Origin of the sequence: Dactylosporangium sp. NPDC000521 (genome assembly GCF_042898305.1) — a bacterium.
Classification (GTDB): domain Bacteria; phylum Actinomycetota; class Actinomycetes; order Mycobacteriales; family Micromonosporaceae; genus Dactylosporangium.
Genome location: NZ_JBIAYW010000017.1, coordinates 1 through 57671, shown reverse-complemented (window position 1 = coordinate 57671; position 57671 = coordinate 1). Strand labels below are relative to the sequence as shown.

Here is a 57671-nt window from a genome sequence, read left to right as displayed (position 1 = left end):
GGCGGCACACCCGCGACACCCGCGCTCGCGGCCCAGCTCCCGGCGTTTCCTGCGACCCTGCGCAAGCAGCTGAAGGGCGCCCCGTACCCGGCGCCACGCAACATCCTCGCCGCCGCTGTCGAGGGCGCCCAGGTCGACCTGGAGACGGCGTTCGTCATCGAGGGCCGCTACTTCATCGAGCTCGCCACCGGCCAGATCGCCAAGAACATGATCAAGGCGCTGTTCTTCGACGTGCAGGCCGCCAACGCGCGTGGCGCCGGGTCACAGACGTTCGGCAGGGTGGCGGTCCTCGGCGCGGGGATGATGGGCGCGGCGATCGCGTACGTGTGCGCGAAGGCCGGCATGCAGGTGCTGCTGAAGGACGTCACCGTCGAGGCGGCCGCCCGCGGCAAGCAGTACGCGGTGCGCGTGCTGTCGAAGAAGCCGTTCCTGCCGGCTGAGGAGATCCTGGCCCGGATCACCCCGACCGCCGACGCCGCCGACCTGGCCGGGTGTGACCTGGTCATCGAGGCGGTGTTCGAGGACCCGGGCCTGAAGCACAAGGTGTTCGCCGAGATCCAGGACGTCGTAGCGCCGGACGCGCTGCTGTGCTCCAACACCTCGACGCTGCCGATCTCGGCCCTCGCCGAAGGGGTGACCCGCCGGGAGGACTTCGTCGGGCTGCACTTCTTCTCACCCGTGGACAAGATGCCCCTGGTCGAGGTGATCAAGGGCGCTGAGACGTCCGACGCCGCCGTGGACCGGGCACTGGGTGTGGTGCGGCAGCTGAAGAAGACGCCGATCGTCGTCAACGACAGCCGCGGGTTCTTCACCAGCCGCGTCATCGGCACATTCACCAACGAGGGCGTCTCGATGCTCGCCGAGGGCATCCCCGCCGCCACCATCGAGCAGGCCAGCTCGCAGGCCGGGTACCCCGCACCGGTCCTCGCCCTCATGGACGAGCTCACCCTCACCCTGCCCCAGAAGATCCGCCAGGAGACCGCGGCCGCGATCGTCGCCGGCGGCGGCACCTGGACCCCCCACGCCGCCGATGCCGTCATCGACCACCTGATCGCCGCCGGCCGGCCCGGCCGTTCCGGCGGCGCCGGCTTCTACGACTACCAGGCCGGCCGGCGTTCCACCCTCTGGCCCGGCCTGCGCGACGCCTTCGGCGGCACCAACCTCGACGTCCCCTTCACCGACCTCATCGAGCGGATGCTGTTCATCGAGACCCTTGAAACCATTCGCTGCCTCGAGGAGGGCGTCCTGACCTCGGCCGTGGACGCCAACGTCGGCTCCATCCTCGGCATCGGCTACCCGGCCTGGACCGGCGGTGTCCTGCAGTACGCCAACCAGTACCGGGGCGGCCTGCCCGGCTTCACCGCCCGCGCGTCGGAGCTCGCCGCCCGCTACGGCGGCCGCTTCGACCCGCCCCAGCTCCTGCTCGACAAGGCCGCCCGCGGCGAACGCTTCGAATAGCCGTCGTGAGGGTGCGGGGTCCAGCCCCGCACCCTCTGCCGCGCCGTGCCCTTCCGGTGAGCCGTGCCCTTCCTGCGAGTGATACAACGGACGGTGACGCGGAGGAGGGCGGTTGGTGATCGACGTGCACCGTGCTGTCGGAGTGCTGAGCGACGAGGTCCGGCGTGCGCGGCCGAGCACCCGCCCCTGAACTGCCCCCTGGACCCAGGTTCGCCCTGGTCATCGCCACCGCGACGTATGCCGATCCCGCACTGAGCCAGCTGCGCGCGCCCGCCCACGACGCGGCCGGCCTCGCCGAGGTCCTCGCCGACCCCGCCATCGGCGCGTTCGCGGTGTCGTCGCTCATCGACCGGACCGCACACGACATCCGCGTCGAGGTGGAGGACTTCCTCACCGGCCGGGAACCCGACGATCTGGTCGTCGTGTACCTGTCGTGCCACGGCGTGCGGGACCGGCGCGGACGGCTGTACTTCGCCGCGACCGACTCCCGGACCACCCACCTCGGCTCCACCGGCATCGAGTCGAGGTGGCTGCTCGAACAGCTCGACGAGTGCAGAGCCCGCCAGGTCGTCATCCTCGACTGCTGCTTCAGCGGAGCGTTCTCCGACGGGGCGAAGGGCGAGCCGGAGGTCAACCTCGAACGGCACCTCATCGGCAGCAGCGGTCGCGGCCGGGCGGTGCTCACCGCGTCCAGGGCCGGCGAGTACTCGTTCGAAGGCGAGGTGCTGCCGGGCGCGCTCGTCGCCGGGTCGGTGTTCACCACCGGCATGATCGAGGGCCTGCGGTCAGGCGACGCGGACACCGACCGGGACGGCTACATCTGCGTCGACGACGCCTACGCCTACGCGTTCGAGTACGTCCGCAGGCGGCAGGCGGCACAGACGCCACAGCGGTGGATCTTCGGCGGCGAGGGCAAGATCGTGCTCGCCCGCAGCCTCGCCGGCGCCGTGATCAAGCCGGTGCCGCTGCCGGCCTCGCTGCGCACCGCCCTCGACAGCCAGCACCCTGAGGTCAGGCTCGGCGCCGTGACGACCCTCGGGCAGTGGCTCGGTGGCTCGCCGGGCCGTGCGGTGACCGCCAGGCGGGTGCTGGAAGAGCTGGCAGGCCAGGAGATCCCGCCGGTCGTCGCGGCGGCGCGGGCCCTGCTGTCGGCGCACCCCGCCGATGCCGGCCCCGACGAACCGCCGGCGCCGCAGGACGGCACCCTCGACCTGCAGAGCGTGCACGCGGCCCGCGCCGAGGCGGAGCAGATCGTCGGTGCCGCCCAGCAGGAGTACGACGAGATCATCGCCGAGGCGAAGGCCCAGGTCGAGGCGGCCACCCTCGCCAGGGCGAAGGCCGAGCAGGACGCGGTCCTCGCCGTGCACGCCGCCGAGCAGGCGGAGCAGCGGCTACGGGCGGCCGAGCAGGCCGCGGACGAGGCGAAGGCCGAGGCCGCCGCGATCGGGGAGGAAGTGGCTCACCTCCGGGCGCTGCGCACGGCGTCCATGAACGAGGCGGCGGCCCGGAAGGAGACTGCGGCGCGGCGGCACCGGGAGGTGACCCGCGGCCCGATGGGCAGCCGGGCCGCGGCAGGGCGGCTCCTCGGCGACGACGTCGACGGCCCGCCCCCGCCTGTGCCCTTCCCGCATCCCGCCTGGGAGCCCTCCGGGCTGGACCTGCCGCCGCAGCCGGGCCTGCTCACCGAAGGCCGCGGATATGACCCCGCGGCGGTGGACGAGTACTTCGACCGTGCCCGCGCTGCCCTCACCGCCGGATCGGTGCTGATCCCCGACCCGCCGGTCTTCCCATCGGTACGGCGCGGATACCATCCCGGCGCCGTCGACCTCTACGTTCACCTGCTTCGCACGACGGCGGCGCTGCGTGGCGCCGAGGCGCAGGCCATGACATCGAAGGTGTTCGGCACCATGGTTCGCAGGTCGCAGTACCTGGGCCTCCGTCTGCGCACCGTGCTGCACCAGCTGACGGACCGGGAGCAGGACCCGGACCGGCTGACGGAGCTGTTGCGGCTGGACCACTTGTCCGGCCGGATCCGCCGGTCCGGCGAGACGTTGCTCGCCCTCGCGGGCGCCGATCCGCTTCGTTCCCGCCATGAACCGGCATCCGTGGCCGACGTGCTGCTCAGCGCGCAGTCCGAGATCGAGGACTTCACCCGCCTCCGCTTCATGGTGTTCGACCGGCGCGCGAACATCGCCGGCTTCGCGGTCTTCGACGTGGTCCACCTGATCGCGGAGCTGCTCGACAACGCCACGACGTTCTCCCCGCCCGACGCCATGGTCGACGTCACTGCTCGCCGGATCGGTGACGGCCTGCACATCACCGTCGAGGACGCCGGAATCGGGATCTCGCCCGGCCACCTCCTCGAGCTCAACGACCAGCTCACCCGCCCCGGCCCGCCCTCCTCCAACAGGATGGTCGGGCTTTACGCGGTGAGCCACCTGGCGGCGCGCCATGGCATCACGGTCCGGCTGTTCCCCACCCCCGCCGGCGGTACTGTGGCGGACGTGCGGATCCCGGCGCAGCTGCTGGTCTGACACCGCCGCCTGGTGCGATGGGCGGTCGTGCTCGCGTCACGTGGTCAGCACGGCTCGTGTCCCAGCGTGATGCTGACGTAGGTGTACTCGTCGAGGAGCTTGGCGAGCGTGACCGACGGGCGGCCGAGGAACGCGGGAAGCGAAGCGTCGTCGGTGCCGGTCGCGGCGACCAGGGCCGCGGCCCAGGCCCGGCCCAGGGCGAGGTGGCGGGTGAAGGCCGCGCCGTCACGGGCACCGTGCAGCGTGACCGCGATGGCGGCGTCCCAGGGCATCACGGTGTCGGGGCGCAGCGCGTACAGGGCCTTGGCGGCGGCGGTCGGGCCGAGCGTGCGGCGGGGACCGGCCGGCACGGCGGCCAGGGTGGCGTACGCCGTGCCGAGCGCGGCCAGGTCGCCGTCGGAGGCCAGCCGCAGCGGACCGGCCGGCAGCGTCGCGCCGGACGCGGCCCACCAGCCGGCGATCCCGGCGTCGAACAGGTCCGGCTCGCCGTCGCGCGGATACCGGATGCGGCAGCCCCACGAGTTGAGCCAGCGGTGCAGCAGCCGCCGGTGCTCCGGCCGGTCGAGGTCCGGGCCCGGCGCGGTCCGCGCGACGAAGTCGTGCCAGGTCCGGTCGGCGTTGGCGTAGCCGTTGAAGACCGCGACGGAGTGGGCGAGCCGCTCCACGGTCGGGGGCGGCAGCGTCACGCCGACGATCCTACTTCTTCAGCGCCGCGGCGAGGCGGCCCGCGTTCATGTGGGCGATCGCCTCCACGGAGATCATCGGGTTGACGCCGGACGAGGAGGGGAAGCAGGACGCGTCGGCGACGACGAGGTTCGGGACCTCCCACGTCGCGCCGTCCGGGTTCGTCGCCGACGTGGCCCGGGAGCCGCCCATGCGCGCAGCGCCCATGATGTGCAGCGCCGCCATCGACAGCTCGCCGGGCGCGGTGCCGAGGCCGTCGGTGTACGCGATGAAGTCGTCGATCGAGCCCTTGCCGCGTTCCCAGGTCAGGCCGCGCTGGTGGCCGGAGAAGACGGTCAGCGCGCCGGCCGCCTCCACGATGCGGGCCGCGCCGGCGATCCCGGCCCGCATGTGGGCGGCGTCGTACGCGGAGAGCCGGTAGTGCACGACGGGCTCACCGTCGCGGTCGACGGTGACGTGGCCGGCGTCGCGGTCGCGGGTGATGACACCGACGCCGCTGAGGTGCGGCAGGGCACGCATCTGGGCGAGGTGCGACCGCGCGCCCCGCCAGCTCATGAACGACACGGCGATCGCCGGGTTGGTGGCGGCCGTCTCGTAGATGACGCCGTGGCCGCGGCCGTCGAGGTCGGCGTGCTCGGTGGAGTACCGCGTCTGCATCCCGCCCTCCCACGGGCGGACCTCCTCGGCGAAGGTGCCCCAGACGCCGGTGGCCGGGTGCAGGTGCAGGTGCCGGCCGATGTTCGGGTTGGTGAGACCGGAGCGGCGCAGCAGCGCCGGCGTCTGGATGCTGCCCGCGGCGGCGACGACCGCCCGGGCGCGCACGGTGACCGGGAAGCCGTCGGCGGTGCGCCCGGCGACGCCGGTGGCGGAGCCGGCCGCGACGGTGACGGTCCGCACGTCGACGCCGACGAGCAGGCGCGCGCCGGCCCGCTGCGCGTCGACGAGCCACGTCTTCGCCACGGACTGCTTGGCGCCGATGCGGCAGCCGAGGCCGCACCGGCCGCACTCGATGCCGGTGTCGCAGCCGATGACGTTGCGCGGCATCTCCGCGACGTGCCAGCCGAGCTTGGTGAGCCCGGCCTGCATGAGCGCGTCGCGGGAGGAGATCGCGCCGTGGTCGAGGTTGACGCCGAGGCGGGTCCAGACCGCGTCGAGGGAGCGGTCGTACTCGTCGGTGGCGAACTGCGGCACGCCGTGCGAGGCCCACTCGTCGCGGACCCCGGCGGGGGTGCGGAACGACGTGGTGTAGTTGACGACGGTGCCGCCGCCGACGCCCTGGCCCTGCAGCAGGCTCAGCTGCCCCTCGGCGGTCGCGGCGGGGCCGGGCGCGTAGAGCCGGGACAGGCCGGACAGCTCGCCGCCGTCGAAGTCGCGGTCGTCGTGGTAGCCACCCTTCTCCACGACGACGACGTCGAGCCCGGCGGCGGCGAGGACGGCGGCCGCGGTCCCGCCGCCCGCACCGGATCCGACGATGACTACGTCGCAGTCCAGCTCGGTCGGCCCGGCCGGGCGGAGCGGCTTCAGCGGCGGTTCGGCGGCGTCGGCTCGTGTACCGAGGGGGCCCGGATAGCCGATCGCGTCCCACAGCGGCGAGTGCCCGGTCGGGCCGGGCGCCAGGTAGTACGAGAGCGTCGCGGCGCCCTTGAGCGCCTGGAACAGCGCCCGCTTGCGGGCGTTGCCGGACCCGGCGAGCCCGAGCAGGATCGCCTCCCGCCGGGCCTGCGGCTGCCGGGAGAACCGGCGCGGCCCGCCACCGCGCAGCGGCGCGGCCAACGGCGTGTCCCACAGCGACAGCAGCTGCAGGAACTGCTTCGTCTCCGCGGCGCGTGGGTTGCCCAGCACGAGGCCGGCCATGATGTCGACGGCGCCGATCTCGCGAGCCGACGGGATGCCGTCGCCGTCGCCGGGCGCGAACGTGTCGCAGATGCTGGCGAGCGCGGCGCGCTGCCTGGCGGTGAGTTCCATCAGGACTTCCCGGTCGTCGAAGGTGACGCGCCGAAGTACGCCTCGGCGACGGTGTGCCGCTGCGCGCGCAGCCGGCGGGCGGGTCCGGCGAGGACGGCGCGGCCGTGGTGGAGCACGACGGCCCGGTCTGCGACGGTCAGGGCGAGGTCGATGTGCTGCTCGACGAGCACGACGGCGACGCCGAGCCGGTCGGCGAGCGCGCGGACGGTCGGCAGGATCGCCTGCACGGCGATGGGGGACAGGCCCATGCTGAGCTCGTCGACGAGCAGGATCCGCGGCATGCCGACGAGGGCCTTGGCGATGGCGAGCAGCTGCTGCTCGCCGCCGGACAGCAGCCCGCACCGGCGGCCCAGCAGCGGCTCCAGGGTGGGGAACAGCTCCAGCACCCGGCCGAGGTCGGCCCGCCGGGCGAGGGTCAGGTTCTCCCGGACGGTCAGGCCGTGGAACACGCCGCGCGTGTCGGGGACGAGGACGAGCCCGGCGCGGGCGTTGCGTTCGACGCGCCGGTGCAGCGGCCGCCCGTACGCGGTGACGGTGCCCGCGGTCGGGGTGATGACTCCGGCGGCGGTGAGCAGTGTCGTGGTCTTCCCGGCACCGTTGGGGCCGAGCAGCGCCAGGACCTCGCCCTCGGCGACCTCGAGGTCGAGGTCCCGCACGGCGGGGACGCCCGCGTACCCCGCGGTGACACCCGCGAGCTTCAGCACGACGGTCAAGAAGCCACCTCCGATGGAGCGCCGGCTTCGGTCGGAGCGCCGAGGTACGCGGTCCGCACGGCCGGGTCGGCGCGGACCGCGTGGGGCGTGCCGGCGGCGATGACGGCGCCGTAGTCGAGGACGTACACGCGGTCGCAGACGTCGAAGACGAGGTTCATGTCGTGGTCGATGAGCAGCACGCCGAGGCCCGCCGCCGCGATCGCCCGCACGTGCCCGCCGAACTCGGCGCTCTCGTCGGTGTCGAGCCCGGCGGCCGGCTCGTCGAGCAGGACCGCGCGGGTCCCGCCGGCGAGGGCGCGGGCCACCCCGGCGATCTTCTGCCGGCCCAGGCTCAGCTCGCCGGGGCGCCGGTCGGCGACGAACTGCAGGCCGAACATCTCCAGTGCCGCGTCCACGTCGCCGGCCCGGACCGCCCGTCCGGTCAGGTCGCTCCACAGGTTGCGCAGCGGTCCCCGGGCGGCGGAGACGGCGACGTTCTGCCGCACGGTCAGGTCGCCGAAGAGCTCGCCCGCCTGCCAGGTGCGGGCGAGGCCCGCGCGGCGGCGGGCGTGCGGTGGGAGCCCGTCGAGGCGGCGCCCGGCGAGCGTGACGGAGCCGCCGGCCGGGGTGAAGCCGGTGACCGCGTCGACGAACGTGGTCTTGCCGGCGCCGTTCGGCCCGATCAGCCCGACCACCTCGCCGGCGTCGACGTGGAGGGTGACGTCGGTGTTGGCGAGGACGCCGCCGTACCGCACCGTCAGTCCGGTGGCTTCCAGGAGTGTCATGCCGCCACCTTCCGGCGGTGGAGGCTGCCGGCGATGCCGGAGGGGTTGAGCACCGCGGTGACGACGAGCGCGCACGCGGCGATGAGCGTGTAGTAGCGGCCGAGGCCGAACGTCGTGTTGAGCAGCGTGTACAGCACCCCGAGCGGCGCGACGAGCCCGGCGATGACGGCGCCGCTGATCCGGGTGATGCCGCCGACGTACGTCATGCACAGCACACCGAGGCCGACGACGACGTTGAACGACTCCGCGGACAGCTGCGAGCGGCTGTACCCGATGAGGCAGCCGCCGACCCCGGCGAGGAACGCGGCGACGGCGAACCCGGCGAGCTTCGTGCGGGCCACGTCGATGCCGGCCGCGGCCGCGGCGCGCTCGTTGGCGCGTACCGCGAGGAACGCCTGCCCGGTCGAGCCGGCGAGCAGCCGCGCGACGGCGGCGGCGAGCACCCCGACGATGACGACGACCGTGCCGGCGAACGCGGTCGTCGTGAGGTCGGTGCCGCGCCGCACCTCGAGGCTCCAGCCGAGGAGGGTGGGCCCGTCGATGAGGTTGCCCTCGAACGGGGTCAGCGCCGGGTTGGCGAACACGAGCTGCTGGATCGCGATCGCGCCGGCGAGCGTGACCACCGCCAGCTGGGCGCCGCGGATCCGCAGCGCCGGCAGGCCGACGCCGACGAGCGTGGCGACGCCCGCCGACACGAGGACGGTGAGCGGGAAGGGCAGTCCCCAGGCGACGGTGGCCCTGGAGAGCACGAAGCCGCCGGTGCCGGCGAACGCCATCGAGGCGAGGGAGATCTGCCCCAGGTAGCCGGTGAGCACGACCAGCGACAGTGCGATGAGCGCCATGATGACGGAGGTGACGACCCCGAAGCGCCAGCTGCCGGAGGTGAGGGCGATCGCGGTGCCGGCCGCGCCCGCGAGCAGCAGGCCCGCCCGCAGCCGGCGCCGGGGGAGCGCCACCGCCGGCATCCGGTCCGCGCCGGGCGCGCCGCGGGCGGGGATGCCGCGGCCGAGCACGACGAGCGCGACGACGACGAGCACGAACGGCACCGCGTCGCCGAGCCCGGCCTGCGCCCAGGCGGGCCAGCCGTCGACGGTGCTCGCCAGCAGCAGCAGCGACTGGAAGCAGCCGATGCCGACGCCGGCGAGACCCGCGGTCACGACCGAGGTGAGCCGCGCCAGGAGCGCCGCGGCGAGCCCGGGCAGGACGTAGAACATGTAGCCGATCGGGTCGAGCCCGACGGTCGGCGCGGCGAGGACCGCGACCAGTGCCGTCGCGGCGCCGGTGGACAGCCACGCGACGGCGGCGAGCCGGTCCGGCGAGAGGCCGGTGAGCCGGGCGGCCCGCTCGTCCTCGGCGCAGGCCCGGGTCGCCACTCCCCAGCGGGTGAGCCGGAAGTACACCGTGAACGCCACGGTCGCGGTCAGCGCCACCGCGAGGAGGATCAGGTCGCTCACGTTGAGCCGCGTCCCGGCCAGCCCGAGCGTCCGGTCGGTGAGCAGCGGCGCCGCGAGCGCACCGTCGGTCCGGAACCGCAGGGGCACCAGCGAGGCGATCGCGAGCATCAGCCCGACCGACGCCACCACCTGCGACAGCGGCGGCGCGGTGCGCAGGGGCCGGAACACCAGCCAGTGCGCGGCGAACGCCAGCGCCGCCGTGCTCAGCACCCCGAGCGTCACCGCGGTCCACGCGGGCAGCGGCCCGGCGGCGAGCGGCACCGACCCGACCGGCAGCACGAGCGTGCCGCTGCGGCGCAGCTCGGCGACGACCCAGACGCCCCACAGCGCGAGGGAACCCTGCGCGAAGTTGAGGACCCCGGTGGCGACGTGCAGCGCCACGATGGACGTGGCGATGACGGCGTACACGGCGCCGGCGGCGAAGCCGAGCGTGACGAAGAGCAGGACCTGATCCATGGTGCTGCTACACCGCGCCCGGGATCGCGGCGAGGACCTGCGGGACCGGCGTGATCCAGGTGTCCGTGACGGGCTTCGCCGAGCCGTCGGGCTGCACGACGTACAGCAGGATCTGGGTCGTGCAGTTCGGCGAGGTGGCACTGCCGCAGTTGAGCCTCGGGCCGAGGAAGCTCGGGAAGTCCTTGAGGCCCTTCAGTGTCTTGAGCACACCGGGGCCGGTCAGGTCGGTCTCGGCGGCGCCGGACATCGCCTTGGCGAAGTTCACCAGCAGCGCGAACTCGCCGACGGCGTAGTAGCCGCCGGTGCCGCCCTCGACACCGTCGATGTACTTCGTCGCCAGGGTCAGCTCCCGCTGCAGCTCGGCGGGCACGTACTTCGCCGCGACGGGCAGCCAGTTGGAGGAGTACAGCGCCCCGCCGGCGGCCTGCGCGGGGCCGGCCTTGATGTAGTCGGTGCAGGCGGCCGTGAAGATCTCGCCCTTGTACTGCAGCTGCCGCAGCGCCTTCACCAGTGCCGTGCACACGGCTTCGCTGGGGGAGGCGACGAGCCCGCCGACGTCGGGCTTGTCCTGGGCGATGGTGGAGGCGACGGCGGTGAAGTTGGGGTTGGTGGCGGAGAAGTAGATGCCCTTGGCGTTGATGCCGAGGGTCTTCGCCAGCACGGGCAGCAGGTTGTCGATGGTCTGGTGCGACGACGGGGTGTCGACGAGCGCGAGGGTCACCGACGTCTTCCCGGCGGTCTTGAACGCCTGCAGCGCGCCGATGAGGAACGACGCCTGCGGGGCGGCGAAGAACACCCGGTTCTCCGCCTTGGCGCCGGTGACCGAGTCGAACGGGATCATGCCGACGAGCGGGATCTGCGCGGCGGTCAGCGCGGGCAGGGTCGCGCTGGAGGACAGGTTGTAGCCGTCCATGACGGCGACGACCTTCTTCTCCACGAACGTGTTGGCGCACGACTGCGCCTTCTCCGGGGTCGTGTCGGTGTCGCAGTACACGACCTCGAGCGGGTGGCCGTTGATGCCGCCCAGCTCGGTGTTGACGTACTTGAGGGCGGCCTTGACGCCGGTGTCGGTGCCGGGCTGCGGGACCGGTCCGCCGTTCGGGTTGAGGAAGCCGACGGTGATCGGCGGCTTGGCGAAGCTGGGTGCGGCGCGCTGCGGCTCGGCGGTGTCCTCGGCGCAGGCGGCGGTGATCATGACGATGGCGGCGGCGGCGAGGGCTTTGATTCGGAGCATGGGAACTCCACTTCGATCACATGGGTTGCCTCGAGGGGGCGGGCGGGGGCCCGTGGGGCGTCGCGGGGCGGCTTTCCGGGCGACGCCCGTGGGGCGTCGCGGCGTGGCTTTCCCGGCGACGCCCATGGGCGCCGCCGTCATCGCGGCGACGCCCGTGGATCGCGTACGAGGCACTGTAAACGACGGCTAACTTATTGGGAAGTCCGCCTCTAGTTCGTCCGTGAATCTTTCTTAACAACCTCGGCCAGGCCGTAGGTCTTGGCGATGATGTCGCGCTGGATCTCGCTGGTGCCGCCGTACACCGTGGACACGATCGCCGAGCGGACCAGGCGCTCCATGTCGTACTCGGTGGCGTAGCCGTAGCCGCCCATCATCTGCATCGCGTCGAGCGTCACCCGGCGGGCGGTCTCGGTCGCCTTCAGCTTCGCCATCGACGTCTCCCGCGGCAGCACCGTGTTCGGCGCCCGGTCGACCTGGGCGGCCGTCGCGTACACGAGGAGCCGGGCGCACTCGATCTCGGTGGCGAGGTCGGCGAGGCGGTGCCGCAGCACCTGGAACGAGCCGATCGGCCGGCCGAACTGGCGTCGCCCCTTGACGTAGTCCAGGACGTCGTCGAACGCGCGCTGCGCGGTGCCGAGCATGAGGCTGGCGAGGATCAGCCGCTCCAGGTTGAGCCCCGCCATCAGCTGCCGCCAACCGGCGTCGAGCGTGCCGACGACGGCGTCCGCGGGCAGCTCGCAGTCGGTGAAGTACAGGTCGTTGACCTCCCGCCCGCCCATCGTGCCGATGCCGGAGACCGTCAGGCCGGCGGCCGTCGTGGGCACCTGGAACATGGTGAGTCCACTGTGGTCGCCGGCGCGGCCGCTGGTCCGCGCGACGAGCAGGATGCGCTCGGCGAGGTGCGCGTTGGAGCACCACGTCTTCTGCCCGTTGACCACCCACCCGTCGCCGCGGCGCTCGGCGCGGCAGCTCAGGTTCGCCACGTCCGAGCCGGCCTCGGGCTCCGACATGGCGATCGCCTCGATGGCGCCGCGGGCGACCCCGCCGAGGACGACCTTCTTCTGCTCGGGCGAGCCGAAGCGTTCGTACGCGGCGGCGACGATGATCGAGGTGGTGAAGCCGCCGATCGGGGCCATCGCCTTCGCCGTCGTCTCCAGGAACAGGCACAGGTCGACCATGCCGGCGCCACCGCCGCCGAACTCCTCCGGCAGCGCCATGCCGAGCCAGCCGAGGTCGGCCATCTTGCGGTAGAGCTCGGGGCTGTGGTTCTCCCTGCCGCCGTCGGTCAGCGCCAGGCGCTGCTCCCGGCTGCCGGCCTCGCGGCGGCAGAAGTCCTGCACCGCGGCCACCAGGGATCGTTGCTCATCGTTGTATTCCACAGCTGGGTCCTCCATGGTTGCCGGTGTGAACGCGGGGATTGACACCGAGGCTAAACTATCGAATATCAAATGTCAGGGAGGTCTGATGACGTCGACCGTCGCGCACGAGGTGGCTGTTGAGGCAGCGGTACGGCGCGCCCGCGACGCCGCCGGCTGGTGGGCGGGTCTCAGCGCCCGGCAGCGGCGGCGCCATCTGCTGGCGTTCAAGGCGTCGATCGCCCGGCGGGTCACCGAGCTCGCGTCACTGATCCGCGAGGAGACCGGCAAGCCTCTCGCGGGGGCGCTGCTGGAGGTGATGCTCACCGTCGAGCACCTCGACTGGGCCGCCCGGCACGCCGGCCGGGTGCTGCGGCGGCGGTCCGTGTCCTCGGGGCTGCTCGCCTTCAACCAGGCCAGCACCGTCGAGTACGTGCCGTTCGGGGTGGTCGGCGTGATCGGCCCGTGGAACTACCCCTTCTACACGCCGATGGGCTCCATCTCGCACGCCCTCGCCGCCGGCAACGCCGTCGTGTTCAAGCCCAGCGAGTTCACGCCGGGCGTCGGGTCGTGGCTCGCGGCGCAGTGGGCGTCGTTGTTGCCCGAGCATCCGGTCCTGCAGGTGGTCACCGGCGACGGCGCGACCGGCGCCGCGCTGTGCCGGGCGGGCGTGGACAAGGTCGCGTTCACCGGCTCCGCCGCCACGGCCCGTCGCGTCATGGCGGCCTGCGCGGAACGGCTCACCCCGGTCGTCATCGAGGGCGGCGGCAAGGACGCGCTCATCGTCACCGCCGACGCGGACCTGCCGGCGGCGGCGAGCGCCGCGGTGTTCGGCGGCCTCGGCAACGCGGGCCAGACGTGCGCCGGCGTCGAGCGCATCTACGTCGTCGACGCCGTCCACGACGCGTTCCTCGCCGAACTGACCCCGCTGCTGCGCGACGTACGGCCGGGCGCCGAGGAGAGCGCGCACTACGGCCCGATGACCACCCCCGGGCAGCCGGAGATCGTCCGGCGGCACATCGCCGACGCGATCGACCGCGGCGGCCGTGCGGTCGTCGGCGGCGCCGACTCGGTCCGGCCGCCGTTCGTGGACCCGGTGCTGCTGACCGGCGTCCCCGAGGACAGCGCCGCCGTCACCGAGGAGACGTTCGGGCCGGTGCTGATCGTCAACCGGGTCGCCGACGCCGACGAGGCGCTGCGCCGGGCGAACGCCACCACCTACGGGCTGGCCGGCTCCATCTTCACCCGCCGCCGCGCGACCGGCCGGGCGCTCGCCGCGGGCCTGCGGGCGGGCGCGGTCTCGGTCAACTCGGTGCTCGGCTACGCCGCCGTGCCCGCGCTGCCCTTCGGCGGCGTCGGCGACTCAGGCTTCGGCCGGGTCCACGGCGCCGACGGGCTGCGCGAGTTCAGCCGCGCCAAGTCCGTGACGTGGCAGCGCTTCCGGGCGCCGATCGACCTGCTGACCCTGCAGCCCGCCGAGAAGGCGATGCGCACGTCGCTGACCATGTTCAAGCTGCGTCACGGGCGCGGGTGAGGTCGGCCGTTGCGAAGCCCGTCCAGGAGCCCGTCTAGCAGCCTGTCCCGAAGCCCGTCCGGCAGGCCGTCCAGGCGGCCGTTGCGTAGCTCGTCCGGCAGTCCGTTCAGGAGTTCGTCCCGCAGCCCGTCCGGCAGGCCGTTCAGCAGCTCGCCCAGCAGGTCGTTGAGCAGTTCGTCCAGCGGCGAGGCGGCAGGTCGTGATCGGGTGGGTTCCGGTGTGCTGCGTTCCGCTCTCAGAGCACCTTACAGCATCTTTCCAAACCGGCAGGTCACGCGTGCTGTCACCGTATCACTCACCGTGACGAGTGTCGCCGGGCAGCAAAAGGCCAGGTCAGGCGGTCCAGAGGCCGAGTCCGTCGAGGTGCTTGACCAGGCGCTCGGCGCCGTCGGTGAAGTGGCGGGCCATGACGGGGCGGGCCGCGTCGGGGTCGTTGGCCTCCAGTGCCGCCAGCAGCGCCTCGTGGTCGGTGGTCATGGCGGCGCGCCAGGCCGCGTCGGCGGCGTAGAAGCGGGTCGGCGTGTAGCGGGTCGCGGCCCGCAGCAGCCACGACAGCTTGCGGGCGTCGGCGAGCCGGTTGATGCTGCGGTGGAACTCGAACTCCAGTTGCTCCACCTTGCCCGCCTGCCGCGCCTGCGCGGCCTTCGCCAGCCGCTGGTGCACCGTGCGCAGCTCGTCCAGCTGCGCCGGGGTGATGACGGCGGCGACCCGGGCGACCAGCTCCCCGGCGATGTGCCCCTGCAGCCCGAAGACGTCGATGATGTCCTGCCGGGACAGCGGCGCGACCACGTGCCCGCGGCGCGGCTGCAGCTCGACCATGTCCTCGGCGCGCAGCATCAGCAGCGCCTCGCGGACCGGGGTGATGCTCAGCCCGGTCTCCTCGGCGACCTGCTCGAGCCGGATCCGCGAACCGGGCCGCAGCTGCCCGGACATGATCCGGTCCCGCAGCAGGCTCGCCACGGTCTCCGACAACTGCGGGCGGCCGTCTGACAGGTTGGACATGGCGCAAAGAGTATCAAATGTCAAAAGTCAAAGAGGGAGCGCGATGAGCAGTGGCCTCCGGGTCGAGACCCGCGACGGTGTGCACACGATCTGGTTCGACCGGCCCGACCACCGTAACGCCATGACGTGGGAGATGTTCCGCGGCTACTACGCGGCGCTCCAGGCGGCCGACGCGGACCCGGCGGTCCGCGCGATCGTCGTCACCGGTGCCGGCGACTGGTTCTGCGCCGGCGCCGATCCCGCCGCGCTGCAGGCGTTGCTCGACCCCGAGCACCGCGACCGGCTGCTGCACGAGCTCGGCTTCGAGCCGCACCTGCCGCTGACCCTCGGCACGCCGATCGTCGCGGCCGTCAACGGCGGCGCCGCCGGCCTCGGGCTCGTCCACGCCCTCTACGCCGACGTGCGGTTCCTTGCCGCCGAGGCGCGCCTGTCCACCGCGTTCAGCCGGCTCGGCCTGATCGCCGAGTACGGCAGCGCCTGGCTGCTGCCCCGCCTCATCGGCGTCGGCAACGCCATGGACCTGCTCGTCTCCGGCCGAAAGATCGACGCGGCGGAGGCGCAGCGGATGGGCCTCGCGCAGCGGGTCCTGCCCCGCGCCGAGGTGCTGCCCGCCGCCCAGGCCTACGCCGCCGACCTCGCCGTGCACTGCGCGCCGTCGTCGATGGCCGTCATCCGGCGCCAGGTGTGGGCCGGCCTGGACAGCACCGCGCAGGACGCGACCGCCGACGCCGTCCGCCTGATGGGGGAGTCCCTGTCCGGCCCCGACTTCCTCGCGGCGGCTGCGGCGCTGGCACGAGGCACCGCCCCGAGGTGGGACGCATGAGCGGGCCGGAGCCGCAGCGGAGGAGCCGCGAATCGGCGTTGCAGGTGTGGGTCAGGCCGACGCCGGAGCGCAGCGGAGGTGGCGGCATGACCGGGCCGGAGCGCAGTGGAGGAGCCGCGAGTCGGCGTTGCAGGTGTGGGTCAGGCCGACGCCGGAGCGCAGCGGAGGTGGCGGCATGACCGGGCCTCTGAGCGGTGTGAAGGTCCTTGAACTCGCCGGGATCGGGCCAGGACCGTTCGCCGCCATGCTGCTGGCGGACCTCGGCGCGGACGTCGTGCGCGTCGACCGTCCCGAACCCGGCCCGCTGGCCGGCGGCGACCCCGCCACCGACCTGCTCAACCGCGGCAAGCGCTCGATCGTCGTCGACCTCAAGGACCCGGCGGGCGTCAGCCGCGTGCTCGACCTCGCCGCCAAGGCCGACATCGTCGTGGAGGGCTGGCGCCCCGGCGTCGCCGAACGCCTCGGCGTCGGCCCGGACGCGGCCCTCGAGCGCAATCCGGCCCTGGTGTACGGGCGGATGACCGGCTGGGGGCAGGACGGGCCCCTCGCGCAGACCGCCGGGCACGACGTCGACTACATCGCGCTCGCCGGTGCCCTGCACCCGATCGGCGCCGCCGACGGCCCGCCGCGGATCCCGCTCAACCTCGTCGGCGACTTCGGCGGCGGCTCCCTGTACCTCGTCGTCGGCTGCCTCGCCGCGCTGCACGTCGCCCGCATCACCGGCGTGGGGCAGGTCGTGGACGCCGCGATCGTCGACGGCACCGCACACCTCACCACGATGTTCGCCGGGCTCCTCGCCGCCGGTGCCTGGCGCCCGCAGCGGGGGCGGAACCTGCTGGACGGCGGCGCCCCGTTCTACGCCGTCTACGCCACCGCCGACGGCGGGCACATGGCCGTCGGCGCCCTGGAGCCGCAGTTCTACGCCGAGCTGCTGCGCCTGCTCGGGCTCGACGCCGACGCGGACCTGCCCGCCCAGCACGACGTCAAGGGCTGGCCGGTGCTGCAGGAGCGGTTCGCGGCGGTGTTCGCGACCCGTACCAGAGCGGAATGGAGCGCGGTGTTCGACGGCACCGACGCGTGCGTGTCGCCGGTGCTGTCCCTCGCCGAGGCCGCCGGCCACCCGCACCTGGTCGCGCGCGGCACCTTCGAGGTCCACCACGGCATCGTGCAGCCCGCCGTCGCACCCCGCTTCTCGCACACCCCGGGCGCGATCGCCGGCCGGCCACCGGTGCCGGGCCAGCACACCGACGAGGTCCTCAAGGACTGGCTGGGAGGCTCCTGATGCGCATCGCCACCGCACTACCGGTGGACGCCGACCCGAGGGCCGCCGTCGACCGCGTCGCGGCCTGGGAGGACGACGGACTGGACGTCGTGTGGGTGTCGGAGGCGTACGGGTTCGACGCGCCGACCGTCATGGGCTACCTCGCGGCGAAGACGACGAGGCTCAGCATCGGGTCCTCGATCCTGCCGCTGTACTCCCGTACCCCGGCGCTGATCGCGCAGACCGCCGCCGGCCTCGACGCGGTCTCCGGCGGCCGCGCCATCCTCGGCGTCGGCGCGTCCGGTCCGCAGGTCATCGAGGGTTGGCACGGCGTCCCGTACGACAAGCCGCTCGCCCGCACCCGCGAGCTGATCGGCATCTGCCGCCGGGTCTGGCGCCGCGAGACCCTCGTCAACGACGGCGCCTACCAGCTGCCGCTGCCGCCTGGTGCCGGGACAGGCCTCGGCAAGCCGCTGAAGATCCTCAGCCACCCGGTCCGTGACAGCATCCCGATCCACGTCGCCGCCCTCGGTGACCGCAACGTGCGGATGACCGCGGAGCTCGCCGACGGCTGGATGCCGTTCCTGTACGACCCGTCCCGCGCCGCCGACGTGTGGGGCGCCGCCCTGGCCGACGGCGGTGCGAAGCGCGACCCGGCGCTGGGGCCGCTGGAGATCGCCGCCGGCGGGCCCCTCGCGATCGGCGACGACGTCACCGGGCTGCGGGACCTGGCCCGGCCGCTGATCGCGCTCTACGTCGGCGGGATGGGCGCCAAGGACCGCAACTTCTACCACGACCTCGTCAGCCGGTACGGGTTCGCCGCCGAGGCCGACCGCATCCAGGAGCTGTACCTGGCCGGCCGCAAGGAGGAGGCGGCCGCCGCGGTACCGGCGGAACTCCTCGAACGGACCAGCCTCATCGGGCCCGAGGGCTACGTCCGGGACCGGGTGCAGGCATACCGCGACGCCGGCGTCACGATCCTCAACGTGACGCCCCTCGGGCCGCAGCCGCGCCGCCTGATCGCCGCCGTCAAGGCCATGACCCAGTAGGGAGCCGCCATGGAGCGCACCGTCTTCACCGCCGAGCACCGGGCGTTCGCCGAGCTCGTGCGGGCCTTCATCGACAAGGAGATCGCCCCGCACCACGAGCGGTGGGAGGCCGACGGGGTCGTCGACCGGGACGTGTGGCGGGCCGCCGGCGCCGCCGGCCTGCTCGGGTTCTTCGTCGACGAGCGCTACGGCGGCGGTGGCGTCACCGACCGGGTGTTCAGCGCCGTCCTCACCGAGGGCCTCGCCCGCGCGGGCGCGACCGGGCCCGCGTTCGGCCTGCACAACGACATCATCGGCCCGTACCTGACGGACCTCACGAACGACGAGCAGAAGCAGCGGTGGCTGCCGGGCTTCTGCTCCGGCGACATCATCACCGCCATCGCCATGTCGGAGCCGGGTGCGGGCAGCGACCTGCAGGGGATCACCACCACCGCGGTCCGCGACGGCGACGCGTGGGTCCTCAACGGGCAGAAGACGTTCATCAGCAACGGCATCCTGTCCGACCTCGTCATCGTCGTCGCCCGCACCGACCCGGCGGCGGGCCACCGGGGGATCAGCCTGCTCGTCGTCGAGCGCGGCATGGCCGGCTTCGAGCGTGGGCGCAACCTCGACAAGATCGGGCAGAAGGCGCAGGACACCGCCGAGCTGTTCTTCTCCGATGTACGGGTGCCGGCCGCGAACCTGCTCGGCGAGGAGGGGCGGGGCTTCGCGTACCTCATGCGGAACCTGCCCTTCGAGCGGCTGTCGATCGCCGTCGCCGCGCTCGCCGCGGCCGAGTCGGTGTTCGAGCAGACCGTGGCGTACTGCAAGCAGCGGCAGGCGTTCGGGCAGCCGATCGGCGGTTTCCAGCACAACCGGTTCGTGCTGGCGGAGCTGGCGACGGAGCTGCGCCTCGGCCGGGTCTTCGTGGACCGCTGCCTGGTCGAGCCGGCGCTGACGGCCGAGACGGCGGCGATGGCCAAGTGGTGGTGCACGGAGCTGCAGCAGCGCACCGTGGACCGGTGCCTGCAGCTGCACGGCGGCTACGGGTACATGCGCGAATATCCCGTGGCGAAGGCGTTCCTGGACTCGCGGGTGCAGACCATCTACGGCGGCACCACGGAGATCATGAAGGAAGTGATCGGCCGGTCGCTGGGGCTGTGAGCAGACCCGCCTCCCGCACCTGGGTCAGGGAGACCGTGGCCAGGCTGAGCTCGTGCGGCGCCGGATCGTCGACGAGGACGATCCGGCGCAGGCTCGGCAGGTCCGCGAGGATCGGCCGCCACCGGTCCAGCTCGGCGGCGCACTCCAGCACGAGCAGCTGCGGTGCGGCATGGCGGGCGAGGTGGCGCAGCCGGTCGGTGCGCGTCGCCGGGTCGATCGCCGCCGGCACCGCGCCGAGCGAGGCGGCGGCGAGGTCGATCAGCCACTGCTCGGCCCGGCCGGGCAGGACGATCAGCAGCCTGCCGCCGGGCCTGAGCCCGATCCGGGTCAGGCCGCGGGCGAGCAGTGCCACCTCGGGGGGAAGGTCGGCGTCCATGGCTTCAGTCCGAGTGCAGCATCGGCACGAGGAACTGGCGGGCGACCGCCGCCAGCTGCTCGTCGTCGTCGAGGTCGACCACCTTGCTCGGGATCGCGAGGAACGAGGCCGAGACCCGGACCATCATCTCGGCGACGAGGTCGGCGTCGAGGTCGCCCGGCAGGTTGCCGGCGCGCTGCTCCTGGCGCAGCTGCCCGGCGACGAACTGCCGCACGGTGGCGAGGGTCTGCCCGCCGTCGCCGAGCATCGACGGCATGAGCAGGTCGGGCTCGGCCGCCATGAGCCCGCCGATGAGCGGGTTGCGCCGGATCGCCCGCAGCGAGCTCACGAAGCCGAACACGACCCGGTCGGCGACGGTCTCGGCCTGCTGGATGTCGGTGAGGAACTGATCGAAGTAGCGCCGGAACTCGCGGCGCACGACGTGCTCGACGAGGAGGTCCTTGGTGGCGAACCGCCGGTAGACGGTGATCCGGGAGACGCGGGCCCGCCGCGCCACGTCCTCCATGGTGGACCGCTGGATGCCCATGCGGCAGAACTGCTCGTAGGCCGCGTCGAGGATGCGGCCGCGGGCCTCGTCGAGGTCGTCGACACGCTCGACGGCGTCGATGTAGGCGCGCTCCAGCAACGACTGGTCCGGGTCCACGATCACCTCCTGCTGGTGCCGATTCTGCCCTGCCCGGCAGTCGATGTCACTGGATGCCTTGTGATTGCCGACACCATGTGTTGTCATCGATGATACACGGACTCGTGATGCGTTTCATCGTATCACTGCCGGTCCGGTACTCGAAGGAGGCGAAGGCATGGGCAACATCAGCCGGCGCAAAGTATTGACCTCCGGCACTGCACTGGGCGCGCTCGGCGCGCTGAGCATCGCCACGCCGGCCTGGAGCTGGTCGCCCGCCGGCTCGGTGGCCGGCGCGGGACCCGGCGCCGACCCGCGCTGGGTATGGGACGACGAGGCCGACCCGCTCGTCGCGTCACTGCTCGACCGCGGCGCCGTCCCGCAGGTCAACGCGCTGCTGCGCACCTGGAAGAAGAACGGCCAGCCGCTGCCCGACGGGCTGCCGGCCGACCTGCGCGACTTCATGGAGCGGGCCCGCCAGCTGCCCGCGTGGACCGACCAGCGCAAGCTGGCCCTGGCCGTGGAGTTCAACCGCAAGCGCGGCCTCTACCTCGGCGTCCTCTACGGCCTGGCCAGCGGCATGATGAGCACCGTCATCCCGCACGAGGCCCGCGCCGTGTACTACTCCCAGGGCGGCGCGGACATGAAGGACCGCATCTCCAAGACCGCCAAGCTCGGCTACGACATCGGCTCGCTCAAGGCATACCAGCCCGACGGCGAGATGATCGTGACCTGCGTCAAGACCCGCCTCGTCCACGCCGCGGTGCGCCACCTGCTGCCGCAGTCGCCGTACTGGCCGGGCACCGCCGACGAGCAGATCCCGATCAGCCAGCGCGACATGATGGTCACCTGGCACAGCCTGCCGACCACCGTGATGCAGAAGCTGACCGACTGGCGGGTGCCGATCCCCGCCGCCGAGTCCGACGCGTTCCTGCACTCGTGGCAGGTCGGCGCGCACATGCTCGGCATCCGCGACGAGTACATCCCCGCGTCGTGGGCCGAGGCCAACTCGCAGGCCGCCCAGGTCCTCACCCCGGTCCTGGCGCCGACCCCGGAGGGCATCAAGCTCGCCGACATCCTGCTCGGTCTGGGTGCGGTCATCGACGCAGGCCTGCTGACCAAGCCGATCCTGGGCTCGTTCACCCGCTTCATGCTCGGCGACCAGATCGCCGGGTGGCTGCGGGTCCCGCGCGAGCCGCTGTGGGACAACCTGCTCAAGGTCGCCTGGGGTCCGTTCATCGCCGTCCGCGAAGGGCTGCTGCCGTTCCCGCTCGCGCCGCAGGCCTACTGGCTCTTCGACGAGTTCCTGCGCAAGGCGGCGCTGCTGTTCCTGTCCGACGCCGGCCCGATCAGCATCGAAATCCCACAGACCAACCGCCCCTCGTAAATTGGAGACATTCGATATGACGGAATTGAGCAGACGAAAAGTCCTGATGGCCGGTGGCGCCCTCGGGGCGCTCGGCGCGCTGAGCGTCGCGACGCCGGCCTGGACCTGGGCCCCCGAAGGGTCGATCGCCGGCGCCGGCGTGGGCGCCGACCCGCGGTGGGTGTGGGACGAGGAGGCCGACCCGCTCGTCGCGTCGCTGCTCGACCGCGGCGGCGTCCCCGAGGTCAACCGGCTGCTGTGGGACTGGACCCGCAACGACCAGCCCACGCCCGCCGGTCTGCCCGCCGACGTGAAGGCGTTCATCGACCACGCGCGGCAGCTGCCGGACTGGGCCGACCGCGGCAAGCTCGAGGCCGCCGCCACGTTCAACAAGTCCCGCGGCCTCTACCTCAACCTGCTCAACGGCGTCGGCGGCGGCATGCTGAGCACCGCCATCCCCAAGGAGGCCCGCGCGGTCTACTACTCCAAGGGCGGCGCCGACATGGAGGACCGCGTCGCCAAGACGAGCATCCTCGGCTTCGCCGTCGGCGCGCTCAACGCCTACCGCCCCGACGGCAACTGCATCGTCAACGCCGTCAAGACCCGCCTCGTGCACGCCGCCGTCCGGCACCTGCTGCAGCAGTCCCCGCACTGGGACGGCACCATCCCGATCAGCCAGGAGGACATGCTCGTCACCTGGCACACCCTGCCGACCTTCGCGATGCGCAAGATGCGCGAGTGGAAGGTGCCGATCCCCGCCGCCGACGCCGAGGCCTACCTGCACGTCTGGCAGGTCACCGCGCACATGCTCGGCATCCGCGACGAGTACATCCCCGCCACGTGGGCCGCCGCCAACGCCCAGTCCGACCAGGTCCTGCCCCGCAACATGGGACCGACCCCCGAGGGCGTCATCCTCACCGACGTGCTGCTCGGCCAGCTCGCCGAGCAGACCAGCCCCGGCAGCGTCAGCCGGCCGCTGTGCAACGCGCTCGCCCGGTACCTCGTGGGCAACCAGGTCGCCGACTGGGACGCCATCCCGCGCGAGCCGGTGTGGGACCCGCTGATCGCCACGGTCTGGCCGCCGCTCGTGAAGTTCCGCGAGGGCCTCATGCCGCTGCCGCTCGTCCCCGCCGCCGCGTGGGTCGTCGACGAGGCGGTCCGCCAGTACATCCTCTTCTACCTCACCAAGGGCCAGGAGACGAAGATCGAGATCCCCACCATCAACCGGCCGTCGTGAGCGAGGGCATCCGGCGGCGGCAGTTCATCGGCTTCGTCGTCGCCGCTCCTGTACTGGTGACCGCCGCATCGCTGGATGCCCCGACGCCGGCTTCCGCCGCTACTGACGTCACCGACATCGTGGACCTCAACGACCTCATGACCGTGGCCGCACTGCCGACGTCGGGGCTGATCTCCGTCGAGGTCAACCCGGACGGCACCGTGTCGTTCGCGCTGCCCCGCGCCGAGGTCGGGCAGGGCATCACCACCTCCAGCGCCATGCTGATCGCCGAGGAGCTGTCCGTGCCGCTGGAGCGGGTGCGGGTGACGCTCGCCGACGCCCGGCCGGAGCTGCTGTTCAACCAGCTGACCGGCGGGTCCAACACCACCATCGCCACCTACACGCCGATTCGGGTCGCCGCCGCGATCGCCCGGACCCGGCTCCTGCAAGCCGCCGCGCAGTCCTTCGGCACCGCCGTGGCCGACCTGACCCTGCGGGCCGGAGTGATCACCGATCGCTCCGGCCGGCACCTCGACATCGGTGCGCTCGCCGTCGCGGCGGCGAGCACCCGCACGACGCAGGTGGCGGTGGAGCTCACCGCCCGCGAGAGCTTCACCGTCATCGGCAAGCCCCACAACCGCGTCGACGCCCGCGACGCCGTCACCGGCCGCAAGCGCTTCGCCATGGACCTCGACGTGCCCGACGCCAAGCCGACCATGGTGTGCCGCCCGCCGACCATCAACGGCAAGGTCGGCTCGGTCGCCAACCTCGCCGCGGTCCAGGCGATGCCGGGCGTCACCCACGTCGTCGTCATCGGCACCGGCGTCGCCGTCCGCGCCCAGACGTTCGGTCAGTGCATCGACGCCGTCCGCGCCCTGCGCGTCACCTGGCGGCCCGGCACCGCCGAGGGCAAGTCCGACCAGACCGTCCGGCAGGAGCTCGCCGTCGCCGAGCTGCCGATCGGGCTGCGGCCGCCGACCCCGGTCGTCGACGCCCGCTTCACCTTCCAATTCCGCAACAACAGCGCCCTGGAGCCCAACTGCGCCATCGCCGACGTCCGCGCCGGCCGCGCCGAGATCTGGTCGGCGCTCAAGTCACCGATTGTCGCCAAACAGGCGATCGCCGCCAAGCTCGGCCTGCCGGCCGGCGCCGTCACCGTCCACGTCACCGAGGGCGGCGGCTCGTTCGGCCGCAAACTGTTCTTCGACGCCGCCCTCGAGGCCGCCGAGGTGTCCCAGAAGATCGGCCGGCCGGTGAAGCTCATGTGGCACCGCGCCGACGACTCCCGCCAGGGCCGCGTGCACCCGATGGCCACGTCCCGGGTGCGCGCCGCGTACCTCGGCAACACCGTCCTCAGCTACGACCAGCGGCACACCAGCGTCGCCACCGACCTCAGCCACGGCCTCGGCGAGATCATCACCGCCTTCGCCGCCCGCCTGCCCGTCGGCGACATCGGCTTCTCCGAGACGTTCTTCCAGCTCAGCCAGACCATGTCCTACGACTTCGGCGTCACCAGCCGGCTGCTCAACGAGACCGACAAGGGCTTCAACACCGGCAGCATGCGCAACGTCTACTCACCCGACGTCACCTGCGCCCGCGAGCTCGTCGTCGACCAGCTCGCCGCCCGCATGGGCCGGGACCCGTACCAGTTCCGGCGGGCCTTCCTGCGCGACGACCGGTCCCGCGCCGTCCTCGACCGGGTCGCCACCGCCGGCGGCTGGGGGCGTTCCCTGCCGGCCGGCGTGGCGCAGGGCATCGCGTTCCACGCCGAGTACAAGGCCGTCAGCGCCGTCCTCGTCGAGCTCGACTGCCGCCCCGCCACCGTCAACCGCCCCATCCGCGACGGCGTCGCCGGCCCGCGCGTCGTCCGTGCGGTGATCGCCGTCGACGTCGGCCTCGCCGTCAACCCGCGCGGCCTGGAGGCGCAGATGATGGGCTGCGTCATGGACGGCATCGCCCTGGCCCTGACGTCCAGCCTGCACCTGCGCGACGGGTACTTCCTCGAGGCTAGCTGGGACAACTACTTCTACACCCGCCAGTGGAACACGCCGCCCGACCTGCAGGTGATCGTCATGCCCAGCACGTCCGACCAGCCCGGCGGCGCCGGCGAGCTCGGCGTGGCCGCGTCGATGGCCGCGGTCGCGTGCGCCTACGGCCGGGCCACCGGCACCATGCCGACCACCTTCCCGATCAACCACGGCACGCTGTCCTTCACCCCCAAGCCGACCGTCCCGCCGATCCCGCCGTCGCCCACCGACGGGCTTGCCTAGGAGCCGCTCGCATGCCCCAGCACACCTTCCGCGTCAACGGTTCGCAGGTCACCGTCGACGCCGCCGACGACGAGCGCCTGCTGTGGGTGCTGCGCGACCTCCTCGGGATCACCGGCCCCAAGTACGGCTGCGGCATCAACGTCTGCAAGGCCTGCACCAGCCACCTCAACGGCCGGGCCGTCAACCCGTGCGCCATCCCGGTGAAGGACCTCGCCCCCACCGACGAGGTCACCACCATCGAGGGCCTGGCCGCGGCCGTCGGCCGCGACCTGCACCCCATGCAGCAGGCGTGGCTCGACCACGACGTGGCCCAGTGCGGCTACTGCCAGCCCGGCCAGATCATGGCCGCCGTCGACCTCGTCCGCCGCACCGCCGCCGAGGGCCGCGACATCACCGACGCGGACCTCGACACCCTGCGCAACATCTGCCGCTGCGGCACGTACCCCCGCATCCGCGCCGCCATCAAGGACGGCGCGAAGCGCATGTAATCCGTCTCGGCGGGTCTGCGGCGACCCCTACTGAGGCGTGTCCGCCGATCCACCCGCGGTGGAGCGCTCAGTGCGGTCCCTTCGGCCGTCGTAGCCGGCCGAGCATGAACACACGGTATTCCGGCGGGAGCGCCACCCCCGGCTCGGCTTCCACCGCATTGAGGCTCGTGGCTGTGGCCGTGATCGGCTCCGAGCGTGGGAAGTCCATTGCTATTCGTCGGGGTCCCAGGCGACGAGCAGGTCGAAGTGGCGGCGGTCGCCGGTGAGAGGCAGCGAGTCGAAGGGAATGCGGCCGTACAGGGTGAGGACCAGTTCGCTGGCGGTGGCCGTCAGGGAGGCGTCGGCCGGGGTCGGGGCGGGGGAGCGGCTGAGGCGGACGCCGTCGGCGGCAAGGGAGAGGCGCCAGGAGCGGCCCTCGGTGGCGTGGTAGTCGAGGGCGGCGGGAGCGTGCGGCCAGCGGTAGGCGCCGGCACAGCAGGTGGCCAGGAACTCCTCGACGCCGTCGAGGGCGACGGCGGTCGGAAGGGGCTCCGGGGCGCCGGTGGTGAGCTGGGCGTCGTACGTGTGCACGGCGACCTCTTGAAGCTGGTGGCGGGCCACGGCGCCGCTGGTCTGCGGGGACTCCGAGGCCGCCCACCAGGTCCAGCAGCCGCGGTCCGGGCCGGCGGACCGCAGCGCGTCCAGCAGCTGCTGGGTCGAGGCGGCCAGCCAGGACAGCAGGGACGCGCGGTCCTGCGGCGCGGGTTCCGCCGGCACGGGCGGCGGTGGGGGAGCGGAGGCAGGGCCGGCGGCGACGATCAGGGCCCACTTCCGGCGGCCCTCACCCAGGTGGTGCGCCAGGTCGAGCAGCGTCCACCCGGGGCAGGTCGGCACCTGCGCATCGAGGGCGGGGGCCGCGGCGACCGCGGCGCTGAAGGCGGCGGACCGCTCGTCGATCAGCCGAAGCAGCTCGGGAAACTCCACGACGGGTGTGTACCACCGGGCGAAGCGGCCGGGACAGCGACTTTCGGGCGCGCCTGCTGAGCTCGGTCGCCCGGCCGCGGACCGTGGTGCTGGCCGGGCCCGGCCCCGACCCGCTTCGACGTGCGCCTGGACGACATCGCGCTGGGGCGGCAGCGGATCGGCTGCTGAACGGGGCACGCCGTTCCGAATCTGAGTCGGGATACCTAGAGGCGATCGGGTAGGGGTGCCGATCCGCGGTGCGGTGCGGGTGCCGAGAATCTGTGGCATGGCATGGGACTGGATCGATGCGTGAGCAGCGGCCGGCGGCTGTCGTCGGTGTGCACGGTATCGGCAACCACGACGACGAGCGGACCGGCGACGACGCCGCCGAGGCGCTGAGCAAGACCTGGACGGAGGCGCTCGCCGCCGGGCTCGGCCCGCACCGGCAGGTTGACGTCCTGGTGGCCTACTACGCGGAGCGGCTGCGTGGGGAGACCCCGCAGGGGTCCGCGGACATCGAGGCGGTGCCCGGTGCGGTCGCCGTGCTGGACCGCTGGGCGCGGGCGCTGGGCATGCCGGCCGAGCAGAGCCAGGGACGGCTGACCCTGCCCGCGCGGTACGTGCTGGATTGGATCGCCCGCAGGTTCGGGCTGGACCACAGGATGGTCGCGTGGTTCGTGACGCGGTACTGCGTGGAGGTCGCCAGGTACCTCGGTGACGAGCGGGTCCGCTCGGCGGTCCGGGACGACGTGCGGCGGGTGATCGCGCAGCACCGCCCGAAGGTGGTGATCGCGCACTCGCTCGGGTCCGTCGTCGCGTACGAGGTCCTCGCGGCGGGTGAGCTGCCACCGGTGGAGCTGCTGGTGACGCTGGGGTCGCCGCTCGGCATGCCGGACGTCGTGTTCGACCGGCTCGACCCGCCACCCGTCGCGGGCCTTGGAGCCCGGCCCGCCGGTGTGCGTCGCTGGGTCAACATCGCCGACCGCGGGGACCTCGTGGCGGTGCCACGGCTGCTGTCGCAGCGCTTCCACGGTGTCGACGCGGACCTTGAGGTGTCGATCGCCGCGTTCGACTTCCACCGCGTGATCCGCTACCTGGCGTGCCCCGTCACCGCGGACGCCGTGGCGCCCTGGGTCGACGCCGCCCGCTGACCGGGGACCTTCCGCAGTGCGTGCTCGAGCAGGCGGATCAGCACGTCCAGCACCGACGCCCGGCTGCGGGCGTCGCACGCGACGACGGGGATCCCGGGCGACAGGTTCAGCGCCGTCCGGACCTCGTCGGTGGTGTGGTGCTGGACGCCGTCGAAGCAGTTGACGGCGACGACGAACGGCACCCCGGCGCCCTCGAAGAAGTCGACGGCCGCGAAGGCGTCCTCGAGGCGCCGGGTGTCGACCAGGGCCACGGCGCCGGCGCTGCCACGGGCCAGGTCGAACCACAACGGCCACTTGCGGGGCTGACCGCCCGCGCTGAAGAGGTAGACGACGAGGTCCTCGGCGAGCGTGACCCGGCCGAAGTCCAGCAGTGCCGTGGTGGTCGTCTTGTCCGGCAGGAAGCGGGTGTCGTCGACCCCGACACTCATCACCGTCATCAACGCCTCGGTCACCAGCGGCATGACCTCGGTGACGGCGCCCACGGCGGTGGTCTTGCCGGCCCCGAAGCCGCCGCCGAGGAAGACCTTCACGGCGGCGGCGCCGCGGGAGGCCACCGGTTCCAGGGTCTGTTCGAAGAAGACCACGCCGTCGCGGGTCACGACCGCCAGGTGCCCGCTCGTGGTGGCGTTGACGCGGGCGATCGGCGCGTCGAGCTGGAAGCCGAGCAGCTCTGGCCCGTCCGGGCCTTCCTCCCGGACGGTGAGCCGCTCGGCGTCGCCCGCCGCGGCGCCGGCGACCAGCGGGCGCCCCTGCAGCACGAACCGGGCGCCGCTGCCCTGCGTCGGCGGTACGCCGCTGTCCAGCGTGCTCCGCTCCACCCGGCTCCGGCCGGACCAGTCGCGGACCTCGACCCGGCCGTCGCGGTGACCCAGCACGGACAGCCCGAGCTCGTCGAGGTGCCGCACGCTCGTCGCCGCAGGGCTGTACCAGACCGGCTGCCAGGCAAGAGGCGGGCGGCACAAGCGCCGCGCCTCGTCCGGGCGGTTGTTGCGGGCCGCCTCCAGCGCGAGCAACTGGCGGCGGTCCTCCTTCCGGGCGGCGATGGCGACCCAGCGGTCCCGGCCCAGCCACGCGACGGGCACGCCGGTGCAGTCGTCGGGGTCGGCGTGCACCAGGAACTCCAGGTCGTCGCGGAGCTGGGGCGATGACGCCAGCGACGCGGCGTGCCGCAGCAGGTACGGCTCGGCCGTGTCCCACCGCCGGCCGCCAGGCGCGGCGGCCAGCGGCTTGAGCAGCGCCTCGAACATCCGTGCGGCGCCGGCTTCCACCGGTTCAGCGGACCCGGCGGTCACCGGGTGCCGCTGGAGATGGTCGGCGAGCCCCTGGTGGAACAGGCGGAACAGCGGTGTGCCATCCGTGTCGGTGGATCGCCGCAGGTAGAAGCCGCCCTCGTCCAGCGCTGAGGCGACCGCTGCCCAGTCCAGCGGCCCGTCGGTGCCGGTGAACGCCGCCGCGGCGCGGCGCAGCATCAGCGCGGGCATGCCTTCGCCGTGCGCGTGGGCGAGGGCGGCGAGCACCGCGCGCAGCTGCGCCGCACCGGACCGGCCCGCGAGGTCGAGCTCGAAGACGTCCGGCAGCGCGCGCGGCACGCCCCACCCGATCCGGGCCGCTTCGTCCGGGTCGTCGACCGGCGTGTGTGCGGCAAGGAAATGGTTGGCGTACAGGCCCGCGATCAGGAACTCGCCCCACCGGTGCTCGTCCGCGCGGTGCGCCTCGCCGGTCAGGCGGGCCGCGACGGCGCGCGCGAAGCGCTGGCGGGCCGCCACGTACCGCTCGTCGTCGTACGGATCGTGCCGGCGCAGCAGATCGCTGACGTAGTCCTCGAGGTCGCGGCGCAGGCGCGTGGCGTCGACATGGTCAAGGTCGATCGTGCCGGCCAGTTCGATCAGGGGCGCGAACTCGGGCCACTTGCGCGCCCCGGCCAGCAGCCGGCAGACGGGGCGGCCGTCGGCCCGTTCGGCGGTCGCGAGCGGCAGCACCAGGCCGTTGAGGAGCTCCTCGTGGCCGATCGCCTCGTCCAGGGCATCCATGACGACGACGGGCGGCTCGTCGGCGTCCCGCAGCGCTGACAGCAGCTCGCGGGCGGTCCGCAGGCCGTGGCCGGGGCCGCCGTAGCCGAGCTGGCGGGCGATCGAGGCGACGATCTCCGGCAGCGCCCGCTGCCGGGCGTGCACCGCGGCGAGCCGGTCGTGCGGCACCGGCACCCGGTGTGCGTGGCTCCAGACGTGCTTCGTGGCCTGCCGCAGCACCGGATGTGCGGCGCACACCAGCATCCCCAGGATGGCCGACTTCCCGGCTCCGGCGCTCCCGGTGAGCACCCGGACCCGCGCTTCGTCGCGCCCGTCGAACCATTCGGCGAGGGTGACCAGTTCGTCCTTGCGGCCACGGAAACACCCGCCATGGTCCGCCGCCGGGCCGCCGAGGCCGCTCGCTGTACGGACGAAATGCCGCGGGTCGAGGCCCTCATCGACGTCGTCGAAGAACGGCGCGGTGCCCGCGTCGACCGCGCCGCGCACCAGGCGCCGGTGTGCTGCGGTGCCGGCCGGGCGGTGATGCGGGTTGGGGAAGAACGGCAGCGTCGGCCGCTCCTCGGCGATGTCGACCAGGCTGCCGAGCACCTCCTGCCGCTGCCCGGTGTCGGCCTCGACCAGGTCGTGCAGCTCGCGGCTGATCTCCACGGCCGCGGTGTCCAGCGGGATCCGGTCGTGCTCCGTGCCCGCCACGGCGTCGCTCGTGGCGAACCTGTTCAGCACGTTGACCGCTGCCTGGGTGAAGCGGCCGTTGAAGGCGAGATCCGACGGTCCGCACGCGGCGAGCGCCCAGGCGCGCCCGCGGGTGCGCCGGTGCGCCACCTGCCAGGGCTGGCGCACCGCGTTCCCGGCGTAGCAGCAGTCGATCAGGAACAGCGTCGACGGCAGGTCCGTGCTGTCGGCGAACGTGCGGACCCATTCGTTGACGTCGTTGACCGAATGGTCCTGCCCGGCGGCGTCGATCACCACGAGCCGGTCGGTGGCGGTGGCCTCGCCGTGGCTGAGCACATACACGATCAGCAGGTCGTCGCGCCCGAGCCCGGTGGCGGCGTCGAAGACCGCCCGGTGTATCGCCGGCCCGATCATCGTGCCGGCCGCCGGGGTCCGGCACTCGTAGCCGAACCGCTGCAGCGCCTCGGCCAGGTCGCCCACCCGTTGCGGCGCGAACGGCAGCGGATCCCGCGGCGGCACCGCGTCGCCGAAGCGCGGGATGCCGATCAGCACAGCACGCCGGATCAGAGCCCGCCCACCTTCCGTTCACCGTCGTCGCGCGGACAGCCTATCGGGCGTCCGGTGTCCCGCGGCGCTGCGACACCGCGCACCACCTCAACCCGGGCGTGTGGACGGCTGGGTGGCGTAGTAGTCGCTGGACCAGCAGTCCGCCTCGGTGCGGTCGCTCACCGGCAGCGCGTCGACCTGGTCGAAGTACCCGGTGATGCCCTCGCGCACCGCGGTCACGCCGGTGGGACCGTGCTCGTGGATCTCCGACGGCCTGGGCAGGGACGAGCCGTCGTAGTTCTTGCCCTCGACCCACGGCTCGCCGGGCACGAACTCCAGGGCGTTCCTCGTCGCGTAGAGGTACTTCGGCCCGTCGGCGATGCTCGACAGGCCCCGGTCGCCGGTGAAGACCGGGCGGACCCGCAGCACCTGCCGCTGACCGCCGGCGCCGGCGCCAGCAGTGCGAAGCCGGCCACGGCGACCGCCGCGATCGTGGCGACCAGCCGGCCCGGGCGGAAGAGCGACTGGGCGCGGATCAGCGAAAACAACGGCTATCCCCGGCAGCGTTCACGCATGGACGACCGGCAGTTCAGGGCCCCCGCTCCGGGCACCGACCGTTCATCGATCCAATTCTTATGTCAAGACTCAAAACACATCCGTCCCGACTCATGTGCGGCAGGCCGCGAGTGGTGGAAGACTTACGATCATGAGCGACTGGAATGACAAGATCATTGAAGAGTTCCGCGCCAACGGCGGCAAGGTCGGCGGCAACTTCGAGGGCGCCCCGCTGCTGTTGCTGCACACGGTCGGCGCCCGCAGCGGCCAGGAGCGGGTCCACCCGATGATGTACCAGAAGGTCGACGGCGGGTACGCCGTGTTCGCCTCCTACGGTGGCGCGCCCACCAACCCGGCCTGGTTCCACAACCTCGTCGCTCAACCGCGGGTCACGGCCGAGATCGGCACCGGCACGCAGCAGCTCGTGGCCCGGGTGACCGACGGCGAGGAGCGGGAGCGGATCTGGACCGCGCAGAAGGCGGCGTACCCGGGGTTCGCCGACTACGAGCGCAAGACCACCCGGCAGATCCCGGTCGTGGTCCTGGAACCCGTCGCATAGCGAACGGAACGGAGGGGCCTGGCCCCTCCGTCTCACCGGCCGGTGCCGCGCAGGCCGCGGTGGACGGCGCGGGCGGTGTACGGCGCTTGCGGTGTACGGCCGAGCTTCACGCCGCGCGCAGGTGCTCCTCCGCGGCGGGTGCCGTCTCGTAGATCATGAAGGTCTGGGCGTCGGCGGTCTCGCAGCGGACCCGGTTGTCGGAGACCCGGCGCAGCCACGTGTTGATGGCCCGGTCCAGGCGGTACGCCTCGATGTTGTGCCGGCAGATGTCCAGCGAGATGACGCCGTCGTGCTCCTCGGCGTGGCGGTACATCGCCTCGATGAGCTTCACGAACATGCCGTGCTCGTGCGTGGGCACCGCGACGAAGCCGCAGTACCAGATCCGGTGCTCGGCGTAGTGGACCGGCCAGCGCCGCGCGAAGTACTCCGGTGAGATCAGCGGCCAGGCGCTGAGCTGGTTGGTGTACGTGGCGAGCCCGAGCAGGACACCGTCGTCGGAGTACACGAGCCACTTCTCGACCCGGCGGTCGAACATGACGTCGTCGAACTCCGAGCGGTACATGAGATGCCGTTGAATGGTGAGCGCATTGAGGTGACGGAACGCGGCCTCGTACAGCTGCCAGGCCTGTTCGAGCTGCTCGTCGACGAGATCCGTGCGAACGTCGATCTTCATCTGACGCCTCCCGAGTACGTTCGGTACAGAACGTGTGTACAGAATGTACGTACGGTTCGAGAGATCGACAATCAGCGAAATTCTCGCCATAAGGGAGGCCACGACCGCGTGTGCAGCACTCCGAGTCCAGGACTCGCGGCCTGGTCGCAGCCCGGGACCCGATCCGGACGCGGGGGAGCGCTCGCCGGGCCGCCCGACGGTGCAGCGCGCAAGGTGCATGTTCCGGACATCAACGGACGCGTTCTGCGCTCCCGCAGCCGAGTCCGGTTGGCTCGAGCACCTTGATGTCGACGACGGTCGTACCTGTGGGATCGACGCTGAGCCAGATGACGTCGATCCCATCCCGCTCCAGCGGAGCAACGTAAGGTCCAGCCGACCCGGCCGGCGCGGTCAGAAGGTTGGTGCAGGTCTTCGCGCAGGTGCAGCGCCCGTAGAACCGCAATTCCCCCACTGTGCCGGCGAGTGGGTGCGACGGATCGTCGAGCCTCAAGAGCCGGTCGACCTCGGCCACGAGCATCGGAAACACATCGGCCATCCGAGGCAGGTCGGCGTCGCTCCCCATGCTGCCGGCGCGGACCTGGCCGTCATCACCCACCTCGGGAGCATACGGCGGTGCTGTTAAGGTCCGCGCATGTCAGGGCTGGGGTATAGGCACCATCGAGAGCTGCTGGTCTCCGACCTCGATGGCACGCTCCTTCGACCGGACGCGACCTTGAGCGCGTTCACGGTCAGCGTGATCAACGAGTACATCGCCGGTGGCGGACTGTTCACCTACGCGACAGCCCGGTCCTACACCTCTGCCGCACGCGTGACCGCGCCGTTGCGGCTGCGGCTTCCGGTCATGACGTACGGCGGCGCGGTCGTCGTGGACCCGGTGACCGGCCAGGCTCGCCAGGCGCAGTTCCTGCCGGTCGCGCTGGTGGAGGAGGTGTTCCGTCTTACCGAGGGTTCACGGCTCGTGCAACCGATCATGTTCGCCATCCGGGAGGGCAGGGACCGTGCCTGCTGGCTGGCTGATCGGATCACACCTGGAGTGGCGAACTTTCTGCGCGCCCGGCCCGGCGACCCCCGGCTGCTGCCCCTGTCCACCCGGGACGACATCGATGCGGCATCGGTGTTCTACGTCTCCTTGATCGGCGACCGGCAGCGGTTGCAGGAGCTGTTCGAGCAGCTCTCTGATCCGCCGCGCGGCTGCCACTTCGTCCTGGCCGAGGACATCTACTCGTCCGGGCAATGGTGGCTGGAGCTGACCTCCGGGACCAAGGCCGCCGCGGTTGCCGCGCTGAAGGCCGAAGTGGCGGCACAAGCGGTGACGTGCTTCGGAGACCAGCTCAACGACCTGCCGATGTTCGCGGTCGCCGACACCGCGCTGGCGGTCGCGAACGCCGCGGCCGAGGTCCGCGCGGCCGCCACCCAGGTGATCGGCGCCAACACCGACGACGGCGTGACCCGCTGGATCGCCGCGGCGACTGGGGCGGCCGAAAGGGTGGGACGCATTGCCTGACGCATCGAGGGTTCCGCTCGTTGACATCACCGCCGACTGGGACATACCAGCCTGGCAGAAGGTGCCGGAAACCATCTGCTCGGCTCTCGAGCGAGGATTCTTCAGGCTTCCTGGTTCTGGAAGTTCTGCGACAGTGACCGTTCCTGGCGAGGGGGAGCACTATTACCTTGGCGAGCAAACCAAATTGCCGGGGTGGACCTTATTCGCAATCTATGGTGTGGCGACCGGCACCGGTATCGTGCGCCACGCCAAGGTGAACGATCCTCTACGCAGGCGTCAGGGTGAGATCCATCTGCGCCCCTCGACCTTTGTCAATAGCACCGTGGCAAGTTTCGCTGCTTGTCTGGACGAGCGTGCTCTACTCGGCAGCAGGCTTCATGAGATATGCGATGTTCCCCTCGCTGAGTGGGACGAGGATACCGGGCACGCGCGCGAGGTCGACGCGTTGACCGGCAGCACCCGGCGCATGCTTGAACTGGACTCGCGGGTATTCGAAGATTGGCGAAACTTCTGGTATCTCGAGATTGGAACGCTGTGGGATGAGCTGATGAGTGGCGGACTCGAACGCTTCGAAGCAATCGTTGCAAATTCGTCTCCGTAGTGGGTGCACCGACACGTGAGCCAGCCATCGCATCGCCAGCCATGGAGCAGAGCCACAGCATGCAGGCCACATTCCGGAATCCGGTCAACGACGTCGATGTCTCCATCGCCGTCTCGACAGCGGCCGAGGTGCTGGTCGTGGTGGATCGGGCCCGCCGACTCTACGACACCCAAGGCGCCAGCCTGCTGCCCGGCGTCAGCCTCTGGCGCACCGCCGATGACCCCGAAGACTCACTCTGCCTGGTCGTCGCACCAGACGCCTGGGCCATCGTCCACACCGACAACGACTACTTCCAGACCGTCACGCGCCGTCAGTCGCACTTGAACGGACAGTGCAGACGTGCATACTTCGACGACGTCCTTGACATCCCGACGGCCTGCTTCATCCCCACGGCATTAGCGGTCGAGACCGTCGCCAACTGGATGGAAACCGGCGACCTGCTTCCCGCGGCCGGATTCTCCAACGACCTCTTCAGTTGACCGCCACGACCACACATCACGCCAACTCCACCCCCAAGCCAGCCATCAGACCCACCAGCACACATCAATCATCGTCAAGATAACGATCCCGGGCTGGACGACTGGCCTCGGTCCTTCGTCTGGCGGTGACGCTCGCCGGCCTGGCAGCCGATTCCAGGCATCGTCCTGGACGTTATCGAACAGTGATGTTTGCCTCTGGTTGGAAAAGGGAACCGAGGCGCAGGTGCAAGGGCGGGTGCTCGGAGGGCGGTACCACCTCGACGAGGTGCTGGGTGTGGGTGGCATGTCGACGGTGTGGCGTGCCCACGACGTGGTGCTCGGGCGGGACGTCGCGGTCAAGCTGCTGTCGGGCCGGCACGCCGCTGACGCCGGCTCGCGGCGGCAGATCCGGGTCGAGGCGCGCGTCGCCGCCGGGCTCGCGCACCCGAACGTCGCTCAGGTCCACGACTTCGGCGAGACCGTCGAGGACGGGCAGCGGACGCCGTACATCGTGATGGAGCTGGTGCCGGGTCCGACGCTGCACCAGCGCTTCGCCGGCGCGCCGCTCCCGCCGCCGCTGGTGTTCCGGATCTGCGCCGAGGTGGCCGCGGGGCTCGCCGCCGCGCACGCCGAGGGTCTCGTGCACCGCGACGTGAAGCCCGCCAACGTGATCCTCGCCCCGACGGGGGCGAAGGTCGTGGACTTCGGCATCGCGGCCGGGTTCGGGGCCGCCGAGGAGGACGACCTGCTCGGCACGCCTGAGTACCTGGCGCCGGAGCGGATGACCGAGGACGCCGTCACGCCCGCGTCCGACGTCTACAGTCTCGGGGTCCTGCTGTACCGGCTGCTGGCGGGCCACCTGCCGTGGACCGCGTCCGGGTCGGCCGGCCTGCTCCAGGCGCACCTGAGCACACCGCCGGCGGCGCTGCCGGCGTTACCGGGCGTGCCGGCGGAGCTCGCGCAGCTGTGCGAGCGGTGCCTGGCGAAGGATCCGGCGGACCGGCCGACCGCCGCCGAGGTGGCCGCCATCCTGGCCGCGGCCGCAGTGCCCGTCCCGGCAGGCACACCCGGCGGGCCCGATCCTGGTGCGGACGGTGCCGCGGCGGCCGTTGCGGCGCCGGTACCCGTAGCGGCCGTGACCAGTGTCGCCGCGGTGGACGGGCCGGGCGTTGCCGGGCGGCGCCGGACGAGGCTCGCCGCCGGGCTGGCCGGGGCGACGGCCGCGGGGCTGCTCGTCTGGCTCGTGGTTCCGGCGGCCGACCACACCGCATCGACACCGGCGCAGGCGGAGGCCGGCGTCCAGAACCCGGCAGCACCCGCGAGCCGGTCCTCCGTCGAAACCGCCACAGTTGCCAGCGCATCCGGTAGCCCCGGCACGTCGGGGGCGTCGGTGGCGCCGAGTCCGTCGGCGCGGCCGGTCGGCGGCGCAGGGCCCAGTGTCACGCCGTCTTCACGGGGCAGCGGTGCGCCGACGAGCGCGGCCCCGACGAGTGCGGCTCCGACGAGCGCGGCGCCGCCGCCCGGCCCCGGTGCGGCGGAGACGTTCGCATCCGAAGGAGGGACGGTCCGGGCCCGGTGCGCCTCGCCGGGCGTCGCGGAGCTGCTGTCGTGGGCGCCGACGGCCCCGTTCCGGACGGACTGGGTGAGCGCGGGGCCGGCCTCCGCCGCGACCGTCACCTTCGTGCACGGCAACCGGACCGTCGGCATGACCGTCACGTGCGATGGCCTGGACCCTCGCTCCGGGACCACCACCAGCGGCGGCTGACGTTTCAGCGCGCTTTCAGCGCCCACCGGCACGGTTTTCCTCATCAGCACTCCGAACTCCGGATCGAGGGAACCGAACACATGAAGATGCGCAACCTTGCCGTCACCGCCGCCGCGGCCACCGTCCTGCTCGGCACCGCCGGGGCGCAGGCGTCCGCCGGGACCGGGTCCGCCCCGGAGGTGCCCGCCGCGGTGCAGGTGCCGGCCGGCAACGTGCTCGTCGGGGCGTTCCTGGCGCGTGGCGTGCAGGTGTACCAGTGCGCCGGCGGCACCTGGTCGTTCGTGGAGCCGGCGGCGAACCTCGCCGGCTGGGCGAAGCGGCCCGGCACCCTGTCCACCGCCGTGCACTTCCGCGGCCCGAGCTGGGAGTCGACCGACGACGGTTCGCTGGTGGAGGCGAAGCCCGTGGCGTCGTCACCGGTGCCCGGGTCGATCCCGCAGCTGCTGCTGCAGGCGACCCGCAACCGCGGCGACGGCGTCTTCGGCCACGTCAGCTACGTCCAGCGCCTGTCGACCCGCGGCGGCACCGCCCCCACCGGCACCTGCGCCGACGGCGCGACGACCGGCGTCCCGTACACCGCCGACTACCGCTTTTACCAGCCCGCCGCCTGAACCACACCGCGCGCCGCCCGCCGCCGACGCGGGCGGCGCACGCGGGGCTGGCGGGTGCACGTCGTGGACGACAATGCCGTCGGTCAGGGGCATGGTCGAGGGTGGCCCTCGGCGACAGACGCCTGCACGGTGTGGATGCGGGTGCCGTCGAGCGAGTCCAGGCAGGATCGTCGCAGGGGGCTGTCCGGGCGGTCGGTCAGGGGAGTGGGGACCGCGGGGTCCGGGGTGCCTGGCCGCTGAGGGCGGCGCGGCAGCCGGCGAGCAGTTGCTCGTCCTCGGTCACCCAGCCGCCGGACGCATGGAACCGGCGCGGCGAGGCAAGCTCGGCCCGCAGCAACGGCTCCAGCACGCCGGCGAGCGCGCCATCGGTGACGGCGGCGGCGATCCTGGGCCGGGTGGCGGGGTTGCCGCGCCATGCGCCGCTCAGCGTCGGCGCGACCAGGTCCGCATCGCCGGTGAGCCGCCACAGCGTGAGCGCCGCCCCCAGCGGCTTCCACCAGGTCCCGTCCCGGACGTCCAGGAACGCCGCGACGGCGGGTGCGGCCGAGGCCGCGGCGGCACCGATCGCGCCGAGCTCCCGCACCGCCGCCGCGGCCGCCGGCCCGTCCAGCCGCACGGTCAGCAGCGGGACCGCGTCCGGCGAACCTTCGATGTGCCACAGCGCCCCGGCGGCCGCCACGGCGAGCGCCGCGTCGTCGCCGACCGCGGCGACCCGGAGTGCCGGCACCGCTTCGACGGCGGCCGCGCCGATGCCGCCCAGCGTCGTGGCGGATGCTTCGTCGATCGGCGTCGCGAGCAGCCACGGCACGGCCGCAGCCGCCGCCGGCCCGGACGCCCGCAGCGCGGCGTGGATGCTGGACCACCCGAGTGGGGCCGGCTCGCCGGCGCGATGGGCCGGCAGGGCCGGCACCACCGCCGCGACGATCCGGTCGACGTGCCGCGGGTAGCAGGCGAGCAGGTCCCCGATGTAGCGCGGGAGTGCCGCCAGATCCAGCGCGGTGAGCAGCAACGGCAGCGCCCGCTCGTCGCCCAGCCGGGCCAGGATCTCCAGCGTCGGATGCAGGCCGGGCGGGCCGAACCGGCTCGGGACGGTCCACGCCGGCCACCCGTCGCGCCGCGGCCGGGCGTCCAGCGCGGCCACCGCCGCCGCCACAGGCTCGACGACGACGGCGGTCAGCGGCAGCCAGTGCCGCATCGTGACGGCGGCCTGCCCGCCGACCCGCGGATCCGGGTGAGAGAGCCGCTCCCCGAGCAGCCGGAGCAGGCCGGCGTGGTCGCCGCGCCAGCCCTCGACCAGCTTGATGACGCCGTGCAACGCGTCGCCGGCCACGTCGGCGTCCGGCGAGCGGAGCAGCCGCGCCAGGATCGCGGCCCGCTCGGGCACGCGCGGGCCGAGGGCGTCGGTGAACCGGTCGACCATCCGCGCCGCGTGCGGCACCCGCCGGTCCGTGCCGCGCAGGGTGTCGGTGGTGAACCCGGCCTGCTCGACGGGCGCGGACGCTTCGGCGTACGCCCGCTCCAGCAGCTCGGCGGCGCCGTCGAGCGGCACGAGGGCGGGATCGGCACGGGCGGCGGCGGTCAGCGCGACGGCCGCCGTGAACGCCTCCGGCGCCGTGGCGGCGACGCTGAGCAGGTGCTCGACGACACCGTCGCAGACCGGCAGCAGCTTCGGCAGCTCGGCCCTCAGGCCGGGGTCCGGGTCGGTGACGAGATCCAGCAGGCTGGGCGCGGCCGCGTTGACCAGCTGCCGGGCCTGCGCCGTCCGCGCGACCGTCGCGGCGAACTCCTCGTCCTCACCGGGATCGTCGAACGGCCAGTACTCGACGGCGCAGATGCTCGCGAGGAGTCCGGCGATCCCGTCCCGGCCCGGGATGCCCGGCGTGGTCAGCGCCTCGATGAGGAACGGCACCGCCGCGACCGTGCGGTCGTGGACGTCGCCCTGGTCGTGAATGCTCTGGTACACCGCGTCCAGGGCGGCCTCGCGCGCCTCGGGGTCAGGGTCCATCAGCCGCCGCAGCAGCCCGGGTACCTCGTGGGCTGGGCCGTGCGCGTGCCGCATCGCCGACCAGTCGACGTCGTCCAGTCCTTCGTACACCCGCCGAAGCGTAGATCTCCGCCGCGTGGTGAGCAGGTAAGTGCCGGGTGATGCCGAACAGTCAGGTCCGCGCGTCGCCGGGCCGGTGGGAGACATGATCGAGGCGGCGCCACGCGACCAGGTACGCGTCGGCGACGGCGTCCTCCGCGTGGCTCGGATGGACCCGCCGCTGCGCGAAGCGCGGGGTCTGGTCGTACAGCGTCCGGACACGTCGCTCGCCGCCGCTCACGCCGCTACCTGTCCGGTGGCGCCGCCGGGGTCACGTGCGCCGCCAGGTCCTTCACGGCCGCGTGGAAGGCTGTCAGGGCGGGTGCCGGCGGGGTGTCGCGGGTGACGGTGACCAGGCGGCGCCGGAGGGTGGACTCGGCGAGGTCGCGGACGGCGAGCGCCGGGTCGCCGGGCGGCAGGGCGAGGGGCGGCATCAGGGCGACCGCGGCGCCGACCCGGACGAGCTCCAGCTGCACGTCGGCGTCGTTGGAGCGGTGCCGCACGTCGGGCTCGTAGCCACCGAGCGCCCGGCAGGTGCCGAGGACCATCGCGTGGTGCCCGGTGCCTTCGGCGGACGCGGTCCACACGTCGTCGCGCAGCCGGGCGATCGCGACCGGCCCGCCGTCCACGGCCAGCGGGTGCGCCGCCGGGAGCACCACCCGCAGCGGCTCCTCGAGCAGGACCGCGAAGCGCATCCCGGCCGGGCGTGGCCGTGGATGCCCGTCGTACTCGTCGCCGACCACCAGGTCCACCGTGCCGAGCCGCAGGCCGGGCAGCGCCTGCTCGAGCTCCAGCTCGGAGATCTCCACCCGCACCCCTGGCCGCTCGGCCCGCATCCGGGCGACGGCGGGCACGAGCAGCCGCCGCGCCGCGGACTGCAGGCCGCCGGCGCGCACGGTGCCGCGGATGTCGCTGCCGAGCGCGGCCAGGTCGGCCTCCGCCGCCTCGGCGGCCGACAGCAGCACCCGCGCGTGCCCGGCGAGGAGGCGGCCGGCGTCGTTGAGCCGCACACCGCGCCCGGCCTTCTCCAGCAGCGGGGTGCCGACGTCCTTCTCCAGCAGCGTCAGCTGCTGGGAGACCGTCGACGGGCTGTAGCCCAGCGCGGCGGCGACCGCGGCGAGGGTGCCCCGCTCCTCGAACTCGCGCAGGAAGCGCAGCCGGCGCAGATCCAGCGCGACCATGCGGGAATCCTAACGAGTCAGCACCGGGAATCGTCGCTGGACCTGCACGGTGTCATGGTCAACGCTCGACGCATGGGTCCGGCACTGTGTCTCGTCTCCGCGGCGTGCTTCGGCGCGCTCGCGATCTTCGGCAAGTTCGCCTACGACGCGGGGGTCTCGCCCGGGGCGCTGCTGCTGGTCCGCTTCGTCCTCGCCGCCGCGCTGCTCTGGCTCGTCCTGCTGCTGCGCCCGGAACTGCGCGGTGCCCAGCCGACGCGGCGCGCCGTCGGCACCGCGCTCGGGCTGGGCGCGATCGGCTACGCCGCCCAGGCGAGCCTGTTCTTCGCGGCACTGCGCCTCATGGACGCCTCGCTGCTGTCCCTGATCCTGTACACGTTCCCGGTTCTGGTGACCGTCGCGGCGGTCCTGCTCGGCCGCGAACGCCTCACCCCCCGCCGCGGGGCGGCCCTCGTCGCCGCGTCGGCGGGCACGCTGCTGGTCCTGCTCGGCACCGGCAGCGTCAGCTTCCACCCGCTCGGCGCGCTGCTCGGCTTCGGCTCCGCGGTCGTCTACACCTGCTACATCCTCGTCGCCGACACCGTCGTGCACCGGATGCCGCCCGTGCTGCTGGCCGCACTGGTGATGACGGGCGCTGCCGGTACCCTCGCCGCCAACGCCATGCTGAACGGCGGGATCGACCTGAGCTTCGCGCCGGTGGGGTGGCTGTGGCTGGGCTGCATCGCGGCCGTCTCGACCGTCGCGGCCATGCTGGCGTTCTTCGCCGGCCTCCAGCGCACCGGCCCGTCCACGGCCGCGATCCTGTCCACGTTCGAGCCGGTCGTCACCACGGCCCTCGCCGCCGTCCTCCTCGGCGAGTCTCTCACCCCGGTCCAGCTCACCGGTGCAGCCCTCGTGCTCGCCTCCGCCGTCGTCCTGCAGACAGCGGCCCGCAGGGAACCTGCCGATTCGCCCGTCGCCGCAACGGTGGCCGACTAGGTTGGGCGGTGATGGACAGCGATGACTTCTGGCGGCTGATCGACGGCGTCCTGGACCTGCCGTTCGACGCGCGGGCGGCCCGGCTGGTGGACCTGCTCGCCGTCCGGGCGGAGGGCGACATCACCGGCTTCGAGGACCGGCTGGCGGAGGCGCTGCAGCGGCTGGACACGCCGGCGCACGCCGTGGACCACGGTGACGCACTTCTGTACCTCCGCTGCGCCGCGGTGCTGTCCGGGTCGCGGGTGTACCGAAGCGTCGTCGAGGATCCGCCGTCGCTGCGCCATCTGGTGGACGTGGAGGCGGAAGAGCTGCTGTTCGTGGCGTCCACCGCTTACGAACGGGCGACCGATCGGCCGTGGGAGCACAGGGCGCCGGTGAGCTACGAGACCGGCACCAGCCCGGCGTGGGGCCGGCCCGTCGAGGACGACACCACCGGGTGGCAGCCGGCGTGGCTGAACTGGTCCGGCGGGTATGGCCTCGGCGTCCAGATGAGCCCGGAGTACGAGCTGACGCAGCTGCGCCTGATCGACGCGCTGGACGCGGGTGCCGAGTGGCGGCAGTGGTGGAGCGCCGCGCCGGCACCGCAGGCGGACATCATGTTCATCATCGACTGGTCCAGCCGCGAGCAGACGAAGGTCCGGAAGGGCGCAAAATCGTGCGGGCCGAGGTGGTCCGCGACCGGCACGGGTTCGCCAGTGCCCCCGGCGCCACGGAGCCGGAGAAGGCCCGCGACGACCTGCTCGCGGTGCTGACGATCACCGCGGAGCACATCCGGATGCCGGCGATGCCGCCGTTCCCGCCGATCCCTTCGCTGTCCGACGAGGAACTGCGCAACCAGCGTCAGGGTCACGAGGAGTCCGCCGCGATCGAGCGCATGGCCGCCGAGATGGTGGCCCGTCACCTCGGCCCAGGCGTGTCGGGCGGCATGCCCTGACGGGTATCTACACTGCGACGATGCCGATCACCCGGGGCGAGGCCCGACCGATCACCCACTACGGCACGCCGGTGCTGCACCGCCGGTGCGCCGACGTCACCGACTTCGGCGAGCCGCTCGCCGAGCCGCTCGACGACATGTTCGCCTCCATGTACGCGGCGGAGGGCGTCGGTCTCGCCGCCAACCAGATCGGCGTGGACCTGCGGGTGTTCGTCTACGACTGCCCCGACGACGAGGGCACCCGCCATGTCGGGCACGTCGTCAACCCGCAGCTGCAGGCGGCGTCCGCGCTCGCCGGGACGGACACCGGCACCGAGGGCTGCCTGTCGGTGCCGGGCCCTCGTGCCGAGGTGCCGCGGGCCGCACGCGCGACGGTGACCGGCTTCGACCGGGACGGCGCGCCGATCACGGTGACCGGCACCGGGTTCTTCGCGCGGTGCCTGCAGCACGAGTGCGACCATCTGGACGGCACCGTCTACGTCGACCGGCTCCCGGCGCAGCAGCGCGACCGGCTGCTGCGGGAGGCCGGGCTGCCGAGCAGATGACGCTGACCAATTGACGCTGACCAATTGACGCTGACCAATTGACGCTGAGCAATTCACGCTGAGCGAATGACGAGAGGGCGGGCCCGGCGATGCCGGGCCCGCCCTCTCGTGGCGGACAGGTCAGGACCAGGTGCCGCCGGCCCAGCCGTCGCTGGACCAGGTGCGGCCCGACCAGGTGCCCGCCGACCACGTGCGGCCGGACCAGGTGCGGCCGGACCACGCGGGGTCGTTCCAGCCGGCGGCGGCGCTGCCGGCCCACGGCGCCGCGGACCACGCCGCCGACGCCCACGTCTTGGACGCCCAGGACGTGCCGGTCCAGTCGTTGCCGGCGATCTGGTAGCCCAGCCACGAGCCGCCGGACCACGACGGCGTGGTCGACTTGGCCCACTGGGTGCTGTTGAACGAGCCCCAGATGGTGCGCTCGCCGGTGAGCTTCACGCCGTCGAGGGTGAGGCTGCTCGTGCCACGGGCGCTCTGGATCGAGCCGGTGCCGCTGGACGGCTGCAGCGCCGGCGCGGTCACGGTCGTGCCGGTGCGGGCGAGCGCGCCGTTGACGTTGAGCTCGGCGAGGCCGAGGGTCTTCGCGGTGCCGATGCCGAGCGTGGTGGCGCCCTTGACGAGCCAGTCCTTGACCTGGCCGGGGGTGGCGGTCGGCTTCGCCTGCAGCACCAGCGCGGCGGCCGCGGAGACGACGGCGGTGGCCTGCGACGTGCCGCTGCCCTTGAACAGGGTCTCGCCGACCCGCGCCGACGGGTAGAGGTTGTCGACGTTGGAGCCGGGGACGCGCAGCGACGCGATCGACGTGCCGGGGGCGAGCAGGTCCACCTGACCGGCGACGCCAGCGGTGGTGGTCGAGGCCAGGTTGGTGAACGTGGCCAGGGTGTCGTCGGTCGTGGTGGTGGTGCCGTTGGTGGCGGTGGCGCCGACGGCGAGGACCCAGTCGTCGATGGCCGGGTTGGTCAGCGCGCCGGCCGCGTTGCCGTTGTTGCCGGCCGCGGCGACCACGACGATGCCGGCCTGCCACGCCTTCTCCACCGCGAACTGCAGCGGGTCGGTCCACGTCTGCCCGGCGCCGCCCGAGCCGTAGGACAGGTTCAGCACCTTGATCGGGTTGGCGGCGTCGTCGTTGCGGTGCGCGACGACCCAGTCGATCGCGGCGATCATCTGCGTCACGTCCACGGCGCCGGTCGACGTGCCGATCTTCAGCGAGGTCAGCTTGACGCCGGGGGCGATGCCCTTCGTGCCGGTGGCGGTGTCGTTGCCGACGATGATGCCGGCCATGTGGGTGCCGTGGCCGTAGGTGTCGAGGTAGCGCAGGTTCGCCGCCTGCGACTCGAACGACAGGTCGGGGCCGTTGACGATCTGCGCCGCGGGCAGCCCGGGCACCGCTGCCACACCGGTGTCGATCAGGGCCACGCCGACGCCCTTGCCGGTCAGTGTCGCCGCGGTGCCGGTGTCGGCGCCGATGACCGACCGCACCTGCGCCAGGGTGGTCGCCGACGCCGCCGTGTCCGCGGCGTTGACGACCGCGTGCGCCTGCCCGGCGGTGAGGGTGACCGCCGCCGGCGCCAGCAGCGCGCCCGCCGCGGCGGCCCGCAGTCTCTTGGCGATGTTCACGGTATGGAGCTCCGTCCTTGGAGGTGATCTTTCGACCTCCCCACCATGACCGCCGCCGGTTGCGGCACCACTGTTCGCGGCGGTGAACTGTCCGGCCACCCGACACGAACCACCCGCTTGGTGTCCGCCGGTTGGTTCGACGCTCACCGATCCGCAACCGGGCCGCACCCTTCAGAGGGCGGGCCGGATGCGGAAGGAGCACTCGGCCCGGAAGGCGGCGCTGCCGTCGTCCTGGTCGACCCAGAGCTGCTCGCCGCGGTGGTGCAGGAACCAGCCGGGGTAGATCTGCGCGTCCAGCACGACCGTGCCCGCCGTCGCGCCGGCTCGGGCGCAGAAGGTGGCGTCGCCGCGGAACAGCGGCGTGCCCTCGTCCCTGCTGAGCTGGAACCGCCAGGACGCGTGCCGCAGGAACCGGCCGTCGTCGGCGCGGAACGTGAAGCACGCCGGGTCGGCCAGCCCGGCGAGCACCGTGAACGTCGCCCGGCGCCGCTCCGCGCCGGCACTGTCCGCCCGGACCGCCGCGAGCACGCCGAGGCCGTCGACGGTCGTGACGAACAGTCCGGGCTCGTGCGCCGACTCGATCGACACGGTCCGCCCGGGGGCCAGGGTGGCGGTGCGCGGGGACGGCGAGCCGGTGGCGGCGCTGGTCGCCGCCGGTTTCGACGCCGGCTCGGCGGGGGTGGCCGGGGTCGTGGCGGGCGGCACCCGGACCGCCGTCGTCGTCGCCGCCTGCAGCCCCTGGGACGGCGGCGGGCCGGCGGGCAGGGTGGTCACGGTGACGGCGGCGCCGGCGGCAACGGCGACGGCCACGGTCGCGGCGACGGGGTGCGCCGCGAGGATCTGGGCGAGGTGACCGAACACCCCGGCCTGGACGGTCGCACCGAGGGTCGCCTTGCCGATCAGGCCCGAGCTGAGTGTGGCCGGGACCGGCAGCAGCGCGAACCCGGGCAGCAACCGGTCCGGGCTGATCAGCCCCTCGGCGGCGGCGACGCAGACCCGGCAGGTGCGCACGTGCCGGGCGAGGCGCTTGCGCCAGAGCGGGCCGGGCGTGCCGTCCCAGCCGGCTACCAGCGCGTCGAGGTCGGGGCACTTGGGTGCGGCGTCCATCGCGGCCACGATCTCGCGGCTCAGGTCGAGCTGGTGGCGCATGCGCTGGACGCGGACGGCGGCGTGGGCGACGCTGACGCCCAGCGCCCCGGCCAGCTCGGTGCGGCTGAGCACGCCGGCGTTCTCCAGCCACCACAGCGACAGCAGCGCGCGGTCGGCGGGGTCGAGCCACCGGGCGGCCCGCCTGACCTGGCGGCGCTGGTCGGACAGCTCCAGGCGCAGCCCGGTGACGTCCTCGACCTCAGCGGCGACGTCCGGCACTCCGGCCGCCTCCTCCAGCGGGGCCATCCGCCGGGCGGCGGTCCTGCGGCGGTGCAGGTGGGTGCTCACCTGGTGGACCGCGATCGCCGCCAACCAGGTCCGGAAGCTCTCCGGCTGGTGCAGTGCCCGCAGCCGCCGCACGGCCCGCAGCATGGTGTCCTGCACGACGTCATCGACGTCGGCGTGCCCGTCCAGTGCGCGGCGGACGATCGTGTAGACCAGCGGCAGGCTGGCGGCGACGAGCTCGTCGACGGCCCGCCGGTCACCGGCCTGCGCCGCCAGCACGAGGTCCGTTTCCTTCAAGTCGGTGGTTCGCATCGTCACATCGCAGTCACAGCATTCACCGTGCAGCCGCCCGGCATGGTCGTTGACTGTCACCGACGACCGGCCGCCGCGTCAAGCATCCGGCGGGCGCGACCATGTGTCCCTGCCGTACATAACACAAACTCGCGCACTTCTTAGTTGTTATTCAAGGCCCCCCGGAAACGTCGCAGGAATTCGCGGATGAAAATTTCGGCGATGTTACGTCACGAAAGACATTGCATGTCCTTACCCCCTTGAATGTTCGCATTCGGTCTGGCAATCTCGCGGACTGGATGTGAGCGCTAACACAGATTCGAGGAGCACCGCATGACGGTCCGTAACAAGGCGTCGGGCATCGCTACCCTGCTCGTCGTGGCCCTGGTCGGCGGTGCCGTCGCCGTCGCGAACATGACCACCGCATCGGCCGCGACGGTCGACACGGGCGCCTCCTACGTGCTGGTCAACCGCAACAGCGGCAAGGCCCTGGACGTCTACAACTTCTCCACCGCCGACGGCGGCCGCATCACGCAGTGGACCCGCGGCGACGGCGCGAACCAGCAGTGGCAGTTCGTCGACTCCGGTGGCGGCTACTACCGGATCCGCTCCAAGCACTCCGGCAAGGTCCTGGACGTCTCCAACTTCTCCACCGCCGACGGCGGGTCCGTCGTGCAGTGGTCGGACCTGAACGGCACGAACCAGCAGTGGCGGCTCGCGGACTCGGAGGGCGGGTACGTGCGGCTGATCAACCGCAACAGCGGCAAGGCCCTGGAGGTGCAGGGCGCCTCGACCGCGGACGGCGGCAACATCGTCCAGTACAGCGACTGGGGCGGCAACAACCAGCAGTGGCAGCTCGTGAAGCTCGGCGGCACCGACCCCACCACGCCGTCCGGGCAGTACACCAACCCGGTGGTGTGGCAGGACTTCGCCGACGGCGACATCATCCGGGTCGGCGACGCCTACTACTACTCCGCGTCCACCATGCACTACTCGCCGGGCGCGCCGATCCTGCGCTCCTACGACCTGGTCAACTGGGAGTACGCGGGACACTCGGTGCCCAGGCTCGACTTCGGCTCCAGCAACTACGACCTCAGCGGCGGCCGGGCCTACGTGAAGGGGATCTGGGCGTCCACCCTCAACTACCGCAAGAGCAACGGCACGTACTACTGGATCGGGTGCGTCGAGTTCAACCGCACCTACGTCTACACCTCCACCGCGGTGGACGGCGCGTGGCAGAAGCGGTCGCAGATCAACAACTGCTACTACGACGCGGGGCTGCTCGTCGACGACAACGACACCATGTACGTCGCGTACGGCAACAGCACCCTCAGCGTCGCCCAGCTGTCCGCCGACGGGCTCAGCCAGGTCCGGACGCAGCAGGTGTTCACCACGCCGTCGAGCGTCGGCACCCTCGAAGGCTCGCGGTTCTATAAGCGCAACGGCAGCTACTACATCTTCGTGACCAGGCCCGCGAACGGCCAGTACATCCTCAAATCCAGCAGTCCTTGGGGCCCGTACGAGATGCGGCAGGTCCTGCTGAACATGCCGAGCCCGATCTCCGGCGGCGGCACTCCGCACCAGGGCGGCCTCGTCCAGACGCAGAACGGCGACTGGTACTACATGGCGTTCGTCGACGCGTACCCCGGCGGCCGCGTCCCGGCCCTCGCGCCGATCACCTGGACCGCCGACGGCTGGCCGGTCGTGCAGACCGTCAACGGCGGCTGGGGCTCCTCCTACCCGAAGCCGAACATCACGACGTCGAAGACGGTCAAGCCGATGACCGGCGCCGACACGTTCACGAGCGCGGCGCTCGGACCGCAGTGGGAGTGGAACCACAACCCCGACACGTCGAAGTTCTCCACCGGCAGCGGGCTGCGGCTGCAGACCGCCACCGTCACCGGCGACCTCTATCAGGCCCGCAACACCCTGACGCACCGCATCCAGGGGCCGACCTCCACCGCGACCATCGAGCTGGACTACTCGGGCATGGCGGACGGCGACCGGGCCGGCCTGGCCATGCTGCGCGACTCGTCGGCGTGGATCGGCGTGCGACGCGACGGCGGCACCACCCGGGTCGCGATGGTCAACGGCCTGACCATGAACAGCAGCTGGGGCACCAGCAGCACCGGCACCGAGGCGGCGAGCGCGGCCGTGTCCGGCGGGCGGATCTGGCTGCGGGCCACCGCCGACATCCGGCCCGGCAGCGGGCGGCAGGCGCGGTTCTCCTACAGCACCGACGGCACGACCTTCACGCCGCTGGGGTCCGCGCTGACGCTCAACAACGCCTGGCAGTTCTTCATGGGCTACCGCTACGCGGTCTTCAACTACGCCACCCGCGCGCTCGGCGGCGCCGTCACCGTCAAGCGCTTCGAAACGACCACCCCGTAAGCACCCCGTAGAAAGGAACAGCTCGTGAGAAGACGCGTGATCCTGCCGCTGATCGCGGCCACCGTGCTCGCCGCGGGCACAGCCGTGCTCTTCAACGGCTCCGCCGACGCCGGCACGACCCTCGGCACCTCCGCGGCGGAGAAGGGCCGCTACTTCGGCGCCGCCGTCGCCGCCGGCAAGCTCGGCGACAGCACGTACACCGGCATCCTCGACCGGGAGTTCAACTCCATCACGCCCGAGAACGAGATGAAGTGGGACGCCACCGAGCCCAACCAGGGGCAGTTCCGCTGGACCGGCGGCGACCAGATCGTCGCGCACGCGCAGGCGCACGGCCAGAAGGTCCGCGGGCACACCCTCGCCTGGCACTCGCAGCAGCCCGGCTGGGCGCAGAACATGTCCGGCAGCGCGCTGCGCAACGCGATGGTCAACCACATCACCCAGGTCGCCACCCACTACAAGGGCAAGATCTACGCCTGGGACGTGGTGAACGAGGCGTTCGCCGACGGCGGCAGTGGCGGCCGCCGCGACTCGAACCTGCAGCGCACCGGCAACGACTGGATCGAGGTCGCCTTCCGTACCGCGCGGGCCGCCGACCCGGGCGCGAAGCTCTGCTACAACGACTACAACACCGACGGCATCAACGCGAAGAGCACCGGCATCTACAACATGGTGCGCGACTTCAAGTCCCGCGGCGTGCCGATCGACTGCGTCGGCTTCCAGTCGCACCTGGGCAACTCGGTGCCCGGCGACTACCAGGCCAACCTGCAGCGCTTCGCCGACCTCGGCGTCGACGTGCAGATCACCGAGCTGGACATCGCCGGCAGCAACCAGGCCAACAACTACGCGACGGTCGTGCGCTCCTGTCTCGCCGTTTCCAGGTGTACGGGCATCACGGTGTGGGGCATCAGGGACAGCGACTCGTGGCGTACCTGCGAGAACCCGCTGCTGTTCAACGCATCCGGCGCCAAGAAGGCCGCCTACACCTCGACGCTGAACGCGCTCAACGCCGGCACGAACCCCGGCCCGACCGGCTCCACGGGCGTCGACACGAGCGCCTGGTATGTGCTGGTCAACCGCAACAGCGGCAAGGCCGTCGACGTGTACAACTTCGCCACGAACGACGGCGGCCGGATCACCCAGTGGACGCGGACCAGCGGCGCCAACCAGCAGTGGCAGTTCGTCGACTCCGGCGGCGGCTACTACCGGATCCGCTCCAAGCACTCCGGGAAGGTCCTCGACGTCTCCAACTTCTCCACCGCCGACGGCGCCTCCGTCGTGCAGTGGGCCGACCTCAACGGCACCAACCAGCAGTGGCGGCTCGCCGACTCCGGCAGCGGGTACGTCCGGCTCATCAACCGCAACAGCGGCAAGGCCCTCGAGGTGCAGGGCGCCTCGACCGCCGACGGCGGCAACGTCGTGCAGTACGCCGACTGGGGCGGCAACAACCAGCAGTGGCAGCTCGTCCGCGTGTAGACAGCACCCCGTCGAAGCCCGCGTGCAACTGACACCCCATCGAAGAAGGAGCACACCCCGCACATGAGCACGTATCGAACACGACGCCGCATCGGCCTCGCCGCGGCCGCCATGGCCCTGGTCGGCGGCGGCGTGGTGGTCCTCAACATGACGACCGCCGCGGCCGCCACCGTGGACACCAGCGCCTCGTACGTCCTGGTCAACCGCAACAGCGGCAAGGCCATCGACGTGTACAACTTCGCCACGAACGACGGCGCCCGGATCACCCAGTGGGCCCGCAGCGACGCCTCCAACCAGCAGTGGCAGTTCGTCGACTCCGGCGGCGGTTACTACCGGCTGAAGTCGAAGCTGTCCTCGAAGGTCCTGGACGTGTACAACTTCTCCACCGCCGACGGCGGGTCCGTCGTGCAGTGGTCGGACCTGAACGGCACGAACCAGCAGTGGCGGCTCGCGGACTCGGACGGCGGGTACGTGCGGCTGATCAACCGCAACAGCGGTAAGGCCCTGGAGGTGCAGGGCGCCTCGACCGCGGACGGCGGCAACATCGTCCAGTACAGCGACTGGGGCGGCAACAACCAGCAGTGGCAGCTCGTCCGCGTCGGCGGCACCACGCCCACCACGCCGGGCAACACCGGCGGCGGCTGCACGCTGCCGTCGTCGTACCGCTGGACCTCGACGGGCTCCCTCGCCAACCCGCGCTCCGGGTGGGTGTCGCTGAAGGACTTCACCAACGTCGTCTACCAGGGTAAGCACCTGGTCTACGCCACCACGCACGACACGGGTTCGACCTGGGGGTCGATGAACTTCGGCCTGTTCACGAACTGGTCGGACATGGGTTCCGCGTCGCAGAACGGCATGAACTTCGGTGCGGTCGCGCCGACGCTGTTCTACTTCGCGCCCAAGAACATCTGGGTCCTGACCTACCAGTGGGGCGGGGCGGCGTTCAACTACCGCACGTCCAGCGACCCGACGAACCCGAACGGCTGGTCGTCGCCGCAGACACTGTTCTCCGGCAGCATCTCCGGCTCCGGCACGGGTCCGATCGACCAGACGATCATCGGTGACAGCCAGAACATGTACCTGTTCTTCGCCGGTGACAACGGCAAGATCTACCGGGCCAGCATGCCGATCGGGAACTTCCCGGGCAGCTTCGGCTCCTCGTACACGCAGATCATGAGCGACACCACGAACAACCTGTTCGAAGGCGTCGAGGTGTACAAGGTGCAGGGCCAGAACCAGTACCTGATGCTGGTCGAGGCGATCGGCGCCAACGGCCGCTACTTCCGCTCGTTCACGTCCTCCAGCCTCAGCGGCTCGTGGACGCCGAACGCGGCGACGGAGAGCAACCCGTTCGCCGGCAAGGCCAACAGCGGCGCCACCTGGACCAACGACATCAGCCACGGCGACCTGGTCCGCAGCAACCCCGACCAGACCAAGACCGTGGACCCGTGCAACCTGCAGCTGCTGTACCAGGGTCGCTCCCCGAGCTCCGGCGGCGACTACGGCCTCCTGCCGTACCGCCCGGGTGTGCTGACCCTGCAGCGTTAGTTGTTCCACGGCCGGCCGCCTTTCGGGGCGGCCGGCCGTCTCTATTCAGGAGGCACCGCCATGCGCACGGCACGACACTGGCTCATCGCCGCGGCCCTGACCGCCGCACTCACCGCGGCGGGCGCCGCGGCCCTGACCGCACCCGCCTCGGCGGAGTCCAACGGCGGCGTGCGGATCATGCCGCTCGGCGACTCGATCACCGAGGGCACCCAGGTCCCCGGCGGCTACCGCATCGGTCTCTGGCAGCGGCTCGCCGCCGGCGGCTACCGCAACGACTTCGTCGGCTCCCAGTTCAACGGGCCGGCGTCGCTGTGGGACCACGACCACGAAGGCCACCCCGGCTGGCGGATCGACCAGATCGACGCCAACATCACCGGCTGGCTGCGCACCACCACCCCGCGCACCGTCCTGCTGCACATCGGCACCAACGACATCCTGCAGAACTTCAATGTCGCCGGCGCGCCCGGCCGGCTCTCCACCCTCGTCGACCACATCACCGCCGCCGCGCCGAACGCCGACGTGTTCGTCGCCAGCATCATCCCGCTGAGCAACAGCGGGCAGGAGTCGGCGGCCCGCACCTTCAACGCCACCATCCCGGGCATGGTGCAGAGCAAGGCCAGCGCGGGCAAGCGGGTCCACTTCGTCGACATGCACGCCGCGCTCACCACCGGCGACCTCATCGACGGCGTGCACCCCACCGCCGGCGGTTACGACAAGATGGCCGCCACCTGGTACACCGCGCTGCGGGCCGTCCCCGGCAGCATCGGCGACCCGGGCACCCCGACCAGCCCCGGCACACCGACCGGCGGCACCGGCTCCGCGCTGGTGAGCGCCGCCTCCAGCCGCTGCCTCGACGTGCCGGGGAGCAACTCGGCGAACGGCACCCAGCCGATCATCTGGGACTGCAACGGCGCGGCCAACCAGCGCTGGACGCTCAACGGCCAGGCGCTGCAGTCGCTCGGCAAGTGCCTCGACTCGCCGACCGGCGCCACCGCCGGCAGCAAGGTCCAGCTGTGGGACTGCCACGGCGGCACGAACCAGCGGTGGAACCTCAACAGCGACGGCACGATCAGCAACGCCCAGTCGGGCCTGTGCCTCGACGTCGCCGGCAACGCCACCGCCAACAACACCCCCGTGCAGCTGTGGACCTGCACCGCGGCGGCGAACCAGCGCTGGACAAGGAGATGAGCATGAAACGTATCGGTGTGCTCGTGGCCGCGGTGGCCGTGCTGACCGCGGGCATCCTCGCCGCCGTCGTGCGCGGCCCGGACGCGCAGGCCCTGGAGAACGGCGTGGCCCGCACGCCGCCGATGGGGTGGAACAGCTGGAACACGTTCGGGTGCAACATCAACGACGCGCTGATCCGGCAGATGGCCGACTCGATCGTCAGCAGCGGGATGCGGGACCTCGGCTACAAGTACGTGGTCGTCGACGACTGCTGGATGAACTCCACCCGCGACTCGCAGGGCAACCTGCAGGCCAACGCGAGCCGGTTCCCGAACGGGATGAAGGCCCTCGGCGACTACCTGCACTCCCGCGGCCTGCTCTTCGGCATCTACCAGGCGCCGCTGGACAAGACCTGCGCGCAGTACTTCGGCAGCTACCCCGGCGCGACCGGCAGCCAGGGCCACGAGGCCCAGGACGCCCGGCAGTTCGCCGCGTGGGGCGTGGACTACCTCAAGTACGACTGGTGCTCGCCCAGCGGCACGATCAGCGAGCAGGTGACCACCTTCGCGAAGATGCGCGACGCGCTCGCGGCGACCGGCCGGCCCATCGTGTACAGCATCAACCCCAACAGCATCCACGCGAAGACCGGTCCGCAGCGCAACTGGGGCGACGTGGCCAACCTGTGGCGCACCACCGAGGACATCACCAACACCTGGGACTCGGGCCAGACCAACGGCTACCCGATGGGCATCCAGAACATCGTCAACGTCACCGTGCCCCTCGCCGGCTACGCCGCGCCGGGCCGGTTCAACGACCCGGACATGCTCGAGGTCGGCCGCGGCGGCATGAACGACACCGAGATGCGCAGCCACTTCGCCCTGTGGGCGATGATGGCGTCACCGCTGATCGCGGGCAACGACATCCGCTCGCAGAGCGCCGCGACCGCGACGATCCTGAAGAACCAGAACCTGATCGCGATCAACCAGGACAGCCTCGGCCTGCAGGCGACCCAGATCTCCAACGACGGCACCCGCCGCGTGCTGGCCAAGCGGCTCGCGAACGGTGACGTCGCGGTCGCGCTGTTCAACCAGGGCGGATCCGCGACGACGGTCAGCACCACCGCGGCCGCTGCCGGCAAGTCGGGCAGCTCGTTCACGCTGCGGGACGCGTGGACGAACACCACGAGCACCACGACCGGCAGCATCAGTGCGACCGTGCCCGCGCACGGCACCGTCGTGTACCGGGTGAGCGGCGGCGGGACCACCACCCCCACCACGCCGCCGGCCGGGTCGACGCTGGTCAGCGCCGCCTCCGGCCGCTGCCTGGACGTGCCGAACAGCAGCACCGCCAACGGCACGCAGCCGGTCATCTGGGACTGCAACGGCGGCGCCAACCAGCGCTGGACCATCGACGGCGCCACGCTGCAGGCGCTCGGCAAGTGCCTCGACGCACCCCTGAACGCGACCGCCGGCGCCAAGGTGCAGCTGTGGGACTGCAACGGCGGGACGAACCAGCAGTGGACGCTCAACGCCGACGGCACCGTCCGCGGCACCGCGTCCGGGCTCTGCCTGGACGTCGACCACAACCTCACCGCCAACGGCACCGTGGTCCTGCTCTGGACGTGCACGGCCGCGGCGAACCAGCGCTGGACGAGAGGATGACGATGCGACGACTCGCCGGCCTGCTGCTGTTGATCGGCGCCGCCATCGTGGTGGCGGGCCCGATGCCGTCGGCCCGCGCCGACAACCCGATCGTGCAGACCGTCTACACCGCCGACCCGGCGCCACTGGTGTACAACGGCCGGGTCTACCTGTACACCGGACACGACGAGGACAACTCCACCTACTTCACCATGAAGGAGTGGCGGGTCTACTCCTCCGCCGACATGGTGAACTGGACCGACCACGGCTCGCCGATGAGCCTCGCGACCTTCAGCTGGGCCAGCGCCAACGCGTGGGCCGGGCAGGTCGTCAACCGCAACGGCAAGTTCTACTGGTACGTGCCGGTCACGAACCGCTCGACCGGCCGGATGGCCATCGGCGTCGGCGTCTCCAGCAGCCCCACCGGGCCGTTCACCGACGCCATCGGCCGGCCGCTGGTGGAGAACAACGAGATCGACCCGACCGTCTTCATCGACGACAACGGCCAGGCCTACCTGTACTGGGGCAACCCGAACCTCTGGTACGTGCGGCTGAACACCGACATGATCTCCTACTCCGGCGGCGTCACCCAGATCCCGCTCACCACGTCGGGCTTCGGCACCCGCACCGGCAACGCGAGCCGCCCCACGCTGTACGAGGAAGGCCCCTGGGTCTACAAGCGCAACGGCCTCTACTACAACGTGTTCGCCGCGAAGTGCTGTTCGGAGTTCATCGGCTACTCCACCGCCCCCGGGCCGACCGGCCCGTGGACCTACCGCGGCACCGTCATGCCGACGCAGGGCGGCAGCTTCACCAACCACCCCGGCGTCATCGACTTCAACGGCGGGTCGTACTTCTTCTACCACAACGGCGCGCTGCCCGGCGGTGGCGGCTACACCCGCTCGGTGGCCGTGGAGAAGTTCAGCTACAACGCCGACGGCACCATCCCGGCGATCACCATGACCAGCGGCGGCGCGCCGCAGGTCGGCACCCTCGACCCGTACGTGCGGCAGGAGGCCGAGACGATCGCGTGGGAGACCGGCGTCGAGACCGAGCCCTCCAGCGAGGGCGGCATGAACGTCGGCTGGATCGAGAACAACGACTCGATCAAGGTCAAGGGCGTCGCGTTCGGCGCCGGCGCCACGTCGTTCACCGCCAGGGTCGCCTCCGCCACCAGTGGCGGCCGCATCGAGCTGCACCTCGACAGCGTCAACGGCGCCCTCGTCGGCACCTGCACCGTCGCCGGCACCGGCGGCTGGCAGACCTGGACCAGCGTCACCTGCCCGGTGAGCGGCGCGACCGGCACCCACGACCTGTACCTCAAGTTCACCGGCGGCAGCGGCAACCTGTTCAACGTCAACTGGTGGCAGTTCACCGGGGGCGGCGGCAGCGGCGGGAACCTGCTCGTCAACGGCACGGTCGAGAGCGGCACGTCGGGGTGGGGCATGTTCGGCAGCGGCACGCTGTCGGCGAGCGGCACCGCGCACGGCGGCAGCCAGTCGCTGCTGGTCACCGGGCGCACCGCCGCGTGGAACGGCCCAGCCCAGGATGTGACCAGCAAGCTGGTCAACGGCAGGACCTACACGGCGAGCGCCTGGGTCCGCAGCGCGAGCGGCACGCCCAGCGCGAAGGTCATGCTGGCCGTCACCGCCGGCGGCACGACCAGCTACGTGCAGCTGGCCCCGGCGACCGCCGTGAATGCGGGCGGCTGGACGCAGCTGTCCGGCACCGCGACCGTCTCCTGGACCGGCACGCTGACCGGCGCCACCTTCTACGTCGAAACGACCGCGGGCACCGACAACTTCTATCTCGACGACGCGTCGCTACTGATTTCGTAATTCGTGTTATGCCGCACCGGTTCCGCAGGTCGCAAGGGTGCTGATCGAGTTTTTGCGAAAAACCTTGTCGGAACCGGTGCGGCGACACATGATCGCCGTACATCAATCCCGAATCGACGTCCAGCCGTTCCGCCGAAACGTCTGGGCGTCCTGGTGACGCAAGGAGTTCAGGATGGCGGAAAATCACTTCGCCCATCGACGCCCACGGCGGCGCCCGCCGTTGATCGCGCTGACCGCCGGTGTGGTCGGCGTCGTGGTGGCGGCGGTGGCTGCGGTGATGGTGCCGGCGGCGGACGCGGCGGCGAGCACGCTGGGTGCGGCGGCGGCGCAGTCCGGCCGGTACTTCGGAACGGCGATCGCCGCGAGCCGGCTCGGCGACTCGACGTACAGCACCATCGCCGGCCGTGAGTTCAACATGATCACGGCCGAGAACGAGATGAAACCGGACGCGACGCAGCCGCAGCGGGGAGTGTTCAACTTCAGCTCCGGTGACCAGATCTACAACTGGGCGACCCAGCGGGGGATGAAGGTCCGGGGTCACACCCTGGCCTGGCACTCGCAGCAGCCGAGCTGGTGGGGCGGGATCAGCGGCTCCACCCTGCGGCAGGCGATGATCGACCACATCAACGGGGTGATGGGCCACTACAAGGGCAAGCTCGCCTACTGGGACGTGGTGAACGAGGCCTTCAACGAGGACGGCAGCCGCCGGCAGTCCAACCTGCAGGCCACCGGCAACGACTGGATCGAGGTGGCGTTCCGTACCGCCAGGAACGCGGACCC

At 72.1% G+C, this 57671-nt stretch carries 49 protein-coding genes (1 of these 49 running past the window's edge); 29 read left to right on the top strand and 20 right to left on the bottom strand.

All coding sequences use genetic code 11. From position 1 onward, the window contains the following. Positions 1–1458, top strand: the 3' portion of a protein-coding gene (locus ACFY3L_RS39685; RefSeq protein ID WP_389336669.1) for a 3-hydroxyacyl-CoA dehydrogenase NAD-binding domain-containing protein. The gene continues 657 nt to the left of window position 1, outside the view; 1458 of the gene's 2115 nt are visible here — the last part of the coding sequence; the start codon falls outside the window, past its left edge; the stop codon is at positions 1456–1458. A gap of 164 nt (positions 1459–1622) precedes the next feature. Next, entirely contained in the window at positions 1623–3992 is a 2370-nt protein-coding gene (locus ACFY3L_RS39680) for an ATP-binding protein (protein ID WP_389336666.1), read from the top strand. A gap of 44 nt (positions 3993–4036) precedes the next feature. On the opposite strand, the gene ACFY3L_RS39675 is transcribed toward ACFY3L_RS39680, so the two are convergent. The 7 genes from ACFY3L_RS39675 to ACFY3L_RS39645 form a co-directional block, all read right to left on the bottom strand. Beyond that, positions 4037–4678: a hypothetical protein gene (locus tag ACFY3L_RS39675; protein ID WP_389336663.1), complete on the bottom strand. Its 642-nt coding sequence runs from the start codon at positions 4676–4678 to the stop codon at positions 4037–4039. 10 nt (positions 4679–4688) lie between these two features. Further along, on the bottom strand, positions 4689–6641 hold the full coding sequence (locus tag ACFY3L_RS39670; protein ID WP_389336660.1) for a GMC family oxidoreductase: 1953 nt from the start codon (positions 6639–6641) through the stop codon (positions 4689–4691). Beyond that, positions 6641–7345, bottom strand: a complete 705-nt coding sequence (locus tag ACFY3L_RS39665; protein ID WP_389337046.1) for an ABC transporter ATP-binding protein — start codon at positions 7343–7345, stop codon at positions 6641–6643. Before ACFY3L_RS39665 ends, ACFY3L_RS39670 begins: the two co-directional genes overlap by 1 nt. Positions 7346–7350: 5 nt before the next feature. Further along, complete coding sequence (locus tag ACFY3L_RS39660; RefSeq protein ID WP_389336657.1) at positions 7351–8118, bottom strand: ABC transporter ATP-binding protein; 768 nt, start codon at positions 8116–8118, stop codon at positions 7351–7353. Further along, on the bottom strand, positions 8115–10028 hold the full coding sequence (locus ACFY3L_RS39655) for an ABC transporter permease (protein ID WP_389336654.1): 1914 nt from the start codon (positions 10026–10028) through the stop codon (positions 8115–8117). Before ACFY3L_RS39655 ends, ACFY3L_RS39660 begins: the two co-directional genes overlap by 4 nt. A gap of 7 nt (positions 10029–10035) precedes the next feature. Then, positions 10036–11262 (bottom strand): ABC transporter substrate-binding protein, encoded by a 1227-nt coding sequence (locus ACFY3L_RS39650; protein ID WP_389336651.1) that lies wholly within the window; start codon positions 11260–11262, stop codon positions 10036–10038. Between the two features lie 209 nt (positions 11263–11471). Continuing rightward, positions 11472–12641, bottom strand: coding sequence for an acyl-CoA dehydrogenase family protein (locus tag ACFY3L_RS39645; protein ID WP_389336648.1), 1170 nt, complete (start codon positions 12639–12641; stop codon positions 11472–11474). 85 nt (positions 12642–12726) lie between these two features. On the opposite strand from ACFY3L_RS39645, the gene ACFY3L_RS39640 reads away from it, so the two are divergent. Further along, positions 12727–14151, top strand: a complete 1425-nt coding sequence (locus ACFY3L_RS39640; RefSeq protein WP_389336645.1) for an aldehyde dehydrogenase family protein — start codon at positions 12727–12729, stop codon at positions 14149–14151. 333 nt (positions 14152–14484) lie between these two features. Here ACFY3L_RS39640 and ACFY3L_RS39635 read toward each other — a convergent pair whose 3' ends face one another. Next, on the bottom strand, positions 14485–15153 hold the full coding sequence (locus ACFY3L_RS39635; protein ID WP_389336642.1) for a GntR family transcriptional regulator: 669 nt from the start codon (positions 15151–15153) through the stop codon (positions 14485–14487). A gap of 43 nt (positions 15154–15196) precedes the next feature. Between ACFY3L_RS39635 and ACFY3L_RS39630 the strand changes: the two genes are divergently transcribed. The 4 genes from ACFY3L_RS39630 to ACFY3L_RS39615 all read left to right on the top strand — a co-directional run bounded on the left by ACFY3L_RS39630 (position 15197) and on the right by ACFY3L_RS39615 (position 19429). After that, on the top strand, positions 15197–15976 hold the full coding sequence (locus ACFY3L_RS39630) for an enoyl-CoA hydratase-related protein (protein WP_389336639.1): 780 nt from the start codon (positions 15197–15199) through the stop codon (positions 15974–15976). A gap of 175 nt (positions 15977–16151) precedes the next feature. Continuing rightward, positions 16152–17258 carry a CaiB/BaiF CoA transferase family protein gene (locus ACFY3L_RS39625; RefSeq protein WP_389336636.1) on the top strand — a complete coding sequence of 369 codons (1107 nt, stop codon included), beginning with the start codon at positions 16152–16154 and terminating at the stop codon, positions 17256–17258. Further along, the gene (locus ACFY3L_RS39620) at positions 17258–18286 is read left to right on the top strand and encodes an LLM class F420-dependent oxidoreductase (protein WP_389336633.1); all 1029 of its coding nucleotides are present in this window, start codon (positions 17258–17260) and stop codon (positions 18284–18286) included. The genes ACFY3L_RS39625 and ACFY3L_RS39620 overlap by 1 nt, the downstream gene beginning before the upstream one ends. A gap of 9 nt (positions 18287–18295) precedes the next feature. Next, complete coding sequence (locus tag ACFY3L_RS39615) at positions 18296–19429, top strand: acyl-CoA dehydrogenase family protein (protein WP_389336630.1); 1134 nt, start codon at positions 18296–18298, stop codon at positions 19427–19429. On the opposite strand, the gene ACFY3L_RS39610 is transcribed toward ACFY3L_RS39615, so the two are convergent. Together ACFY3L_RS39610 and ACFY3L_RS39605 are read right to left on the bottom strand one after the other, a co-directional pair. Then, complete coding sequence (locus tag ACFY3L_RS39610) at positions 19392–19805, bottom strand: AMP-binding protein (RefSeq protein WP_389336627.1); 414 nt, start codon at positions 19803–19805, stop codon at positions 19392–19394. The two genes, ACFY3L_RS39615 and ACFY3L_RS39610, sit on opposite strands and share 38 nt — an antisense overlap. 4 nt (positions 19806–19809) lie before the next feature. Then, positions 19810–20448 carry a TetR/AcrR family transcriptional regulator gene (locus tag ACFY3L_RS39605; RefSeq protein ID WP_389336624.1) on the bottom strand — a complete coding sequence of 213 codons (639 nt, stop codon included), beginning with the start codon at positions 20446–20448 and terminating at the stop codon, positions 19810–19812. Between the two features lie 157 nt (positions 20449–20605). Between ACFY3L_RS39605 and ACFY3L_RS39600 the strand changes: the two genes are divergently transcribed. From ACFY3L_RS39600 to ACFY3L_RS39585, 4 genes are read left to right on the top strand one after another with little or no spacing between them, the layout of a single operon-like run. Further along, a complete protein-coding gene (locus ACFY3L_RS39600) occupies positions 20606–21814 on the top strand; it encodes an oxygenase MpaB family protein (protein WP_389336621.1) in 1209 nt (402 codons plus the stop codon). A gap of 16 nt (positions 21815–21830) precedes the next feature. Beyond that, complete coding sequence (locus ACFY3L_RS39595; protein ID WP_389336618.1) at positions 21831–23030, top strand: oxygenase MpaB family protein; 1200 nt, start codon at positions 21831–21833, stop codon at positions 23028–23030. After that, on the top strand, positions 23027–25279 hold the full coding sequence (locus tag ACFY3L_RS39590) for a molybdopterin cofactor-binding domain-containing protein (protein ID WP_389336615.1): 2253 nt from the start codon (positions 23027–23029) through the stop codon (positions 25277–25279). The genes ACFY3L_RS39595 and ACFY3L_RS39590 overlap by 4 nt, the downstream gene beginning before the upstream one ends. An 11-nt stretch (positions 25280–25290) precedes the next feature. Next, on the top strand, positions 25291–25767 hold the full coding sequence (locus ACFY3L_RS39585; RefSeq protein ID WP_389336612.1) for a (2Fe-2S)-binding protein: 477 nt from the start codon (positions 25291–25293) through the stop codon (positions 25765–25767). Positions 25768–25977: 210 nt separating this feature from the next. Here the strand turns inward: ACFY3L_RS39585 and ACFY3L_RS39580 are convergent, their stop codons facing one another. After that, positions 25978–26730, bottom strand: coding sequence for a maleylpyruvate isomerase family mycothiol-dependent enzyme (locus ACFY3L_RS39580; RefSeq protein WP_389336609.1), 753 nt, complete (start codon positions 26728–26730; stop codon positions 25978–25980). A 284-nt stretch (positions 26731–27014) separates the two neighbouring features. On the opposite strand from ACFY3L_RS39580, the gene ACFY3L_RS39575 reads away from it, so the two are divergent. Beyond that, on the top strand, positions 27015–27860 hold the full coding sequence (locus ACFY3L_RS39575) for a hypothetical protein (RefSeq protein WP_389336606.1): 846 nt from the start codon (positions 27015–27017) through the stop codon (positions 27858–27860). Here the strand turns inward: ACFY3L_RS39575 and ACFY3L_RS39570 are convergent. Beyond that, positions 27800–28423 (bottom strand): ATP/GTP-binding protein, encoded by a 624-nt coding sequence (locus ACFY3L_RS39570; protein WP_389337043.1) that lies wholly within the window; start codon positions 28421–28423, stop codon positions 27800–27802. The genes ACFY3L_RS39575 and ACFY3L_RS39570 overlap by 61 nt on opposite strands. 2793 nt (positions 28424–31216) lie before the next feature. Beyond that, on the bottom strand, positions 31217–31537 hold the full coding sequence (locus tag ACFY3L_RS39565) for a hypothetical protein (protein ID WP_389336603.1): 321 nt from the start codon (positions 31535–31537) through the stop codon (positions 31217–31219). A gap of 277 nt (positions 31538–31814) precedes the next feature. On the opposite strand from ACFY3L_RS39565, the gene ACFY3L_RS39560 reads away from it, so the two are divergent. Continuing rightward, on the top strand, positions 31815–32222 hold the full coding sequence (locus tag ACFY3L_RS39560; RefSeq protein ID WP_389336600.1) for a nitroreductase family deazaflavin-dependent oxidoreductase: 408 nt from the start codon (positions 31815–31817) through the stop codon (positions 32220–32222). A 106-nt stretch (positions 32223–32328) separates the two neighbouring features. Here the strand turns inward: ACFY3L_RS39560 and ACFY3L_RS39555 are convergent, their stop codons facing one another. After that, positions 32329–32895 carry a hypothetical protein gene (locus ACFY3L_RS39555; protein ID WP_389336597.1) on the bottom strand — a complete coding sequence of 189 codons (567 nt, stop codon included), beginning with the start codon at positions 32893–32895 and terminating at the stop codon, positions 32329–32331. 229 nt (positions 32896–33124) lie between these two features. Continuing rightward, entirely contained in the window at positions 33125–33490 is a 366-nt protein-coding gene (locus ACFY3L_RS39550) for a hypothetical protein (RefSeq protein WP_389336594.1), read from the bottom strand. Between the two features lie 36 nt (positions 33491–33526). Between ACFY3L_RS39550 and ACFY3L_RS39545 the strand changes: the two genes are divergently transcribed. From ACFY3L_RS39545 to ACFY3L_RS39525, 5 genes are all read left to right on the top strand, one after another. Then, positions 33527–34399, top strand: coding sequence for an HAD hydrolase family protein (locus ACFY3L_RS39545; RefSeq protein ID WP_389336591.1), 873 nt, complete (start codon positions 33527–33529; stop codon positions 34397–34399). Then, entirely contained in the window at positions 34392–35000 is a 609-nt protein-coding gene (locus ACFY3L_RS39540; protein ID WP_389336588.1) for a hypothetical protein, read from the top strand. Before ACFY3L_RS39545 ends, ACFY3L_RS39540 begins: the two co-directional genes overlap by 8 nt. Before the next feature lie 41 nt (positions 35001–35041). Next, a complete protein-coding gene (locus tag ACFY3L_RS39535; RefSeq protein WP_389336586.1) occupies positions 35042–35479 on the top strand; it encodes a hypothetical protein in 438 nt (145 codons plus the stop codon). A gap of 235 nt (positions 35480–35714) precedes the next feature. Then, positions 35715–37223, top strand: a complete 1509-nt coding sequence (locus ACFY3L_RS39530; protein ID WP_389336584.1) for a serine/threonine-protein kinase — start codon at positions 35715–35717, stop codon at positions 37221–37223. 80 nt (positions 37224–37303) lie between these two features. Further along, positions 37304–37834: a DUF3455 domain-containing protein gene (locus ACFY3L_RS39525; protein ID WP_389336582.1), complete on the top strand. Its 531-nt coding sequence runs from the start codon at positions 37304–37306 to the stop codon at positions 37832–37834. 196 nt (positions 37835–38030) lie between these two features. Here the strand turns inward: ACFY3L_RS39525 and ACFY3L_RS39520 are convergent, their stop codons facing one another. The 3 genes from ACFY3L_RS39520 to ACFY3L_RS39510 all read right to left on the bottom strand — a co-directional run bounded on the left by ACFY3L_RS39520 (position 38031) and on the right by ACFY3L_RS39510 (position 41098). Next, the gene (locus tag ACFY3L_RS39520; protein ID WP_389336580.1) at positions 38031–39929 is read right to left on the bottom strand and encodes a hypothetical protein; all 1899 of its coding nucleotides are present in this window, start codon (positions 39927–39929) and stop codon (positions 38031–38033) included. 61 nt (positions 39930–39990) lie between these two features. After that, on the bottom strand, positions 39991–40158 hold the full coding sequence (locus tag ACFY3L_RS39515) for a hypothetical protein (protein ID WP_389336577.1): 168 nt from the start codon (positions 40156–40158) through the stop codon (positions 39991–39993). Between the two features lie 4 nt (positions 40159–40162). Then, positions 40163–41098: a LysR family transcriptional regulator gene (locus tag ACFY3L_RS39510; RefSeq protein WP_389336575.1), complete on the bottom strand. Its 936-nt coding sequence runs from the start codon at positions 41096–41098 to the stop codon at positions 40163–40165. Positions 41099–41170: 72 nt separating this feature from the next. Between ACFY3L_RS39510 and ACFY3L_RS39505 the strand changes: the two genes are divergently transcribed. From ACFY3L_RS39505 to def, 4 genes are read left to right on the top strand one after another with little or no spacing between them, the layout of a single operon-like run. Further along, positions 41171–42073 (top strand): DMT family transporter, encoded by a 903-nt coding sequence (locus ACFY3L_RS39505; RefSeq protein WP_389336573.1) that lies wholly within the window; start codon positions 41171–41173, stop codon positions 42071–42073. A gap of 11 nt (positions 42074–42084) precedes the next feature. Further along, entirely contained in the window at positions 42085–42825 is a 741-nt protein-coding gene (locus ACFY3L_RS39500) for a DUF4240 domain-containing protein (protein ID WP_389336571.1), read from the top strand. Next, entirely contained in the window at positions 42819–43007 is a 189-nt protein-coding gene (locus tag ACFY3L_RS39495; protein WP_389336569.1) for a hypothetical protein, read from the top strand. Before ACFY3L_RS39500 ends, ACFY3L_RS39495 begins: the two co-directional genes overlap by 7 nt. A gap of 20 nt (positions 43008–43027) precedes the next feature. Then, positions 43028–43552: a peptide deformylase gene (def, locus tag ACFY3L_RS39490; protein WP_389336567.1), complete on the top strand. Its 525-nt coding sequence runs from the start codon at positions 43028–43030 to the stop codon at positions 43550–43552. Positions 43553–43672: 120 nt separating this feature from the next. On the opposite strand, the gene ACFY3L_RS39485 is transcribed toward def, so the two are convergent. Both ACFY3L_RS39485 and ACFY3L_RS39480 read right to left on the bottom strand, forming a co-directional pair. Continuing rightward, the gene (locus ACFY3L_RS39485) at positions 43673–45169 is read right to left on the bottom strand and encodes a S8 family serine peptidase (RefSeq protein WP_389336564.1); all 1497 of its coding nucleotides are present in this window, start codon (positions 45167–45169) and stop codon (positions 43673–43675) included. Positions 45170–45340: 171 nt separating this feature from the next. Next, positions 45341–46855: a sigma-70 family RNA polymerase sigma factor gene (locus ACFY3L_RS39480; protein WP_389336562.1), complete on the bottom strand. Its 1515-nt coding sequence runs from the start codon at positions 46853–46855 to the stop codon at positions 45341–45343. Positions 46856–47167: 312 nt separating this feature from the next. Here ACFY3L_RS39480 and ACFY3L_RS39475 point away from each other — a divergent pair, with 312 nt between their 5' ends. The 7 genes from ACFY3L_RS39475 to ACFY3L_RS39445 form a co-directional block, all read left to right on the top strand. Continuing rightward, positions 47168–49225: a family 43 glycosylhydrolase gene (locus ACFY3L_RS39475; RefSeq protein ID WP_389336559.1), complete on the top strand. Its 2058-nt coding sequence runs from the start codon at positions 47168–47170 to the stop codon at positions 49223–49225. 24 nt (positions 49226–49249) lie between these two features. After that, positions 49250–50698 (top strand): endo-1,4-beta-xylanase, encoded by a 1449-nt coding sequence (locus tag ACFY3L_RS39470; RefSeq protein WP_389336556.1) that lies wholly within the window; start codon positions 49250–49252, stop codon positions 50696–50698. Between the two features lie 63 nt (positions 50699–50761). Then, the gene (locus ACFY3L_RS39465; RefSeq protein WP_389336553.1) at positions 50762–52246 is read left to right on the top strand and encodes a non-reducing end alpha-L-arabinofuranosidase family hydrolase; all 1485 of its coding nucleotides are present in this window, start codon (positions 50762–50764) and stop codon (positions 52244–52246) included. Positions 52247–52306: 60 nt separating this feature from the next. Beyond that, entirely contained in the window at positions 52307–53434 is a 1128-nt protein-coding gene (locus ACFY3L_RS39460; RefSeq protein ID WP_389336550.1) for a ricin-type beta-trefoil lectin domain protein, read from the top strand. 122 nt (positions 53435–53556) lie between these two features. Continuing rightward, positions 53557–55074: a glycoside hydrolase family 27 protein gene (locus tag ACFY3L_RS39455; RefSeq protein WP_389337040.1), complete on the top strand. Its 1518-nt coding sequence runs from the start codon at positions 53557–53559 to the stop codon at positions 55072–55074. Between the two features lie 2 nt (positions 55075–55076). Next, positions 55077–56891 carry a family 43 glycosylhydrolase gene (locus ACFY3L_RS39450; RefSeq protein ID WP_389337037.1) on the top strand — a complete coding sequence of 605 codons (1815 nt, stop codon included), beginning with the start codon at positions 55077–55079 and terminating at the stop codon, positions 56889–56891. Positions 56892–57063: 172 nt separating this feature from the next. Further along, positions 57064–57671, top strand: a 608-nt coding sequence (locus ACFY3L_RS39445) for an endo-1,4-beta-xylanase (RefSeq protein ID WP_389336547.1), incomplete at its 3' end; no start/stop codon positions are given.

What these genes read in the sequence shown, in the direction of transcription:
- ACFY3L_RS39670 (WP_389336660.1), bottom strand. Translation starts at nt 6,641, where the DNA reads ATGGAACTCACCGCCAGGCAGCGCGCCGCGCTCGCCAGCATCTGCGAC.
- ACFY3L_RS39660 (WP_389336657.1), bottom strand. Translation starts at nt 8,118, where the DNA reads ATGACACTCCTGGAAGCCACCGGACTGACGGTGCGGTACGGCGGCGTC.
- ACFY3L_RS39655 (WP_389336654.1), bottom strand. Translation starts at nt 10,028, where the DNA reads ATGGATCAGGTCCTGCTCTTCGTCACGCTCGGCTTCGCCGCCGGCGCC.
- ACFY3L_RS39650 (WP_389336651.1), bottom strand. Translation starts at nt 11,262, where the DNA reads ATGCTCCGAATCAAAGCCCTCGCCGCCGCCGCCATCGTCATGATCACC.
- ACFY3L_RS39640 (WP_389336645.1), top strand. Translation starts at nt 12,727, where the DNA reads ATGACGTCGACCGTCGCGCACGAGGTGGCTGTTGAGGCAGCGGTACGG.
- ACFY3L_RS39635 (WP_389336642.1), bottom strand. Translation starts at nt 15,153, where the DNA reads ATGTCCAACCTGTCAGACGGCCGCCCGCAGTTGTCGGAGACCGTGGCG.
- ACFY3L_RS39630 (WP_389336639.1), top strand. Translation starts at nt 15,197, where the DNA reads ATGAGCAGTGGCCTCCGGGTCGAGACCCGCGACGGTGTGCACACGATC.
- ACFY3L_RS39625 (WP_389336636.1), top strand. Translation starts at nt 16,152, where the DNA reads ATGACCGGGCCTCTGAGCGGTGTGAAGGTCCTTGAACTCGCCGGGATC.
- ACFY3L_RS39620 (WP_389336633.1), top strand. Translation starts at nt 17,258, where the DNA reads ATGCGCATCGCCACCGCACTACCGGTGGACGCCGACCCGAGGGCCGCC.
- ACFY3L_RS39615 (WP_389336630.1), top strand. Translation starts at nt 18,296, where the DNA reads ATGGAGCGCACCGTCTTCACCGCCGAGCACCGGGCGTTCGCCGAGCTC.
- ACFY3L_RS39610 (WP_389336627.1), bottom strand. Translation starts at nt 19,805, where the DNA reads ATGGACGCCGACCTTCCCCCCGAGGTGGCACTGCTCGCCCGCGGCCTG.
- ACFY3L_RS39600 (WP_389336621.1), top strand. Translation starts at nt 20,606, where the DNA reads ATGGGCAACATCAGCCGGCGCAAAGTATTGACCTCCGGCACTGCACTG.
- ACFY3L_RS39595 (WP_389336618.1), top strand. Translation starts at nt 21,831, where the DNA reads ATGACGGAATTGAGCAGACGAAAAGTCCTGATGGCCGGTGGCGCCCTC.
- ACFY3L_RS39585 (WP_389336612.1), top strand. Translation starts at nt 25,291, where the DNA reads ATGCCCCAGCACACCTTCCGCGTCAACGGTTCGCAGGTCACCGTCGAC.
- ACFY3L_RS39575 (WP_389336606.1), top strand. Translation starts at nt 27,015, where the DNA reads ATGCGTGAGCAGCGGCCGGCGGCTGTCGTCGGTGTGCACGGTATCGGC.
- ACFY3L_RS39560 (WP_389336600.1), top strand. Translation starts at nt 31,815, where the DNA reads ATGAGCGACTGGAATGACAAGATCATTGAAGAGTTCCGCGCCAACGGC.
- ACFY3L_RS39555 (WP_389336597.1), bottom strand. Translation starts at nt 32,895, where the DNA reads ATGAAGATCGACGTTCGCACGGATCTCGTCGACGAGCAGCTCGAACAG.
- ACFY3L_RS39545 (WP_389336591.1), top strand. Translation starts at nt 33,527, where the DNA reads ATGTCAGGGCTGGGGTATAGGCACCATCGAGAGCTGCTGGTCTCCGAC.
- ACFY3L_RS39535 (WP_389336586.1), top strand. Translation starts at nt 35,042, where the DNA reads ATGGAGCAGAGCCACAGCATGCAGGCCACATTCCGGAATCCGGTCAAC.
- ACFY3L_RS39525 (WP_389336582.1), top strand. Translation starts at nt 37,304, where the DNA reads ATGAAGATGCGCAACCTTGCCGTCACCGCCGCCGCGGCCACCGTCCTG.
- ACFY3L_RS39510 (WP_389336575.1), bottom strand. Translation starts at nt 41,098, where the DNA reads ATGGTCGCGCTGGATCTGCGCCGGCTGCGCTTCCTGCGCGAGTTCGAG.
- ACFY3L_RS39505 (WP_389336573.1), top strand. Translation starts at nt 41,171, where the DNA reads ATGGGTCCGGCACTGTGTCTCGTCTCCGCGGCGTGCTTCGGCGCGCTC.
- ACFY3L_RS39500 (WP_389336571.1), top strand. Translation starts at nt 42,085, where the DNA reads ATGGACAGCGATGACTTCTGGCGGCTGATCGACGGCGTCCTGGACCTG.
- def (WP_389336567.1), top strand. Translation starts at nt 43,028, where the DNA reads ATGCCGATCACCCGGGGCGAGGCCCGACCGATCACCCACTACGGCACG.
- ACFY3L_RS39480 (WP_389336562.1), bottom strand. Translation starts at nt 46,855, where the DNA reads ATGCGAACCACCGACTTGAAGGAAACGGACCTCGTGCTGGCGGCGCAG.
- ACFY3L_RS39475 (WP_389336559.1), top strand. Translation starts at nt 47,168, where the DNA reads ATGACGGTCCGTAACAAGGCGTCGGGCATCGCTACCCTGCTCGTCGTG.
- ACFY3L_RS39465 (WP_389336553.1), top strand. Translation starts at nt 50,762, where the DNA reads ATGAGCACGTATCGAACACGACGCCGCATCGGCCTCGCCGCGGCCGCC.
- ACFY3L_RS39460 (WP_389336550.1), top strand. Translation starts at nt 52,307, where the DNA reads ATGCGCACGGCACGACACTGGCTCATCGCCGCGGCCCTGACCGCCGCA.
- ACFY3L_RS39455 (WP_389337040.1), top strand. Translation starts at nt 53,557, where the DNA reads ATGGGGTGGAACAGCTGGAACACGTTCGGGTGCAACATCAACGACGCG.
- ACFY3L_RS39450 (WP_389337037.1), top strand. Translation starts at nt 55,077, where the DNA reads ATGCGACGACTCGCCGGCCTGCTGCTGTTGATCGGCGCCGCCATCGTG.